The sequence below is a fragment of the Bacillus sp. JJ1122 genome (assembly GCF_036964885.1).
In the GTDB taxonomy this organism is placed as follows: Bacteria; Bacillota; Bacilli; order Bacillales; family Cytobacillaceae; genus Mesobacillus.
Window position 1 is genome coordinate 1 of sequence record NZ_JBALQL010000025.1, and the last position, 57,671, is coordinate 57,671.

60 protein-coding genes and 1 other annotated feature (1 of these 61 running past the window's edge) are annotated in these 57,671 nt (G+C 40.4%); of the genes, 18 read left to right on the forward strand and 42 right to left on the reverse strand.

The window, feature by feature from the left end:
• Nucleotides 1–257: 257 nt before the first annotated feature.
• The 5 genes from V7201_RS14810 to V7201_RS14830 all read left to right on the forward strand — a co-directional run bounded on the left by V7201_RS14810 (nucleotide 258) and on the right by V7201_RS14830 (nucleotide 4,186).
• Nucleotides 258–788, forward strand: coding sequence for a cell wall hydrolase (locus V7201_RS14810; RefSeq protein ID WP_335377518.1), 531 nt, complete (start codon nucleotides 258–260; stop codon nucleotides 786–788).
• Nucleotides 789–1,049: 261 nt separating this feature from the next.
• Nucleotides 1,050–1,832: an SGNH/GDSL hydrolase family protein gene (locus V7201_RS14815; RefSeq protein ID WP_335377519.1), complete on the forward strand. Its 783-nt coding sequence runs from the start codon at nucleotides 1,050–1,052 to the stop codon at nucleotides 1,830–1,832.
• 12 nt (nucleotides 1,833–1,844) lie between these two features.
• Nucleotides 1,845–2,756 carry an ABC transporter ATP-binding protein gene (locus tag V7201_RS14820; RefSeq protein ID WP_335377520.1) on the forward strand — a complete coding sequence of 304 codons (912 nt, stop codon included), beginning with the start codon at nucleotides 1,845–1,847 and terminating at the stop codon, nucleotides 2,754–2,756.
• Nucleotides 2,749–3,729, forward strand: coding sequence for an ABC transporter permease (locus V7201_RS14825; RefSeq protein ID WP_335377521.1), 981 nt, complete (start codon nucleotides 2,749–2,751; stop codon nucleotides 3,727–3,729). Before V7201_RS14820 ends, V7201_RS14825 begins: the two co-directional genes overlap by 8 nt.
• 193 nt (nucleotides 3,730–3,922) lie before the next feature.
• Nucleotides 3,923–4,186, forward strand: coding sequence for a DUF1450 domain-containing protein (locus V7201_RS14830; RefSeq protein WP_335377522.1), 264 nt, complete (start codon nucleotides 3,923–3,925; stop codon nucleotides 4,184–4,186).
• Nucleotides 4,187–4,801: 615 nt separating this feature from the next.
• Here V7201_RS14830 and V7201_RS14835 read toward each other — a convergent pair.
• From V7201_RS14835 to V7201_RS14865, 7 genes are all read right to left on the reverse strand, one after another.
• Nucleotides 4,802–5,185 (reverse strand): VOC family protein, encoded by a 384-nt coding sequence (locus V7201_RS14835; RefSeq protein ID WP_438825056.1) that lies wholly within the window; start codon nucleotides 5,183–5,185, stop codon nucleotides 4,802–4,804.
• A gap of 112 nt (nucleotides 5,186–5,297) precedes the next feature.
• A complete protein-coding gene (locus tag V7201_RS14840) occupies nucleotides 5,298–6,476 on the reverse strand; it encodes an amidohydrolase (RefSeq protein ID WP_335377649.1) in 1,179 nt (392 codons plus the stop codon).
• Nucleotides 6,476–7,705, reverse strand: a complete 1,230-nt coding sequence (locus V7201_RS14845) for a Zn-dependent hydrolase (protein WP_335377524.1) — start codon at nucleotides 7,703–7,705, stop codon at nucleotides 6,476–6,478. The genes V7201_RS14840 and V7201_RS14845 overlap by 1 nt, the downstream gene beginning before the upstream one ends.
• A gap of 18 nt (nucleotides 7,706–7,723) precedes the next feature.
• A complete protein-coding gene (locus tag V7201_RS14850) occupies nucleotides 7,724–8,917 on the reverse strand; it encodes a hypothetical protein (protein WP_335377525.1) in 1,194 nt (397 codons plus the stop codon).
• 285 nt (nucleotides 8,918–9,202) lie between these two features.
• Nucleotides 9,203–9,877, reverse strand: coding sequence for a Type 1 glutamine amidotransferase-like domain-containing protein (locus V7201_RS14855; RefSeq protein WP_335377526.1), 675 nt, complete (start codon nucleotides 9,875–9,877; stop codon nucleotides 9,203–9,205).
• A gap of 23 nt (nucleotides 9,878–9,900) precedes the next feature.
• Nucleotides 9,901–10,458 (reverse strand): GNAT family N-acetyltransferase, encoded by a 558-nt coding sequence (locus V7201_RS14860; RefSeq protein ID WP_438825058.1) that lies wholly within the window; start codon nucleotides 10,456–10,458, stop codon nucleotides 9,901–9,903.
• Between the two features lie 81 nt (nucleotides 10,459–10,539).
• Nucleotides 10,540–10,787, reverse strand: a binding site (T-box leader).
• Nucleotides 10,788–10,862: 75 nt separating this feature from the next.
• Entirely contained in the window at nucleotides 10,863–11,744 is an 882-nt protein-coding gene (locus V7201_RS14865; RefSeq protein WP_335377528.1) for an aminoglycoside 6-adenylyltransferase, read from the reverse strand.
• Nucleotides 11,745–12,349: 605 nt separating this feature from the next.
• On the opposite strand from V7201_RS14865, the gene V7201_RS14870 reads away from it, so the two are divergent.
• Complete coding sequence (locus tag V7201_RS14870) at nucleotides 12,350–12,808, forward strand: DinB family protein (RefSeq protein WP_335377529.1); 459 nt, start codon at nucleotides 12,350–12,352, stop codon at nucleotides 12,806–12,808.
• A 56-nt stretch (nucleotides 12,809–12,864) separates the two neighbouring features.
• Here the strand turns inward: V7201_RS14870 and V7201_RS14875 are convergent, their stop codons facing one another.
• The 4 genes from V7201_RS14875 to V7201_RS14890 form a co-directional block, all read right to left on the reverse strand.
• Entirely contained in the window at nucleotides 12,865–13,536 is a 672-nt protein-coding gene (locus V7201_RS14875) for an NAD(P)H-dependent oxidoreductase (protein ID WP_335377530.1), read from the reverse strand.
• A 99-nt stretch (nucleotides 13,537–13,635) separates the two neighbouring features.
• Entirely contained in the window at nucleotides 13,636–14,160 is a 525-nt protein-coding gene (locus tag V7201_RS14880; RefSeq protein ID WP_335377531.1) for an AAA family ATPase, read from the reverse strand.
• 48 nt (nucleotides 14,161–14,208) lie between these two features.
• On the reverse strand, nucleotides 14,209–14,751 hold the full coding sequence (locus tag V7201_RS14885) for an HD domain-containing protein (RefSeq protein ID WP_335377532.1): 543 nt from the start codon (nucleotides 14,749–14,751) through the stop codon (nucleotides 14,209–14,211).
• Between the two features lie 99 nt (nucleotides 14,752–14,850).
• Nucleotides 14,851–17,079: an FUSC family protein gene (locus V7201_RS14890; protein ID WP_335377533.1), complete on the reverse strand. Its 2,229-nt coding sequence runs from the start codon at nucleotides 17,077–17,079 to the stop codon at nucleotides 14,851–14,853.
• Between the two features lie 252 nt (nucleotides 17,080–17,331).
• On the opposite strand from V7201_RS14890, the gene V7201_RS14895 reads away from it, so the two are divergent.
• From V7201_RS14895 to V7201_RS14905, 3 genes are all read left to right on the forward strand, one after another.
• Nucleotides 17,332–18,639 carry an alkaline phosphatase family protein gene (locus V7201_RS14895; protein ID WP_335377534.1) on the forward strand — a complete coding sequence of 436 codons (1,308 nt, stop codon included), beginning with the start codon at nucleotides 17,332–17,334 and terminating at the stop codon, nucleotides 18,637–18,639.
• Nucleotides 18,640–18,745: 106 nt separating this feature from the next.
• A complete protein-coding gene (locus tag V7201_RS14900; RefSeq protein ID WP_335377535.1) occupies nucleotides 18,746–20,017 on the forward strand; it encodes an MFS transporter in 1,272 nt (423 codons plus the stop codon).
• A gap of 63 nt (nucleotides 20,018–20,080) precedes the next feature.
• On the forward strand, nucleotides 20,081–21,544 hold the full coding sequence (locus tag V7201_RS14905; RefSeq protein WP_335377536.1) for a M20 family peptidase: 1,464 nt from the start codon (nucleotides 20,081–20,083) through the stop codon (nucleotides 21,542–21,544).
• A gap of 122 nt (nucleotides 21,545–21,666) precedes the next feature.
• Here V7201_RS14905 and V7201_RS14910 read toward each other — a convergent pair whose 3' ends face one another.
• The gene (locus V7201_RS14910) at nucleotides 21,667–21,909 is read right to left on the reverse strand and encodes a DUF3977 family protein (protein WP_335377537.1); all 243 of its coding nucleotides are present in this window, start codon (nucleotides 21,907–21,909) and stop codon (nucleotides 21,667–21,669) included.
• Between the two features lie 202 nt (nucleotides 21,910–22,111).
• On the opposite strand from V7201_RS14910, the gene V7201_RS14915 reads away from it, so the two are divergent.
• The gene (locus V7201_RS14915) at nucleotides 22,112–22,330 is read left to right on the forward strand and encodes a hypothetical protein (RefSeq protein ID WP_335377538.1); all 219 of its coding nucleotides are present in this window, start codon (nucleotides 22,112–22,114) and stop codon (nucleotides 22,328–22,330) included.
• A gap of 80 nt (nucleotides 22,331–22,410) precedes the next feature.
• Here V7201_RS14915 and V7201_RS14920 read toward each other — a convergent pair whose 3' ends face one another.
• Entirely contained in the window at nucleotides 22,411–22,842 is a 432-nt protein-coding gene (locus V7201_RS14920; RefSeq protein ID WP_335377539.1) for a hypothetical protein, read from the reverse strand.
• Between the two features lie 227 nt (nucleotides 22,843–23,069).
• Between V7201_RS14920 and V7201_RS14925 the strand changes: the two genes are divergently transcribed.
• On the forward strand, nucleotides 23,070–23,915 hold the full coding sequence (locus V7201_RS14925) for an STAS domain-containing protein (RefSeq protein WP_335377540.1): 846 nt from the start codon (nucleotides 23,070–23,072) through the stop codon (nucleotides 23,913–23,915).
• A 107-nt stretch (nucleotides 23,916–24,022) separates the two neighbouring features.
• On the forward strand, nucleotides 24,023–24,958 hold the full coding sequence (locus V7201_RS14930; RefSeq protein ID WP_335377541.1) for an acetamidase/formamidase family protein: 936 nt from the start codon (nucleotides 24,023–24,025) through the stop codon (nucleotides 24,956–24,958).
• 49 nt (nucleotides 24,959–25,007) lie between these two features.
• Here V7201_RS14930 and V7201_RS14935 read toward each other — a convergent pair whose 3' ends face one another.
• The 5 genes from V7201_RS14935 to V7201_RS14955 all read right to left on the reverse strand — a co-directional run bounded on the left by V7201_RS14935 (nucleotide 25,008) and on the right by V7201_RS14955 (nucleotide 29,744).
• Entirely contained in the window at nucleotides 25,008–25,685 is a 678-nt protein-coding gene (locus V7201_RS14935) for an HAD family hydrolase (protein ID WP_335377650.1), read from the reverse strand.
• A gap of 348 nt (nucleotides 25,686–26,033) precedes the next feature.
• On the reverse strand, nucleotides 26,034–27,596 hold the full coding sequence (locus V7201_RS14940) for an ABC transporter permease (RefSeq protein ID WP_335377542.1): 1,563 nt from the start codon (nucleotides 27,594–27,596) through the stop codon (nucleotides 26,034–26,036).
• Nucleotides 27,597–27,662: 66 nt separating this feature from the next.
• On the reverse strand, nucleotides 27,663–28,658 hold the full coding sequence (locus V7201_RS14945) for an ABC transporter permease subunit (RefSeq protein ID WP_335377543.1): 996 nt from the start codon (nucleotides 28,656–28,658) through the stop codon (nucleotides 27,663–27,665).
• A gap of 197 nt (nucleotides 28,659–28,855) precedes the next feature.
• Nucleotides 28,856–29,083, reverse strand: a complete 228-nt coding sequence (locus tag V7201_RS14950; protein ID WP_335377544.1) for a hypothetical protein — start codon at nucleotides 29,081–29,083, stop codon at nucleotides 28,856–28,858.
• 136 nt (nucleotides 29,084–29,219) lie between these two features.
• Entirely contained in the window at nucleotides 29,220–29,744 is a 525-nt protein-coding gene (locus tag V7201_RS14955) for a DinB family protein (RefSeq protein WP_335377545.1), read from the reverse strand.
• Nucleotides 29,745–29,872: 128 nt separating this feature from the next.
• On the opposite strand from V7201_RS14955, the gene V7201_RS14960 reads away from it, so the two are divergent.
• Both V7201_RS14960 and V7201_RS14965 read left to right on the forward strand, forming a co-directional pair.
• Nucleotides 29,873–30,091 carry a hypothetical protein gene (locus tag V7201_RS14960; RefSeq protein WP_335377546.1) on the forward strand — a complete coding sequence of 73 codons (219 nt, stop codon included), beginning with the start codon at nucleotides 29,873–29,875 and terminating at the stop codon, nucleotides 30,089–30,091.
• A 520-nt stretch (nucleotides 30,092–30,611) separates the two neighbouring features.
• Complete coding sequence (locus V7201_RS14965) at nucleotides 30,612–31,103, forward strand: DnaJ domain-containing protein (RefSeq protein WP_335377547.1); 492 nt, start codon at nucleotides 30,612–30,614, stop codon at nucleotides 31,101–31,103.
• Nucleotides 31,104–31,378: 275 nt separating this feature from the next.
• Here V7201_RS14965 and V7201_RS14970 read toward each other — a convergent pair whose 3' ends face one another.
• Both V7201_RS14970 and V7201_RS14975 read right to left on the reverse strand, forming a co-directional pair.
• Entirely contained in the window at nucleotides 31,379–32,269 is an 891-nt protein-coding gene (locus V7201_RS14970) for an acyl-ACP desaturase (protein WP_335377548.1), read from the reverse strand.
• Nucleotides 32,270–32,679: 410 nt separating this feature from the next.
• Nucleotides 32,680–33,762 carry a nitric oxide synthase oxygenase gene (locus tag V7201_RS14975; protein ID WP_335377651.1) on the reverse strand — a complete coding sequence of 361 codons (1,083 nt, stop codon included), beginning with the start codon at nucleotides 33,760–33,762 and terminating at the stop codon, nucleotides 32,680–32,682.
• A 210-nt stretch (nucleotides 33,763–33,972) separates the two neighbouring features.
• Here V7201_RS14975 and yfkAB point away from each other — a divergent pair, with 210 nt between their 5' ends.
• Nucleotides 33,973–35,109: a radical SAM/CxCxxxxC motif protein YfkAB gene (gene yfkAB, locus V7201_RS14980; protein ID WP_335377549.1), complete on the forward strand. Its 1,137-nt coding sequence runs from the start codon at nucleotides 33,973–33,975 to the stop codon at nucleotides 35,107–35,109.
• 552 nt (nucleotides 35,110–35,661) lie between these two features.
• Here yfkAB and V7201_RS14985 read toward each other — a convergent pair.
• From V7201_RS14985 to V7201_RS15055, 15 genes are all read right to left on the reverse strand, one after another.
• Complete coding sequence (locus tag V7201_RS14985) at nucleotides 35,662–35,850, reverse strand: 2-hydroxymuconate tautomerase family protein (protein ID WP_335377550.1); 189 nt, start codon at nucleotides 35,848–35,850, stop codon at nucleotides 35,662–35,664.
• A 103-nt stretch (nucleotides 35,851–35,953) separates the two neighbouring features.
• Complete coding sequence (locus V7201_RS14990) at nucleotides 35,954–37,231, reverse strand: TRAP transporter large permease (protein WP_438825059.1); 1,278 nt, start codon at nucleotides 37,229–37,231, stop codon at nucleotides 35,954–35,956.
• Nucleotides 37,231–37,749, reverse strand: coding sequence for a TRAP transporter small permease (locus V7201_RS14995; RefSeq protein WP_335377552.1), 519 nt, complete (start codon nucleotides 37,747–37,749; stop codon nucleotides 37,231–37,233). The genes V7201_RS14990 and V7201_RS14995 overlap by 1 nt, the downstream gene beginning before the upstream one ends.
• Nucleotides 37,750–37,764: 15 nt before the next feature.
• Nucleotides 37,765–38,778, reverse strand: coding sequence for a TRAP transporter substrate-binding protein (locus tag V7201_RS15000; protein ID WP_335377553.1), 1,014 nt, complete (start codon nucleotides 38,776–38,778; stop codon nucleotides 37,765–37,767).
• Nucleotides 38,779–38,970: 192 nt separating this feature from the next.
• A complete protein-coding gene (locus V7201_RS15005; RefSeq protein ID WP_335377554.1) occupies nucleotides 38,971–39,768 on the reverse strand; it encodes a 2-keto-4-pentenoate hydratase in 798 nt (265 codons plus the stop codon).
• Between the two features lie 3 nt (nucleotides 39,769–39,771).
• Complete coding sequence (gene dmpG / locus V7201_RS15010; protein ID WP_335377555.1) at nucleotides 39,772–40,800, reverse strand: 4-hydroxy-2-oxovalerate aldolase; 1,029 nt, start codon at nucleotides 40,798–40,800, stop codon at nucleotides 39,772–39,774.
• Between the two features lie 240 nt (nucleotides 40,801–41,040).
• Complete coding sequence (locus V7201_RS15015) at nucleotides 41,041–41,928, reverse strand: acetaldehyde dehydrogenase (acetylating) (RefSeq protein WP_335377556.1); 888 nt, start codon at nucleotides 41,926–41,928, stop codon at nucleotides 41,041–41,043.
• Between the two features lie 12 nt (nucleotides 41,929–41,940).
• Nucleotides 41,941–42,720, reverse strand: coding sequence for a 2-keto-4-pentenoate hydratase (locus V7201_RS15020; protein WP_335377557.1), 780 nt, complete (start codon nucleotides 42,718–42,720; stop codon nucleotides 41,941–41,943).
• Between the two features lie 445 nt (nucleotides 42,721–43,165).
• Nucleotides 43,166–44,626 (reverse strand): aldehyde dehydrogenase, encoded by a 1,461-nt coding sequence (locus tag V7201_RS15025; protein WP_335377558.1) that lies wholly within the window; start codon nucleotides 44,624–44,626, stop codon nucleotides 43,166–43,168.
• Nucleotides 44,623–45,102: a RidA family protein gene (locus V7201_RS15030; RefSeq protein WP_335377559.1), complete on the reverse strand. Its 480-nt coding sequence runs from the start codon at nucleotides 45,100–45,102 to the stop codon at nucleotides 44,623–44,625. Before V7201_RS15030 ends, V7201_RS15025 begins: the two co-directional genes overlap by 4 nt.
• Before the next feature lie 4 nt (nucleotides 45,103–45,106).
• A complete protein-coding gene (locus V7201_RS15035) occupies nucleotides 45,107–46,117 on the reverse strand; it encodes an amidohydrolase family protein (protein ID WP_335377560.1) in 1,011 nt (336 codons plus the stop codon).
• Nucleotides 46,102–46,641, reverse strand: a complete 540-nt coding sequence (locus V7201_RS15040; protein ID WP_335377561.1) for a 3-hydroxyanthranilate 3,4-dioxygenase — start codon at nucleotides 46,639–46,641, stop codon at nucleotides 46,102–46,104. The genes V7201_RS15035 and V7201_RS15040 overlap by 16 nt, the downstream gene beginning before the upstream one ends.
• 129 nt (nucleotides 46,642–46,770) lie before the next feature.
• Nucleotides 46,771–47,328, reverse strand: a complete 558-nt coding sequence (locus V7201_RS15045) for an NADPH-dependent FMN reductase (protein WP_335377562.1) — start codon at nucleotides 47,326–47,328, stop codon at nucleotides 46,771–46,773.
• A 92-nt stretch (nucleotides 47,329–47,420) separates the two neighbouring features.
• Nucleotides 47,421–47,957 (reverse strand): FAD synthetase family protein, encoded by a 537-nt coding sequence (locus tag V7201_RS15050; RefSeq protein WP_335377563.1) that lies wholly within the window; start codon nucleotides 47,955–47,957, stop codon nucleotides 47,421–47,423.
• Between the two features lie 27 nt (nucleotides 47,958–47,984).
• Complete coding sequence (locus V7201_RS15055) at nucleotides 47,985–49,466, reverse strand: 4-hydroxyphenylacetate 3-hydroxylase family protein (RefSeq protein WP_335377564.1); 1,482 nt, start codon at nucleotides 49,464–49,466, stop codon at nucleotides 47,985–47,987.
• A gap of 221 nt (nucleotides 49,467–49,687) precedes the next feature.
• On the opposite strand from V7201_RS15055, the gene V7201_RS15060 reads away from it, so the two are divergent.
• On the forward strand, nucleotides 49,688–50,311 hold the full coding sequence (locus tag V7201_RS15060; protein WP_335377565.1) for a Crp/Fnr family transcriptional regulator: 624 nt from the start codon (nucleotides 49,688–49,690) through the stop codon (nucleotides 50,309–50,311).
• A gap of 21 nt (nucleotides 50,312–50,332) precedes the next feature.
• On the opposite strand, the gene V7201_RS15065 is transcribed toward V7201_RS15060, so the two are convergent.
• Together V7201_RS15065 and V7201_RS15070 are read right to left on the reverse strand one after the other, a co-directional pair.
• Entirely contained in the window at nucleotides 50,333–50,920 is a 588-nt protein-coding gene (locus tag V7201_RS15065; RefSeq protein WP_335377566.1) for a Crp/Fnr family transcriptional regulator, read from the reverse strand.
• 543 nt (nucleotides 50,921–51,463) lie between these two features.
• Complete coding sequence (locus V7201_RS15070; protein ID WP_335377567.1) at nucleotides 51,464–51,793, reverse strand: hypothetical protein; 330 nt, start codon at nucleotides 51,791–51,793, stop codon at nucleotides 51,464–51,466.
• Nucleotides 51,794–52,040: 247 nt separating this feature from the next.
• On the opposite strand from V7201_RS15070, the gene V7201_RS15075 reads away from it, so the two are divergent.
• Nucleotides 52,041–52,772, forward strand: coding sequence for a hypothetical protein (locus V7201_RS15075; protein ID WP_335377568.1), 732 nt, complete (start codon nucleotides 52,041–52,043; stop codon nucleotides 52,770–52,772).
• A 68-nt stretch (nucleotides 52,773–52,840) separates the two neighbouring features.
• Here the strand turns inward: V7201_RS15075 and V7201_RS15080 are convergent, their stop codons facing one another.
• Entirely contained in the window at nucleotides 52,841–53,944 is a 1,104-nt protein-coding gene (locus tag V7201_RS15080) for a threonine aldolase family protein (RefSeq protein ID WP_335377569.1), read from the reverse strand.
• Nucleotides 53,945–54,203: 259 nt separating this feature from the next.
• Here V7201_RS15080 and V7201_RS15085 point away from each other — a divergent pair, with 259 nt between their 5' ends.
• Nucleotides 54,204–55,196, forward strand: a complete 993-nt coding sequence (locus V7201_RS15085; protein WP_335377570.1) for an amidohydrolase family protein — start codon at nucleotides 54,204–54,206, stop codon at nucleotides 55,194–55,196.
• A 108-nt stretch (nucleotides 55,197–55,304) separates the two neighbouring features.
• Here the strand turns inward: V7201_RS15085 and V7201_RS15090 are convergent, their stop codons facing one another.
• The 4 genes from V7201_RS15090 to V7201_RS15105 all read right to left on the reverse strand — a co-directional run.
• Nucleotides 55,305–55,505: a hypothetical protein gene (locus V7201_RS15090; protein WP_335377571.1), complete on the reverse strand. Its 201-nt coding sequence runs from the start codon at nucleotides 55,503–55,505 to the stop codon at nucleotides 55,305–55,307.
• 175 nt (nucleotides 55,506–55,680) lie between these two features.
• Nucleotides 55,681–56,466: an ABC transporter permease gene (locus V7201_RS15095; RefSeq protein ID WP_335377572.1), complete on the reverse strand. Its 786-nt coding sequence runs from the start codon at nucleotides 56,464–56,466 to the stop codon at nucleotides 55,681–55,683.
• Nucleotides 56,466–57,230 (reverse strand): ABC transporter permease, encoded by a 765-nt coding sequence (locus V7201_RS15100; protein ID WP_335377573.1) that lies wholly within the window; start codon nucleotides 57,228–57,230, stop codon nucleotides 56,466–56,468. The genes V7201_RS15095 and V7201_RS15100 overlap by 1 nt, the downstream gene beginning before the upstream one ends.
• A 5-nt stretch (nucleotides 57,231–57,235) precedes the next feature.
• Nucleotides 57,236–57,671, reverse strand: the end of a protein-coding gene (locus V7201_RS15105) for an ABC transporter ATP-binding protein (protein ID WP_335377574.1). The gene runs 509 nt beyond the window's last position; only the last 436 of its 945 coding nucleotides appear in the window; its start codon lies beyond the right edge, outside the window; its stop codon occupies nucleotides 57,236–57,238.

The following is a 57,671-nucleotide window of genomic DNA, read 5'->3' on the forward strand; positions in this document are numbered from 1 at the left end:
ATATATTTTTACAGGTAAGCTATATACATTAAAGAATCAAAGTTCTTGTTTTCAATGAAGGAGAATAAACGACTTTTTTCTATAATGGAATTATTAATCCAAAAATATATCCAGAGTGAATAATAAATTGACTTAATATTCATTTTCCATTGCTGGAAATTCTCCCAATGATTCACTAGTGAGTTTACCTTGTAAACCTGTTAGCCTTGTAAATGGCCTGTTTTTATCCTAAAAAACTACAAACAGGAGGTTTACAGATGAATAAACTATTTCTTTTTGCGGTCACTATATCACTTATAATTGGTTCATATAGCGTGTTTCCTACGCACCATTTCAATGCTGAAACAGTCGATCAGAAGGCTGCTGAAACTTTGACTTATAAAAAAGTCGAGGTAAACACGAAAGTATCTACATCAACTGACAACCGGTTCATAAAAGAAGATGAAAAGAAACTGCTTGCCCGTCTTGTCGAGGCAGAAGCAGAAGGTGAACCATATGAAGGGAAAGTTGCTGTTGCTGACGTCGTACTGAATCGCGTTGAGCACGAACAATTTCCAGACACAATCAAGGAAGTTATCTATCAAAAGAATGCTTTTGAACCAGTTCAGAATGGTTCAATTAACAAACCAGCAAGCAAGGAAGCAGTTAAGGCTGTTGAAGAAGCTCTAATCGATCAGGATAAAAACGAAGAACTTCTTTACTTTTATAACCCAGAAACTGCGACAAGTGATTGGATCTTTTCCCGTGAAGTTGTGAAAAAAATCGGCAATCACTCCTTTGCTATTTAAAAAGCGCGAACAGCAAAAATGCTGCGCGCTTTTTTGTTTGCAAAAAATCATAGCTGCTTCTATTTAAAATTTCCTTTTGAAAACATACTTATACCGGATCAGAGGGTCAAATTGTTGATTAGCACATTGAAATTTTGAAATGACAGTAAAATCATTTTTAATAAGAACACAACTAATATAAAATAGCATTACATATATGATTTCAAAAAATCTTGATACTGAGATTTCGTGAGGATTTTAACTATAAAAGGAAGTGATGAAGTGAGGAAGCATTCTGTTAAATGGGCATTAATTTTATCAGTCCTTTCTTTTTTAATCATGCTTATAGGGCTTGGTTGGACGATTCAAAACCAATTTTTCAGCAGGGAAGAAGCTTCAAATGTAATAAAAAAAGTTGAACCAGCTGAGGCAAAGTCAACCAAAAAGGGGAAGGTTGTCGTCGCATTGGGGGACTCATTGACTCGGGGTACAGGAGATGAGAGTGGTAAAGGCTATATTGGTTATTTAGTGGATGAGCTTGAGGAAAAATCGAAAGAAAAAATCACGATCCATAACTACGGAGTAAAAGGTTATCGCTCCGCGCAGCTGTTAAATCAAGTGAAGCAGGCGGAGATCCAAAGGCAAATCAAAAATGCGGACTACATACTGATTACAATTGGCGGCAATGATCTTTTTCAAAGCGGGCAAACGTTCATGAATCTGGACGCAAAAAAGATTGCACAGCTTAGACAGGGCTATATTAAGAACCTTGAGGCGGTATTAAAGGAACTGAGATCAATCAATAAGGAGGCAGTGATCTTCCAGATTGGCCTTTATAACCCTTTCATTGACTTGAATGATGCTGAAGCCACAACAAAAATTGTCCGTGAATGGAACTTTGAGACAAGCAAGCTTCTGGATATGGATCAGAAGACCATTTTTGTTCCGACATTTGATTTGTTTCAGATTAGCGTGAATGATTACTTGTATACAGATAAATTCCATCCGAACGCAGAAGGCTACAGGCTGATTGCTGAACGGGTTGCATCATTGATTTCATGGTAGGGGGGATGGAGAATGAGTGAGATTACGCTTTCGGTTAAAGGGCTGAAAAAGAGGATTGGCAAAAAGGAAATCATTAAAGGTCTTGATTTTGAGCTAAAAAGAGGGGAAGTCTTCGGATTCCTTGGACCAAACGGTGCCGGAAAAACGACGACGATCAGGATGCTCGTGGGATTGATCAGGCCAACGTCAGGAACGATTGAAATATGCGGATATAACGTTGAGAAGGATTTTACAAAAGCGATGACCCAAATGGGGTGTATCGTCGAGAATCCTGAATTGTACTCCTATTTGACTGGCTGGGAAAATCTTGAGCACTTTGCCCGGATGCTGCCGAATGTGGAACCTTCTTATATCGATGAGGTTGTAAAACTTGTCAGGCTGGAGGAAAGGATTCATGACCCTGTAAAAACCTATTCTCTGGGAATGAGGCAGCGGCTTGGAATTGCCCAGGCACTTCTAGGGAAACCGAAAGTGCTGATCCTTGACGAACCGACAAACGGATTGGATCCAATGGGGATCAGGGAAATGCGCAGCTTTATTCGATTCCTTGCTGAGGAAGAAGGGTTGACCGTTCTCGTATCTAGCCATCTGCTAAGTGAGATTCAGCTGATGTGTGACAGGGTTGCGATCATTTCGAGGGGTACTGTAATTAAAGTGGACACCGTAGACTCTCTTCTTGCCCTGCAGGAACGGGTCATATGGCGGGTTGAGCCTTATAAAAAGGGGAAGGAAATTCTAATGGGCCATACCTCTGTAACGGATGGAGCGGATGGGACATTGATCACGCCGTACAGTGAGAGTGATACTTCTACATGGAACAAGGAACTTGTTGATCATGGAATCTTGGTAAAAGAAATGAATCGAAAGCTGCCTGCCTTAGAAGATCTCTTTCTTGAATTGACTGGAGGTGAATCGATTGATTAACCTCGTAAGAAATGAAATGCTGAAAATAGTGCGGAAGAAAAGGATTTTGGTGGTAGCAGCCATTATTGCTGTCCTTGTCGCTATGTTCACCTATTCCCAGTACAGGGACATTGAAAGAAGGCTGGAGCGCTTTGGTGATGTGGATTGGAGAACGACGCTTCAACAGCAGATTATCGATACGCAAAACCGGATCACAAGCAGCGGGATCTCAGATGAATGGAAGAGTGAGCTGCAGCTGCGCATCCAGCAGCAGCAATACTACCTTGACAATAATATCAACCCGATGGAACCAGGCGCACCGACCTTTATGCGCGTGTTTGCCGAGTATTCAATCAATCTTCTGATTCCGTTGATGATCATGGTGGTTGCCGCTGATATTGTATCCTCAGAACGCAGTGCCGGAACAGTGAAGCTTCTTCTGACAAGGCCAGTAAAGCGCTGGAAGGTACTAATGAGCAAGTACATCACCCTTATCCTTTCCGTTTCGGTGATTGTCGTGTTGTTTGGTTTATTGTCTGGCTTGATCTCTGGGCTTGTTTTTGGCTTTCAGGGTTGGACAGCACCTGTTATAACGGGTTTCAGTGCGGAAGGGAATGAACTGAATACTAGCGCAGCACAAATGATCCACCAGTGGCAATATCTTCTGATGGAGTTCAGTCTCGTATGGTTTGTTGCGATTGTTGTTGGAACCCTTACATTCATGCTCTCCGTATTGATCAGAAATACACCTGCAGGAATGGGTGTCATGCTCGCTGCCCTGATTTCAGGCGCTATCCTGACGAACATGGTTTCATCATGGGAATCAGCTAAGTATTTATTCATGATTAATTTGAATTTAACAGGCTATTTGGCAGGGCAGGCACCACCAATTGATGGAATGTCATTAGGATTCTCACTTGTGATTTTAACGTTGTGGGGTCTTGCGGCATTAGCAGTGTCCTTCATTGTCTTTATCAGACAGGATATATATTAAGGAAAAACGCAAACTTTTGGGTAAAAATCTTCCCGAAGCTTGCGTTTTTTTATATTTGAGCTGCTTTTTCTGTTAAAATTGAAAAAGCAGCTACTAGTGGCTCTTCTTTTCGTTCGGGAACAATAAATTAAAAAATTGATCAACCGTGATTAATTTTTGAGTGAAAAAGGTCTGTTAAAAGGATGTTTTATATATGAACATGATTCAGAGGTTATTTTCGAAACAAAAGAAATTAAAGATTGAACTCTGCCAGAAAAATCTTCAGCAGTTTTTGATAGAGGAGAATATTGAAGAGTATCAAAAGTTTTTCTCGCAAAAAAATATAACGCTGCAAGAATATGAATGCCAAAGCCGCTGTAAGGAATGCAGGATTTCGCCATATGCAATCGTAAACGGTGAAATAATAAAAGCGGAGAGTTCCGCTGAGTTATTGGATAAATTGAAGCAGCAGATTTAAAACGAATGATTGCTCAGTGTTTTACTTTTGCCGTTACTCTTGTCTACAGCCCAATATGATTCATGGTTATGAAAAGATTTTTGTGAAGACTAGCATCTGATGATAATAAAGGTAGTGTAGCATCGCTGTAAGGTATTAAAATGTCAAAGGACACTCCATCTCGTGATGGGAGTGTCCTTTTTTGACGTAGCTGAAATACATAAGTGAATTAAAACTTTTCATGAAACTATAGATGCTTTAAGGCGTATATATGATAAAGTAATAGCATTAAAAACACATAAGAAGATTTCTTATATATGTTGAAGATGATAAAATATTGAAAATCTCTATTACAATAACTTTCGGAAATAAAATGCTGGCGAGAAACAAATATGAGATTCTTAAAGCCAGATTTCATATTTAATTAATAGAATCTGTTAATGCTGAATTGGTGATTTTAAACCCTGTTGATTGTAGTGGAAGGCGCGAAGACTCCTGCGGGTGCAGATGGACAGGTGAGACCGAGACCCCGCAGGAGTCTTCGCGCGAGGAGGCTCAGTGCCAGCCTGCGGGAAAGCGACGCGCCTGGAACGAAAATCAACAGTCTTGTTTAACAGAGCCTATTTCAAGGATACTTCAGCAATTACAAATCATTAATACATTGCCATCCAAATCCTGAAAATTAAAATAAGCAAAATCACCAATTTGCTCGATTTCTTTTACTACCTTAATATTGTTTTTCTTAATGAAATCATAGGCTTCATGAATATCAGCAACAAAGAAATTAAACAATACATGCTCGGATGGCTGTAATTTGAAATCTTTATCAAACGAATGGTCATCTAGTGTTAGTCCTGTTTCACTTGTAACGGGGATATTATAAACAGGAGATTCAACCTTCTCAGAAACATATGGAATTCCAAGCAGGTTGCTGTACCATTCTGCTGATTTTTTTAAGTCACTTACATGGATGAATACATTGTTTACCTTGCAGGAAATTGGAGAACTAATTGAATTCAAATTGATCACCTCTTTTTTAGTATTCTATATATACAACAAAGCAGCATGGATTACCTTTATAATCCAGAAAAAAGTAAAAAGGAGAACCAGTATAGGCCTCCTCATTTACATACTATTTTTGGTTCAAATATGACCATGCATACTGAGCATACAGCTCAGCTCCAGTAGCAAGTGCATCCTCATCGATATCGAATTTGCCATGGTGGTGAGCCCATTCCGTATCTTTATCAGGGTTTCCGCAACCTACGAGTGCAAAGCTCCCAGGTACTTCATCCAGATAAAAACTAAAATCCTCTCCGCCCATAGTCGGTTTTTCATTGAATACTACGTCCTCACCAAATGCTTCTGCAGCAACCCTTTGTACGAGCATCGCGCTGTCATCATCATTGATCACCGCCTGTGTCCCGCGGATATATTCAACTGTGGCAGTTGCTCCATAAACTGCTGCAACCTGTTCAGCATAATGTTGTAGCTGGGTTTGAATATGGTAGCGTGTCGCTGGATCAAAGCATCTTACGGTTCCTTCAATCACTGCATTTTCAGCAATAACATTGAATCGAGTGCCAACGACCATTTTACCCACAGTCAGTACTGCTCCCTGCTGAGGATCGATTGTTCTCGAAACAACAGTTTGGACATTCATAACAAAAGATGAAGCAACAATTGCCGCATCAATACATGCTTGCGGGATGGCACCATGACCGCCTTTACCCTTGAAGGTGACTTTGAATAAATCCGCTGAAGCGAACGATGGTCCCGGTGTACAAGAAACTTTATGTGTCGGCATCTGCGACCAAATATGGATGCCGAAAACATTGTCGACTCCATCCACAGCACCCTGCTTAACTAATGCCTTCGCGCCTTCAGCGACTTCTTCGGCTGGCTGGAAAAGTAAGCGAACATTTCCTGGGAGTTCATCTTTTATTTCATTTAATGCTTTTGCAGCTACCAGCAGCATCGCAGTATGGGCGTCATGGCCGCAGGCGTGCATTTTCCCTTCCTCTTTGGAGGCATATGGCAGGTCCTTGTTCAGCTGTTCAACAGATAGGGCATCCATATCTCCCCTAAGCGCAACAGTTTTCCCAGGTTTACCACCTTTTATTTCAGCGATCACCCCTGTTGGCTCTGTTCTCCTGTATTCAATCCCCAGGTTTCCTAGGTAGTCGCATACAAATTCAGTTGTCCTATATTCTTCCCAGGAAAGTTCCGGTTCGCTGTGGAGCTTCCTTCTTAGTTCAGTAAGCTCATCTTTATATTCAATGAATGCTTTTTTTAATTTTTGATTTATCATCATTCTGCCTCCGTTAAGTTCTTTGCTGTTTCGTAAAAAATTCGCACCGCTTTGGCAATATCCTCGGAATCAGACCATTCCTCAGGACAATGGCTAAGTCCATTTTTGCTGGGAATGAAAAGCATTCCCACATCAGTGTAATCGGAAAAAACCATTGCATCGTGCCCTGCACCACTGTTGATTGAACAATATGGTATTTGAAGTTCTTCACTTTTCTCTTTTAAAAGAGAACGGATTCCTTCATTTAATTCTTTCGGCTGGATGTATAATAGCTCTTCAACACATGTTTTTATACCATTCTCGTTAAAGGAAGAAATGAGCGATTTCGTTTTTTCGATTACATTCAATACATTCGCTTCTTTCCCTGATCGAATATCCACAGAGAACACTACTTTGTCTGGAATGACATTCGCTCCGTTTGGAAATACATTGAATCGTCCGACGGTTACAACCGTACCCTCACCTTCTTCATCCGCAAGTCCTGGCAGCTGGCTAACAATCTTTGCAGCCGTTACAAGGGCATCAGCCCGCCGGTCCATCGGTGTGGTCCCGGCATGGCCAGCCTGTCCTTTCACTGTAACCTCTAGCTGGGTCAAGCCAACAATGGCTTCCACCACCCCTATAGGAATCTTCTTTTCTTCTAATATAGGACCTTGTTCGATATGCAACTCTAGAAAGGCCTTCATCGTGTTTGGGTTTCGACGTTTTTCAAGAGTAGGATCCAATCCGATTTTCACCATCGCTTCCTCAGTAGATATACCGTCCTTATCTTTTAGATTTTTGAAATCTTCATCACTGAGAAGACCAACCATTCCTCTCGAACCCATCAAACCTCCGCCGAATCTAGAACCCTCTTCCTCAACAAGCGCGACAATTTCGAGCGGATATTTAGGTGTCAGATTATTTTTTCCAAAAAGAGCGGCCACTTCAAGAGCTGCAACAACGCCAGCAGGACCGTCAAAAGCACCACCATTCGGTACTGAGTCGAAATGAGAACCCACCATTACAGACGGCGCGTCTTGTAAAGTCCCTTCAAGCTTGCCAAAGATATTTCCAAAACCATCTTCTCTTATCTTAAGTCCGTATTCCTCCATCTTTTCTTTAATATAATTACGGGTCTTAAGATCTTCAGGGCTGTAAGTAAGGCGTGTGGTTCCTTTACCTGGAGTGGCAGTAAAATCACTTATTTTCACAATGTGGTCTTCAATTCGCTCCTTTAGTTGTTTCATGACATTTTCCCCCTATCCCTACAATAATCCAACAAAGATACCTGCCAGAACCACCGAAACGATTGTTACTGTTACGAACCCGCCAACGAGCATAGGCGGCAGCATGTGGCTTGTAAGTGCTTCGCGTTCTTTTTCATCATCTGTCAATGATTTGATTACCTCATTTGTAATGATGTAATCAGCCGGGAATCCGTAAAGAGCAGTCAATGACACTGCAAACGCCATTTCCTTGCTGACTTTTAGAATTTTTCCTGCAATGAAAGAGAAGATATACATCCCGATGACACCCAGGATAATCGTACCGATTAGAGGAACAATGATTTCTAGCAGCATGCCTGGCGTTGCCTGCTTTAGGCCATCAAAGATAAACAGCATCAATACTAATATCGCAATCCCAAAACCGTTCGCCTTTTGCAATGCCTGTTTCTCAAGGAATCCAGCGCTTGTTGCAATGACTCCAAATAACAAACAGAGAACAAACGGACTAATAGACACGACTGGAGACAAAAGTGTTGAAATCTGATAGGCAAGAAATGCTACTAATGAAAGCCTGAAAAATTTAAAGAAATCTGTATTGTATTTTTCCGGCAAATTTTTAAAAAGCTTGAGTTCTACAACTGGAGCTGATTCAACGGCAGCAGCCACTTCATCATTCGCTGCAGTTAATCCCCCTTCACGGTATTGCTGAAGAAGTCTCTTCCCTTCCTTTTTTAATACGAGAGAGGTCAATGGATATCCGGCAAATCCCTGCATGACATAAATAACGATTGCGAACACCGAAAGTGATGCAAGGCCAGCTTCCTTTGCTCCTTCAGACATGATCAAGGCAGATACGACACCACCGACTAATGGAGGAATAGCTACGACCATTGTTTGGAAGCCAAAAATGAGAGTCCCTACACTTAACAAGACGGCGATGATTCCCAGGATACCGGACAATGCAATAACAATGGTCTTCCATTGATTTTTTAATTCCTTAAGGGAAAGCAAAGTCCCCATATTAGTAATCAATAAATACATCATCATTACAGCGACGGCTGATGGCACGCCGGCTAATGCTACGATTTCTTTAGGAAAAAATGTCCAGTAGCCGATCAGGAACAGGACAGCTGAAATGAACATAGAAGGAATCCAAGCTTTCGTTCGAACCGCAACGAGATCACCTACCAATAAAATGAATACAACAATAACCAAAGCTAACATCTGTGACAAAAGAATCCCCCCAATTTCTAGATGACTTAAATCTTTCGTCATACGAAAGAAAAAAGTTATTAGGAGAATAATAATATAGTTATATAATTCAGTCAATTACAATTTTTAGAATTTTCAGATGAAAACGTTTACTTGATAAACTTCCTACTAAATACCTAAAATTATTGTTTATTTGCTATACCTTTTTAATAAAATAGACCATCTTTTTTTAGATGGTCCCAGCTTGTCGACAAAGATATGGTCTTACTTTTCTGTCATGTTATTAAAAACTCAAAAGCAGGCTTTTTAAAAAGGAGTAGCAATTTTTTCACGATTAATAGGACTAATTGATAGATTTGAATCCTGATTTCGAATAAAATACCCATTCGATTCCATTTTCGAGGAATACAAAGAGCCTACATTGTTTTCTACCACCATCATCGTGTGATCTTCTAACCCAATGCCACTAAATCCTCTTTCCATCAGTAAATTATGAAAAGCTTCTGCTCGATCCTGATAATTGTAGTGAGACATGATACAGCCATTAACAAATCCTAATCCCTCTACTATTGTATAACCCATCTCCATTTCATAACTTCCTGCAAAAGTAAACAATGCATGTGCTCCTGCACTAAACCCGGCTAATATAGTACCATTTTCAAATGCCTGATTCAGAAAGGGTATTGCTTTTGATTCTTTTAGTTTGTCAATTAATTGAATAGTCGATCCTCTGCCAAAATAAATGAGATCTGCTTCAAGCAGCAGATTTTCCAATCCTGGCTGTAGTAATTCTACTTCACATCCTAGTAATTCATAAATTTTAAAGAATTGTTGATAATTCTCTTCATCATCCGTTGATGCATAAGGGATAAAAATGACCTTTGGTTGATCCTTATTAATAAATACCCGTATCTTCTCTTCTAGATTCGGATCAAAATCTCCACCATTAGTACCGCCGCCAATTGCAATGATTTTCCCCATGATAATCTCACTTTCTATACTGATTATGTATTTATTAATGCATAAATACAGGTGTCCGTTAATATTTTTCCGTCTGCTGAAAGGTCATCATTTTTGAGGATTCCTTCTAAGGTATAGCCTAATTTTTCAGGTATTCTTCGACTTTTAATATTCGTAGATTCGACCCTAATCTCTATTCTGTTAAAATGAAGGTTCACTATGCCAAGGTTTGAAACTGCTTTGACCGCTTCGGTAATATACCCGTTTCCGCTGAATTTGGTGTTGATCCAGTAGCCGATTTCCCCTTTTGGAATATCCCAATTGATTCCCTGGAGGCTTGCTGTTCCTATAAATTCATTCGTATTCTTAAGGAAAATGAGAAAGCGAAAACTGTCTCTTTTTTGAAATTTAATAAATGCGTTTCTCAAATTTTCTTCTGTCTCTTCAACAGCTGGGATGCTCTGGGCAAATGGCATCCATGGTTTCAATTCGTTATAAGAATCCTTTATGGCTTGATTAACAATTTGGCCATCCCCTGTTTGGCAGGGCGCTCTTAATATTAATCTTTCGGTTTCCAACTGTGATGGGACATCAATGAGCATAGGGTGCAATGTATTTTCCCTCCGTATCATTCCTTTATTTTACTAAAAACAAAAAAAACTCCCACCCCCAAGATTATGAATCTTGAGGACGAGAGTTGAAACTTCGTGGTACCACCTCAGTTTGCCGATACATTACTATATCAGCCTTTTCGGGTACATCTATACCCTATCTCTCTATCGGGAGAAACCGTCTTACAATCCCTAATCAAATTAGCTTAGTAAGAAACTCCGAGGTTTTATTCGTTAAGCTGATTTTTACTCCCTTTCACCGGTCAGGAGCTCTCTGTACAAAACCATCACTTAACTACTCATCTCTTCAGCGTCTATGAATATAATTTTTATAATATTAACAAATAAATCCAAAGACTGTAAATATTTTTTTACAGTAAATTTCAATAACTTCCCTAAAAGATACTCTCAGCGTCTGCCGGCAATTGTCTGACATGCATAAGGTATTCAGTCATTTTAATATCGTCATTGATCGGGTATTTGAAAGAAAGACCTTCTGCCACCTCTAGGGCTAATTTTCTGAACAATTCACACGCTACAAAAATGGATCTCCAAAAATTTTCATAGTTATGGTCTGAATACGTTTCTTTATACATCTGCCAGTAAGGATTCGGTAGAAAGTTCTTAAAATACTTACCCATTTTCCCAGCAGAAACTTTAAAATCATGATTCATACCAATCCACCATGAAATCATCTCATCCAATCTTCCCCTGATGACTAGCTCAAACATTTGTTTTGCATAAGGAAGCTCATCACGCCATATTCCTTTCCCAACATTCTGCAGGCACCACCAAAAGTCATTCCAGCAGCTGAAGTAGAGTGCAGCTGTTGGCCTTTTTACCCAGTAATCCATATCGGTTGGTTCCGGGATGGCTGGCAAGAGATTGTCCTTATCCAATAAAGGTAAGGCAAGTTTATCTTGGAGATAATTCACCAGCATAGCTTCCTTCGTTTCGATATGCAGATCAATCCGGTTTCCATCTAGGAAAAGCATTAAATACCCATATGATCTTTCATTATCCACTGGCAAACCAAAAAGCTGATCATTCTTATCTGGTTCCTGAATCATCAGCAGATCACCGAAGTTGGAAGTCCAGTCTGCATCATTTATGAAAGAAGTAGTCTCTGTAACCACATAAACAATATCGAAATCCTGGAAAATATCCTTTGGAGCTTTGGGATTCGTTCTTGAACCATTCATATACACAGCTCTAATCCGTTCATCCTTTTGAGCAATCTCTAAGATCAAATCATACATTTCTTTTTCAGTTCTCATCTGTGAATACCTCAGCTTTCACTTATAAACCGCTGTTGTAAGGATTTCTGTATTTTGGCCTCCATACAAATTAATCCTTGTCTGCTTTCCCCTCAGTCAGGTCATCAAAAGGAGTATATTCGTTGCTTGGCAATTTACCTTTTTTAAATATTTTATAAATCGAGTAAAATACAACAAATAACATGATTGAAAGTAAGACATAAACCATTTGTAACACAGCCTTTCACTAGGTTATTTATCAAACTTTTATTAAAACTAACTTAAAAAAACAAATACCCCTTTAATAATATGTTACTTATTCTCCATTCAGGTCGGATTACCTTTCCAAAAATAGAAAAGCCGCCTCCATTACTAAAATTAGGAGGTCATATTCTGGTCATAGTTCTTACAATCAAGATAATGTATTCTTACATTTTTTGAATCTGCCCAGCTATCCAGAAACTCCTTTGACCTAACCTCCAGATATTATTAGTGTTTTACGAATCTATTATTTAGAATCCTTATGCTCAATAATCAGTTTAGCATAATTATCCAATCTCTAATGCAGGATTAGATAGGTTACTATCGAATACCTTAGCTAGAAAAAGATTAAGGGAGATCCAAATATGAAAAAACGACATGAAGTATTATTCACTCAATTAGAATCTTATCGCAATTATATTTTGGGAGTTGTTGAGCAAGTAACAGCTGAAGAAGCAGACCTCATCCCACAAGGCTTCAACAATAACATCCGCTGGAACCTGGGGCATATTTATTTAGATCAGTACCTGTGGATTCAAGCAGTAACGAAAGAAAAAGCGCCTGTTACTGAGCAATTTAATAAGTGGTTTGGTTATGGCAGTTCACCTGCAAACTTTACTTCACAGACGCCTTCAGTAGTAGAATTAAGGATTCTCCTAAAAGACCAGCCTTCTAAGATCAAAGAGGAATACCGAAATAGGCTTGAGGAAGAATTTCCGCCTACTGAAATGGGCATGCATACGATAGAACAAGTACTGACTAGAACGATTTTTCATGAGGGAATGCACCTGCAAACCATTTTAGATATTAAGAAACTATTATAGTGCATAGTAAAAATGCTAAAAGACAGTTGTCTTTTAGCATTTTTACTTTGGTGCTTTTAGACCGGCTGATAAAACGACAAAAAAGGAACATCATCAATCTCAATTAGCAAAGCAGCATACTCCTTTAATAAAAGCTCCCGTTCTTCTTCTGACAAACTCTGTACGCCCCAGCCTACAAATGGCTCCAGCACTTCAAGACCACAATAAAATAGCTTTTCGTGATGAACGGAATATAAGCGATCTAGTAAGGGTCCTTTCCGCGATCCTTCCCCATATTCATCGGGTGATCCACCGGTTGTGATGGACAGCATTGCCTTTTTACCTTTTAGTAAGCCCTTTTCGAACCGATGACCGCCTGCATAAGCGAATTTATAAGCTAAAACCCTGTCAAACCAGCCTTTTAAAATGGCAGGAGGATCCGTCCACCATAATGGGAATTGGAAAATAATCAGGTCAGCCCACTTTATTTTCGCCTGTTCGTCAGCAATATCCTTGGCAAAGCCCTCTGTATCCGATGCATACGCCTGTTCCAACAGATAATGAAAGTAGTCAGGATTTTTCATTTGCAAAAAGTCACCCCTGCCAACGACGGGATTAAAATTCATCTCATATAAGTCTGATACTTTTACAGAATGTCCTTGGTCCATCAATGTCGTGACTGCCGTATTTTTCATTGCTGCATTAAAAGACTTTGGCTCAGGGTGTGCAAAGACGATTAAAATATTCAATTGGACATCTCCCTTTAAAATTGTTAATCTGTTCGGAATAAATGTTAATTTTAGGTAAGCTGTAAATTGTACTTTACTGATGATAACAGAAAACTTTCTTTAAGAATTAATATATTCTATGACATCAAGAATATAATTCTCTATCTGCTGTCCAGTATTAACCACAAGATAAGGATAACCCGCTGGCTTTTTGCTATTCGCTATCGTGAATTTGAACGCTTCTTCCGACTGGATTTCCTCGATTTGGCTGATCATTCTTTCCCTATTTTTCAACCTGAAATTGATTTCCTCTATATCATCTAGATAGCATTCAACATATTTGTAACTGGCATCATACTTTTCCGCTAATTGGGTGCCTTTTTCAACCATTTCCTCATATAGACAAGGACTATCGAATATAACACTTTGTCCTTGTGCCAAATGGAAATCGATTAAGGACCAATCTATATTGTATGAAATTTTCCCCGCTAGTTTTGGGTCAATCGGTGCTTCATTGAGTGTATGTACTAGGGCAGACTTTACGATATCGTGATCAATGATCAAAGCTCCTGTTAATTTGGATATATTTCTTGCAAGAGTGGATTTACCTGAACCGGGAAATCCAGACATTTGGACAAAAAACACTGTAAATTCCTCTCTTCTCTACAAATAAAGCATGAAACAAAATGATTCTTACATTTCAGGAAATAAACGCTCCACTTCCAGCTTCAATTCCTCCAGCAACGGAAAAGTGGATTCCTCGCCGAGGCTCTCAATTACATTCCTGTAATACCATGCTTGCTGCTCCCGGCCACGCTTGAACCTGGACCATACTTGCTCGCCATCTCGTTCGACATCCTGAAAAATTGATCTGACGTTATGAAGCTTATCAGCGCAGGCAACTACGCGAATGTCTTCAGTGGCTGTTTTTAAGTACTCAATGGTGTGCTCTTTCCGCACCTCCCATGATAATGATTTATCTGGTTCCGAGCATCCTGCAACGATTTCAAGAATTTCATTTCCAAATTCTCGTTTAATATCTTGTAACGTGATCTCTGTATCCTCCACGGTATCATGTAAAATCCCTGCAGCGACTAGTTCCTCCTTATAACCGGCCTTTTGTAAAATCAACCCCACTGCAGCGGGATGCGCGATGTAAGGGATTTTCGTATTTTTACGGTACTGGCCTTCATGGGCCATTGCAGCCATTTGCAATGCTTTATCACTTAAAATCAATCAAGTTTCCTCCTATTCCAGGATATTAAAGGAATATATTCGCTTTCTATCATGAAATCCCTTCCTAATGTATAAGCACAAGAAAAGGAAGAAGCATTTTTACTTCTTCCCTTCATTTAATTCGATTCCTAACTCCACAAGCGATTTATTTATCCGCCAAACATAGTAAAGATGATGGATCAAGTCCTGCTGTGACTGTGTCCTGGTTGGAGCAAGCCGTTCAATTTGCTCTCGTTCATTTTCCAATCCAAGAATCGGATCATTATTTTCTTCACCTTTAAGAAGTGAAATAATTAACTCTATATTATGCTCCAGTTTTTCTTCAATTTGCTTAAAAATAGCTAGTAAATGTTCAGGGTAGTCAAATCCTTTTCGATAGGAGGATGCGACAAGATGTTTTGCATAATAATTGATGGCCGACATCACTGTTATCCACCGGGTAATAGTAGTATCGCTCGGTGAACCGGGACGGTGCAAAAGGGTTTCAGCTTCATCCATAATCGTTTTCAATTTATTATCCAAATTTATGCCGCGTTCAGATAGTTCCTTCACGTTTACTTCTTCCGTAAAACTCCTTACATACTCTGCCACATATAGGTTCAGGTATTCAAAATAATCATTGATTGTTTCTGATACTTTTGTTGTTGTTTTCTTCGGAAAAATAACCATCGAAACAGCAAAGGCAATTGCAGCACCTGCAACAGTATCCAGTATTCGAGCATTCATCAGCGTGAAAGTGATTCCTCCAAGCAAAAGGTCGTACATAAAAGCAATCATCATCGTAATAAATACGCTCATCAGAGTGTAGGATGATTCTATAAAATAAAATGCTAAGAATACTACTACAAAAATCATAATCACTTCAACAACGGACTGACCAGAAAGAATTTTTGCCATGACAAATCCAATCACAGCTCCTGCTACAGTACCAAGAGATCGCCTGACTCCCTTTGTGTAAATCCGGCCAATCGATTCTGTACCAAGCAGGACGATATACGCTGTCAGCAAGACCCAATAAGGCTGCCCGGGTGAAATGAATTGGCCAGCAATGATTGATAATATACTTGCAACCAATGCCTGATAAGCTTTTTTGGTTGACGGTTTAAGACCTTGATCTTTATTATCAACACTTTCTTCATATCCTGCCACATGAACTGCTGCCTCGGCCACCTTCTCATCATTATTTTCTTCCGCTGTTTTTGAACCTATAGACAATTTATTTTCAAATTCAGGCTCCTTTTTACCATGAAGCGATTGTTGGATTGTTAAGGCCCCTTCGATCACATGGTTGGCGATCGATTCAATCCTGCGAATTAAGAAAAACCATCCATCCGGCTTTTCTTCGCTATTAAATAAATCGATGATTAAAAGTCTTAGTGACTGTACAGCCAGTTCAGCCTCTTGCAGATTTTGATTTTGATAATCATGTGCAAGTACCTCTGCATCACGAAGAGTTTCCATCACCCAAACGAGTAAGCGTCTTAATTCATCAATTTCAAGTGCTTCTGCATTTTTCAATCTTTGTATCGAATCTGCCAGTGTCTCAATCAGCATGCCCGTGTCAAATACATATAGCCGCAGCTCTGCAGGTCTCAGGCCGGGCCAGAGTTCATGAATATCCTCATCTTTTATATAACCAGAAACGACTATCGCATACTCCCTCAGTTTGAGGACATGTTTCCTGAGATTCTCTCTTTCTTTTTCGCTCAAGCCATTTTCCTGAATACCTTTTATTAAAATGTTAAAGGTAAGATTACTTTGGATGTGAAATGAAAGAATGCTTCTTTTTAAATTTTTTGCGGTTGCTTGAAAAAGGATAAAATTAATCAAAAATGCATATCCGACACCGATCCAAATCCCCATAAAAAACCATGGAATCTGATCAGCTGTTAACTTCAAAACGGATGAAAAATAGACCGTTATGAATCCAATCATGAACAGTGAAAAATACCGGACCCCGAATCGGGTTAAATAAAAGCTGCTAAATATAGATAGGATTAACAGAACATCTATGTATATTGAGTTCCCTGCAAAGAAAGAACCTAACGAAATACCGATCATGGCAGAAATTCCGAGAAGTAACGTGGTTAGCTTCTTTTTAGTATATGTATCGTCCAATACAACCATGATGCCAAGCATTCCTACTACACCGGAGACAATGGCCGGAGTAAAAAGCGCAACCCCAGCTGTTCGCAAAATAAAAAGGGTTGTAAACACGGAAGCAATCAGACTGATCGTTGCTCGGGCAGCTTTATGCAAACGAATTTTTCCTGGGTCAGAAGCTAAAATTCTCCCTAACCAGTGATGTTTTCTATGTAAGTCCTTCATTCTGCCACCACACTTTTCTAATGAACTAGTTTTTCATTCTACCATTCATTTATTTTCTATCCAAACTTAAGGTAGTACCCTTTTATTTTTACCCAGAAGAGCAATATGTGAAAACTGTAACAGCTAATTTTAAATGGGGGCATATATATAAGTTTAACAATCATCTCAGATGAGTATTTATTCATAATTCTCTCTATTTCCCCAGAATCTTCTGCTATATTAATACTATAGAACGACTTTTTGGAGGCTGCTATGAATCAACTTACAGACCATTTGATCGTAATCTCTTTCGATTGCCTTTCTGAGCATGATGTTCCTTCGCTTCAGAAACTGCCGAATTTCAAGGCTTTTATCGACAAAAGTTCATATTGTACGAAAGTTGATACGATATATCCTTCAGTAACTTATCCGTGCCATGCAACCATTGTTACGGGTAATCTGCCAAACCGGCATGGCATCGTGAACAATACATTCGTCCAGCCAGGCAGAACTTCCCCGGATTGGTATTGGCACCGCAAGCATGTAAAAGGTACTACCCTCTACGATGAGGCCAAAAAAGCAGGATTAAAAACAGCTGCCCTGTTATGGCCAGTTACAGCGAAAGCGGATATCGACTACAATATGCCTGAGATTTTTGCGAATAGGCCCTGGCACCATCAGATACCGGTTTCACTTTTTAACGGAACTCCATTATATCAGCTTGAAATGAACTCTAAGTTTGGGCACCTCCGCAAGGGGCTCAGACAGCCTGAACTTGATGATTTCGTTCTTGAATCATCAGTTGAAACAATCAAGACAAAGAAGCCAGGTTTGATGCTGATTCACTTTGTAGATCTTGATTCACAACGGCATATGCATGGTTTTTCATCATATGAAGCTAAAGCTGCACTCCGCCGTCATGACAAACGGTTAGGCCGGATTATTGATGCGCTTAAAGAGGCTGGAATCCATGAACAGACAACCATTGCAATTCTTGGAGATCACAGTGCACTTGATGAGTCTAAAGTAATCAAATTGAACGTATTATTTAGAGAACGAGGACTTATCCAAACGAGTGCAGCCGGCAAGGTTACCGATTGGAAAGCTTATTGCAAAAGCTGCGATGGTTCGGCCTATATTTATTTGAAGAATGAAAAGGACCATGCAGCGAAAAATGCTGTTACAGAGCTTTTAGGCGAAGTGATGAAAGATAGCAGCAACGGAATAGAAACAATTATTACAGGCCAGGAAGCGAATGCCAAAGGTGCTGATGGCCTTGCATTCAGAATGCTTGAAGCTGCCCGAGGATATTTTTTCAGCGAAGCAATTTACGGTAATTACATCGAAGAAGTTACCGAACACGATGCAAAAACAAAGAAATATACGTACGCCTGCCATGGATACTCCCCTGACAAGGAAGGGTACCACACCGTCTTCTTCGCAGCAGGAAAAGGAATTCGTCCAGGGATTGCAGTCCGTTCCATGCATTTGGCAGACGAAGGCCCAACATTTGCGCGGCTGCTAGGTCTTGACCTTGGAAATACAGACGGACGCATTGTTGATGGGATTTTGGATATATAGTTTGTTTCACCAGGTTATTCGAAAGGTCAAGAAGGAAATTGGTCATTCGGACTAGAACTTTGAGATTAGTAAATTGATAAAAATATTATTCACTGGGGGCCAAACAATGAAAGGTTTTACGAAAGAGGAGAGCAGCTGGATCCGTTATGACTGGGCAAGCTCCGCTTATTCGATCATCATTTCGACAGCTGTATTTCCTCTCTTCTACAAAGCAACAGCCACGAATGCTGGTGTCAGCCTGTCTAACTCGACTGCTTATCTCGGCTACACGATTGCGATTGCGACCTTCATTTTAGCGATGATTGGTCCAATACTCGGTACAATCGCCGACTACAAAGGAATGAAAAAACGCTTTTTCACGATCTTTTTTACCCTCGGTGTCACCTTTACAGCAATGCTGGCTTTTGTCCCTAGCGATAACTGGCTGATGATGCTGGTCATTTATACACTCGCCGTACTGGGCTCGACCGGTTCGAATGTTTTCTATGATGCATTTATCGTTGACGTTACGACAGATGAGCGCATGGACAGAGTATCAGCTCGCGGCTATGGCATGGGCTATATTGGAAGTACGATTCCTTTCATTATAAGTATTGCTATCATTATTTTAGCCCAAACGAAGGTACTCCCAATCTCAATGACATTAGCGAGCCAAACGGCATTTATCATCACCGCACTTTGGTGGGGACTTTTTTCAATCCCGATGTTTAAAAATGTCCATCAAAAGCATTACCTCGAGCGTGAACCACAATTGGTTTTACAAAGTTTTAAACGCCTGGCAAAAACATTCAAAGAAATCAGGAAGTACAAGGCATTATTTTTATTCTTATTAGCTTATTTCTTCTATATTGATGGTGTCGGTACGATTATCACGATGTCCACTGCATACGGCACCGATTTAGGCATCAGCTCTACCAGTCTATTAATCATCCTTTTCGCTACACAAGTTGTTGCATGGCCGTTCGCGCTTCTATTCGGAAAGTTATCAGAGAAATATACCGGCAAAAAAATGCTTTACGTCGGCATTTTCATTTACATCGTCGTTTGTATTTACGCTTACTTCCTGGAAACAACAACCGACTTCTGGATTCTGGCCATGCTGGTCGCTACATCCCAGGGTGGCATTCAGGCATTGAGCCGCTCCTACTTCGCAAAGCTTGTTCCAAAAGCGAATGCAAATGAGTTCTTCGGTTTTTACAACATTTTTGGAAAATTTGCTTCCATCATGGGACCGCTAATGGTCGGCTTGACGGCCCAGCTGACAGGCAATTCGAGCATGGGTGTTTTCAGTCTAGTGATCCTGTTCGTGATCGGCATGGTGATCCTTGCTTTCGTTCCGGAACCAGAAGCAGAAAATCAGGCACCTGAAATCGTATAGTGAGCAGCCTCTGGGATTCCAGAGGCTTTTTCATAAACTTTGAGTTTAAGAGGTGTTCCGTTCATGAAAAAGGTCAAGTTGATTCTCTCCATACTTGGTGGTCTCCTGGTGTTATTTCTTATCACCACTTTGCTTAACACGTTCACGCTAAAAACCCTACAGCCAGTTTCCAACACTCATCAATCTTCAATAAATAAAGACAACGCCATTCAAAATCTTTCCAAAGCCATTACCTTTAAAACGATCTCTTACCAGGATCGAAGTAAATTTGACTTTACTGAATTTGATCGGTTCATTTCTTTTTTAAAAGAAAGCTACCCTCTTGTTCATGACGAGCTCGAATTGGAAATGGTTAATAAGTATGCCCTTGTTTTTAAATGGAAAGGAACAGATTCCAGTAAGCTCCCGATTGGGCTGACAAGCCATTATGACGTCGTGCCCATTTTGGAAGGAACCGAAAATAAATGGGAGCATGGCCCTTTTACAGGCCAGGTTGTCGCCGGAAAGATTTGGGGCCGCGGCACACTGGATGACAAAGTGGGTGTGATCGGCATTCTTGAAGCTGCAGAAAATTTACTTAAAGAAGACTATAAGCCCGAGCGGGATCTGTATTTCATGTTCGGATTTGATGAAGAAATTGGCGGTGACGAAGGTGCAAGTGAAATTGTCAGGGAGCTAGACTCAAGAGGTGTGAAATTCGAATATGTTCTCGATGAAGGCGGCGCGATCGTAGAAAATATGGTGCCAGGTGTCAGCCGGCCTGTCGGGGTTGTCGGCATATCAGAGAAAGGTTCAGCAACTGCAGAATTGTCTATTGAAGGCAGCGGCGGCCACTCCTCACAGCCGAAAAATGAGACGAATATCGGCAGGATTGCCAGAGCGATTGCAAGGCTGGAGGAAACACAGTTCCCTGCCGACCTTAAAGGCGCAGGAGAGAAGTTATTTGATTTTGTAGCACCAGAAATGAGCTTTGGGATGAAATATGTTTTTGCCAATAAGATGATTTTTGAGCCAGTCATTGAAAAAATACTTTTACAACAGCCCGCTTCAGCCGCTTTAATTAGGACAACAATCGCTCCAACGATATTTCAGGCTGGAGAGCAATACAATGCACTTCCAGAAAAAGCAACAGCGATCATCAATCTTCGTCTCCTGCCGGGAGATTCATTGGACGATGTGAAAAATTTTATTGTAAAGACGATAGATGATCAGGATATTAAGGTGACAGTCACTGGAAATGAAGCTTCTGGCGTTTCTTCCGTAAAAAGCTGGCACTTCAAATCCATTCAGCAGAGCGCCAAAAATGTATATCCCGACGCAGTTATCGCACCGTACCTTATGTTCGCAGGCTCTGATGCCAGACATTACGACAGTATTGCTAAAAATACCTATCGTTTTTTACCGGTACAGCTAACATCCGAAGACCTGAGCAGGATGCATGGCACGAATGAGCATATTAGTATCGTAAATTACCTTAAGGCGATCGAATTTTATATGGAGATAATGAAGGAAAGTAATCAGAAATAAAATTCACATCAATAATTTTCAAAAAAAGAATCATGATACCTATATTTGTGAATGCAATTGAAGCGGATTAAAAATTCGGATCACACAAGTAAAACCTTCCAGTACTCTTTCACTGGAAGGTTTTATTCTGTGTTACTAACTATCCCAAATACAATCTTAAAATTCCTTTGATTTTTACCTAGTCGTTTATAACCTTCTTTTGAATCTAATATGAATACTGTTTTGCCAATCCAAATTCTTATATATAACGACTGAAAATTGATCGGGCCTTGTATACCCTTCTCTTCATATTCTGTTCCATCTGTTGATTCTGTTTCGGTACGGATGAACCAAGTATTGCCCAAGCCAAACTCAATGTATTTCATAACGATCACCTTATCCCGTAAGAATGTTAAGGGTAATTTTCATAAGAATGCTCTCTTTTCCTATTAACAGAATAACGTTAATAGAAAGATTCCACTATCAAAAGTTTTTTAAAGATTTGGTCTAAAACACCCTATTCATCAATATTCTATTACAAAGAGACTACTTGTCTTTTAAAAAAATAATGATATAGGGGAGAATACTATGTTCGCAGTCCATTTCTTCGAAAACAAAAACCAGTTATTAACACAGCTCCTAAAAACCATTCCAACCGAAGGCCAGGATTTTAAAATCAAAGGCCGCAAAGCAAAAGTAACTAGCGTCACAACCGTAGACGAAAAAAATATCCACGTACAAGTAGCCCTGGAAGCCATCGTAAAAACCAAACAACCACTGGACCTCGCAAACAAAAAAAAAAGATAAAAACCAAAGACAAAGGCACACAAAAGCCTTCCTTTAACACATTAACGCACTGGGGGTCAGACCCCCAGTGCGTTAATGCGTTAAGTTGTTTTCTTTAGCATTGTTCCGAGTATCCAGCCGTATAGTGCATGGGAGCTTATCCAGAATAGGAAGGCGTAGGTGCTGGTGATTTCGGGGGTTCTTTCGGATAACATGGTTGTTGGATATAGGAGCACGCCGATTGCGATGCTTAGTATTATTGTGAATTTCTTCTTCCTATTGGATTTCCAAGCTTTTTTCTGCATAAAAATTTGGAGCAAGATAGCTAATATAATAGATATCACAAGATGAATTCCAAATTCTCCTGCCTCAGGAATTTCATAGTTATTCAGCACTGGAACATAATCAACATTCAGCAGCAACGTATATACTTTCAGATTAGTTATGTATTCTATTATATTTAAAACGAAACCCAAAATCACCCCCGAAATGAGTCCAGCCATCCCTGCCTTCATTTTCTGGCCACAAATCAAATCTTTCCCTCCTCTCATAAGCCTGAATAAGTTCGAAATTCCACTTCCAATCTTTTGAGTAATCCATTCCCTTTATCAAGATTATTTTCAGGATTTTATTTAATCAAATCCTAACAAAAAATATTTGAAAAGGTGTTATATTCTTCAATTTTTCTAAAAATATTTATTTTTAATTATCCACCCTTTATAATAAGTTATATAAAAAACCTTTTTTTAGGAGGTAGATTTTGAATACATCTATCAAAATTCCACTTAGAGAAATATCTGCAAAATTGATTAGCTTAAAAGAAGCTCTTGCGAACCAGAGATTTATAGCAGACGAAAACCGTTATTCAACTAAAATAGATGACTCTCTGCGTAATTGGCGAGAGAATCTTATAATAATTTTCGCGAGCTCCATCAATGAAGATTTAGATAAGACTTATGAAAGCTTGAGATTGTGGGGATTAGACGGGGTAAATCTCCTGGTTAATATGGAGCTGCCTCTGGATCTGGCAATTGAAGAAGTCCGGTTTTATCGCAATACAATTGGTGAAATTATAAAAGATGAAGCAATTAACTATAACTTCTCCCTTTCTGACTTTTATGAAATCATCTCCCGCTTTGATTCAGTCGTTGACCGCGCCGTATATTGGCTCAGTTTATCTTATTCTAACACTTATGCCTCTAGAATTTATGCCGCAGAAGCAACTGCATTAGAACTTTCCATACCGATTGTCCGTGTAACTGAAGAAATTGGCATCCTGCCGCTCATTGGTGATATCGATACGAAAAGATCTCAGGAACTAATGGATAAAGCGCTGCAATATAGTACTGACCTGGACTTACACCATATCGTCATTGATTTATCGGGAGTGCCCATTATTGACACAATGGTGGCAAGCCACTTGTTAAAAGTAATTGAAGCACTTAAATTAGTTGGAATGAATGTGATTCTAACGGGAATCCGCCCAGAAATCGCACAAACCATCGTCAACCTGGGGATTAGGCTGGATGGAATCTCTACCTTCTCAAGTCTGCATCACGCGATTAAATTCATCCAAAAAAACATGCAGATTGCCATGCATCCTTAAAATTAAGGATGTTTTTTTATCAAAAATAACTGCACAAAAACTATATTTCGCCTTTCGAAAAAGATGCTACAATATGCTTATAACTACATTAGTAAGGAGCTAGAGTTATGATACATAAGATTGAAATAAAAAATGAAAATCTGCATGGCTCATTTAGTAATGAATATAAACCGATTCTTACCGTAAAATCCGGTGATACGATCAGAATGCATACTCCTGATATCGAATGGGGCTATTCCAAATCCAAAGGAGAAAAGAGAGATTTTTTCAAATCTAATGTAAATGAGGCAGACCCACGCCATCCTATGATCGGCCCTATTAAAATCGCTGAAGCTAAACCAGGAATGGTACTAGAAGTGAAATTGAATGATCTTGTTCCGGGCTGGTACGGAACAAATTGGGCCGGCGGTAAATCAAGCTGGCAAAATGACCACCTCGGCTTAACTGATTCGGAGAGAATACGTTTGGACTGGGAGTTAAATTCGAACACAATGACTGGTACTACTATTATTGGTGACCGGCCATTCCATGTTGCCCTCAACCCTTTCATCGGATTAATGGGGGTCGCTCCTGCAGAAGCAGGTGTTCATGTTACCTCTCCTCCCCGCTATTGTGGAGGAAATATTGATTGCAAAGAACTCGGCAGAGGAAGCACCCTCTTTCTGCCAATCGCTGTGGATGGAGCAATCTTCTCCATTGGTGATGGACATGCTGCCCAGGGAGATGGAGAGGTATCCGGCACGGCGATCGAATGCCCAATGGACATAGTCGATATTACCCTAACCTTAAGAGATGACCTGCAACTCACCATGCCGAGAGCTCTTACTCCATCTGGCTGGGTTACCTTTGGTTTCAATGAGGACTTAAACCTTGCAGCTGCACAAGCCCTAAATGAAATGACAGAATTGATACGTGAAACCTACCAAATTGAAAAGACAGAAGCCTTAGCCCTTGCGAGTGTGACAGTTGATTTGAGAATCACACAAGTGGTTAATGGGGTAAAAGGAGTCCATGCCATTTTACCGCATGGTTCAATTAGATAAAATAAGCCCCTGTTCAGTCACTGGAATTGTGATAGAACAGGGGCCGTTTTTATGAATTGTTCAGTGTACTGTTTTCCAGGTTCTCTATATGCCTAATGACTTCAACCAGACTTTTTTCTGCCATTGATTTCAAGTGAAGTGCATGTTTTTCAAAGTTCAAGGTTTCCGTTACTTGATTTGGCACAATCACGCACTTTAATCCAGCAGCAACTGCAGCATTAAGCCCATTTAAAGAATCCTCAAAAACGATTGCTTCTCTAGCCTCTATATTTAAATCATTCAAGGCTTTTAAATATAAATCCGGTTCCGGCTTTACTTTTTCAACATCATCACGGGTGACGATTACTTCAAAGTAGCTTAATAGGCTTAGCTCGCCTAAAAAATGGGTGACCCATTCACGGGAAGAACTGGAAGCAAGAGCAATTTTATAACCGGACCTTTTTGCCTCCTGAAGATATTCTTTAACACCCTCACGCGCCTGCACTGAAGCCATTCTCTCATTATGTATCTCATAAGCCCTTAACTTGATTTCTTCAGTATTGCAGCTTTCGCCCAGCTGCTTCCTAAAATACTCATACAGAACAGTGTCATCTGTACCAATGCATTTGGCAAATTCCTCAAGTGGCAGCTCTGCCTGATAAAAATTCAAAGATTCCTTAAACGCCTCATACCAGGCTGTCTCTGTGTCGATTATTAATCCGTCAAAATCAAATATAATTGCTTTTATCAACGTTCTCTTCCCCTTTCTCACCTTTGATAAGTAAGTTTTCACTTCTTAAATTCGTCATCTAATTTCTTTTCAATTTCTGAATTGCTCAACTTAACGTTCTCTTTTTCTTTGACGTCAAGATGGTTTGTAATCAATTTTAATTGATATTTAATGGTTGAGAGACTGGAAGTCACATACAAACCATAATATTTAAATTGAGCAAATTACAACAATAGTAATTTTCCCCTTTATTTAGTCTATTTTATCATGGTAAACAAAAGCTTAGCGAAAATAGTTTTGTTAAAAAACAAGATAAAGCTGCCGAATCCTATTCCGGCAGCTTGTTTGTTTAGTAAACTATTACTCTTACTTCTTTTGCCCTATCCTCACTGCGGCCGCAAAAATCCATTTGTTTTCATCAAATTTAAAGGTTATGCTCATGCCGCCTCTGGATTCTAATGGATAGCTGCTGATAAAAATCTCGCTAGACACGTTGTAAATTTTATCTCCATTATGTTCAAGTGTCGATTGTACCTTGGTATCCTCAGGAAGATGATCCTTTATTGCATTCATCGCTTCACCCTCCGTTTTTATAGGAGAAGGAAAGTAGAAAACTGGCTCTCGGCATTTAGTATCACTATTCATGCAAACTAGTTTTATTTGATCTGTTTCAAATACAGGGGAAGGTGTGAATTTTTTTAACGGCATGGTGGTTTTGATAAAATTGATATCATCGTATAACCCGCCCATTTTTGTTGTGGATTTTGTGATTGGAACGAGGATCTCACCCTTCTTTTCATAAGTGTCACTTATATCTACTGGCTTTTCCGCGCTAATGACAGGATCAACAATTGGTACTTCCTTTACTGTCTCCTTCTCATTAAGTTGGCTCCATAAAATGATTCCTCCTGCAGCTACTATAATACTGACAAGACTCCAGATTAAAGCCTTATGTTTTCTAAAAGGCGAGATTCCAATCACGAACAACTGTATCAACCTATCTTTATAGGTCGGGTCATTAGAAGTTTTATACACATTAAATATTTTACGAAGCCCTTCTCCCAACAGGTTAAACGTAAAAATCGTGTACGTTATTGCAATGGCTGGGACAAGCGGAATCCATATGGCCTTGATGACATCGCTCCGAGATTTTTCAAGAAGTGCCTGCCAATCATATGTAGCCGACGAAATGTCAACCATCCCTCCCTCGAGAATGAGAATTTTGGAAGCGATGAATATGCTGAATAAAGCCAGCTGCCCAATCAAAAGTGTAATCCTTCCTAAATCATTGCAAAAATTTATGATCAGATTCTGCATGATGTTTGGAAAATAATAATTGGTAAACATTTTAAACGGTTTAACGCCGATGATGATTCCTGCCTTTACATATTCCTTTTCAGCAATTTCATTGATTTCATGCGAAACAAGAATACTTACCCTGCCGACCTCCGTAAGAGCAAGGAGGAGAATGGCCCAATACATTGAATAAGGAATATCCACATCGAATTGCCAAACTGGTTCTGGCAGCATCAATAATAGAATCGCAGCGAAAACTGTCGGCACACTGCTGAATAATGAATTCCAGGCATTCGCTATGGTATAGGCAAGGCCCCTTTTAGACGCTGCCAGGAAAGCCAGCGGAATGGCGATGATATAGCGGATGAGCGCAATCCAAAAAATATACCTCAATGTGTCCTTTGTCCCAATAATCAACAAACTTAATAGATCCCGGCCATCATTGTCGGTCCCAAGCGGATCTTCCAACGAAGGAGGAAAAGGTGCTCTGGCCATAGATCCATCTTCATAAAAACGCATTCGACTGTCAGCAGGATCAGGATCGACAAAGCTCAGCCGATCACCAAAAAGTGTGAAAAATAATAGGACACTAAACATACATATTCCTAACCACAAATACCAGTTTTTCCTCAAAATCTTCCCCCTCCCTGTCTATCTCTTTTATTGAAACCTAATCCATTAATATAATCCTGCAAAAGGTTATTCTGGAGGAGCCATGCTAACACAAATTAAAATGAACACGATACATACCGATATGAAACAGTACCTAATGAAAATTGTGAGTATTTGGACCAAGGGGTTTTTCTTTTCTACCTGATAGTTGTGCTGCCATAATGTACTGAGTATTTGCGATACAAAAAGAATCAGCATAAAGCACATGGAGAATTCAACCGCAAGGCCTAATTCATTACTTTTTGGAACTTGGATTCGCTGGATCGCATACAGAAACCGCCAGGCAGCCCCTTTATAGTCAAGCAGCCATTCAACCATCAACAGATTCGAAAGAACATAGGTCATGACAACAGGGATATGTTGAAAGATAGAAACAAGGCATTTTTTCAATATATGTTTTTTTATAACGAGTTCATCCGTAAGCCCCATGGCCCTTGCCGTCTGAATGTACATTTCTCCCTCTTCATTAGAAAGTGAAGCTGATGTGATCCTGGCAAAGTACATTAATGGATATAAGGAGACCATAATGGATGGAAGGATAAAATTATACCATTGATCATTCCCAAACCAGTCTATAAAGCGGAAGTTATATAGGATAATCCATTGCAAGGCAATAATCACGAAAAAATCTGGCAATGAAGTAATCAAAGATGTCAGCCCGTTACCAATTGGTGCAAGGGCTCCTTTTTTATTGCGAAAATCAAAGATTCCTTTTGCCAATCCCAAAGGAATAGCAGCAACAAAGGCAGTAACAATGATCGGTAAGCTTCTCTTGAAAAAGTCCTGAACGACACTCTCAAAGCTTTCAAAGTTACGAGTTGTCCCCAGGCTGCCCTCTGAAATAGCTGACATTATTAATTCTTTCATTTTTACGAAGACACCATCCAAGGGATATAAATCGTGCAGCATTCCAATAAAATATGTAAGACTTCCATTCCCAAAAAACATTCCAATTCCGGCAAAAAGCAAGACAAAGTAAAAAATCGTCAATAGGTCTCTCCGGAAATCCACCCTTTTGAGCATTAACACCCCTCCAGCCAACACTGTACTTGGGAAAAATTTAATACTTGTAACAATAAAGTTATGAATACAGCTTGAATTTATGCCATTTAATTACAGACTAGAAAAGGAACAGTGAGTAAAAAGTCTTACGCTGAGACAAAATTTTCTGATGGAGAATCTTTCCCAAGTTAAGCTCAAAAAAAAAATCTAGTCAGCGACTAGATTTTTCCACTTATATCTTCTCTTATCATCTCAATCAGTTCTTCAGATAAATTTGCCGGAAGGGACTTACCTTCCTTGAAGACCCAGGCATTCACCAATTCAAGGTCTGACTTATTAAATGTGATACTATAATTTAGGCTTTGATGTGAAAAATCAGCTGAAATATGTTCATCACCGTTCGATTCATCATCGATAATCAGATTCTTTATTTCATATGGTTTCACGGTAAATCTCCTTTTTGTTTTTAGGTTTAACCGTAGAGTTTTGTTTATACATTTTTAAGTGGATGCAATTTAATAAAGATGTATATCTGTTTATTTAAATGAAACGAACAAAACAACCATATCGATTTTTAACAGCTTACATCTTCAAAACTCCTAAATAAGCTTCCCAAGGTCCTACGTCTTCCCTGTATCTTTGAGCCATGATCCGAATAATCTGAGACATATGGGTTAAATCATGTACAACCCATGTTGAGATCAATTCCTTTGCTGTCACTTTTCCGAATTCAGGGTGTAACCCTGTCATTGCCAACTGCCGTTCATCCACAATTAGATTTTTTAATGTTGATACATTTTCACTTCTTAGTGATTTAAATTCCAGGAACTTAACTTCCAACGTTTTTGATGAACTTTCTGTTAAATGTGCAAAACGATCAAATGGAGGGAATAATTGATCTTCCCCTTCCTCTAAAATACACTTTAGTCTTGGGATCCAGTTCGTTTTCTCTCCCACAATGAGATGATCAATTACTTGAGTTGCATTCCAGCTCCCTTCTCCTTCGTTGCATTCCAGCCATCCAGCAGAAAGACCAGTTAAAAATATCTCCAAAGTTTTAGGCGTTCTTTCCAGCACCTCAATAGATTCCTTTATATTTAGATTCATTTTTTCCGACTCCTTTCTTTTGATGAAGCTGAAGAGATACAATTTAATAAGAAACTCATTAGTGATAAAATCACTTCGAATTTCAAAAATCTGGTAAAATGAATCATATAACATTCGGGAGGTTAAAAATGAAAAAGACAATTTCTTTCCTTCTCTTGTTTACGCTGTTCTTAGCTGGATGTAATACTTTCGATGGATCTGATGAATTTCATCCCATTGTTGTTGATAAAATAGAGTCAGCAAGCGGAAAAAGCGTTAATCAATACCACAAAACAGTAAAAAAGAGACGAGATATTTCTTTCGTAAAAAAAAATCACCAAAGAAGATTATCACGAAAACACGGTTGAACATCCATCATCAGAAGCAGATTATACTTTTTATTTTGATAACCCTTATGCAAAATCTATATTATTTCGTTTATGGATCCTGCCAGGCAATAAAGCAGTAATTGGTCATGGTGGCTGGTATGTAGAACTGTCCAAAGAGGATTCCGAAAAACTCATGAATATTTTTAATATAAAAATAAAATGATAGATTACGAACGCGAGAGAATCTCGCGTTCTATTTTTTATTGAAGCATCTTTTCAATTATTCAAGAACTATAAGCGTCTTGATTGCCAGAAAGACGTTTAATACCTTCTTTATTTTGCTCGATTACATGCTCCGTTAATTCAGCCTGCTTCTTACCATTTTTATAGATACCTCTCAATACATCGTAAATAAATGCTAATGCAATGAAAATGAGTTAGCTTTCAGTTATTCCATAATAAAGCTGTAATACAATGTCACATGGCTGTTCTTTTTCTGAAAAAATTAAATGATATGATAGATTTGTCTGATTTATTTTATAAAAAGAGAGTGAAATCTATGAATATAAAAATGGCTGTTGAACAGCTGAACCTATCTGGCATTTCGGCTAGAGAAGAAGAGATCATGCGATGGATTGAAGAGGGAAAAATAAAGGCAGAAATACCTCAAAGACGGAACGCAGCATACAATATTAATTCTAAGGATCTTACAGATTTCATTATCCAGCAGCATACCGAGAGTCTTAATGAACAACTTGAGAAATCAAAATATGAAAACCGGAAGCTAGCAGATGAACTAGAACTTACTAAAACCCGTATACATATTGAACAATCAAAAGTCCGCACCCTGAAAAAAATGCTGAACGCCCAAATAGAAGCATCAGGTACAAATTCTTTTCATTATGAAGAAATGTTAGGATTAAAGCCTGATTCTTCCGGACAGGCTCTTAAAAAAGAGTTCAAGAAACTACTTAAAGCGCTCCATCCCGACCGCGGTGGCGATGAAAGGCTTTTTAGGGTTTTTAATGAGCACTATGAGAATTTGAAATAGCTCTTTGTTGAGTATGCTATTTGTTTTTTGTGTTAATATTTACTGCTAAAAAATAAGTGCTTAATCCAAGCATTAATCCACCTAGTACACCACTCAATGAACCTGCTAATGGCCAACTCGTTGAAAGGTATATTCCTGACAAATTTAACAGTAAACCCGTTAAAAATAGTACAAATCCCTTATTCATTTTTTCTCCCAAAATGTTTTTCCTTATTATACCATATCCGTTCTTCATAAGTAAAAGAATCAGCAGTTCCCCGCTGATTCTTTTTCTCTTACTTATTTTTATAAAACCTGTCCCTAACCCGCTTCAACCTTGCATGATAATACAGGATATCCAATCTTGCTTTTTCAGCTTCCGGTGCGATTGGCCTCAAATTTTCGATATCCCAATAATCAATGATCACATCAAGCACCTGATCAAAATATTCAAGGGGTCCATAGTTTGCCTCTTTTGCAATGATCGCCATACGATTGTCGAAGTCCGGCATTACAGCTCCTGGCATTTGGAAATTCATGATAACATTGCCCAGGTAGTAGCAATAATTCGGCTCTAACTCAAGGTGGTATTTAATCACATCTCGATAGAATGCATAATGCAACGTTTCATCTTTCGCAAGGCGCCTCAGAAGGGAAGAAAGATCCTTATCATGCGGACCAGCCACTTTGGCGACATTATAGTAAAACACCATTGTCGCAAGCTCCTGCATAGAAGTATAAACCATGGTTTCAAAAGGCGTATGGAAATTAGGATTCCAGCCATTTTCAAGCGTCATTTTATGTAGTTGATGAAGCCTCATAGGTTCGACATTTCTGGTAAGTAATAGATAGGTTTCTAGCAGGTTCGAATGCTGGTCCTCTTCCGCTGTCCACGTATGGACAAAATCCTTGATGACTGTCAAAGAACCCTTAAAGGTCTGATCTAAGTACGAAGTAAACCAAGGAAGGTTCACCTCAGTTAAAAGCGCCGTTTCTACCGCTGTAATCACTGGCGCAGGCAATGTGACCTGACTTTCATCCCAAGGAACTCTCCTGAAATCCATCCCCTTGTCCCACGGCAAAAACTCATGATAACCCCAATCAATCTTCTCCGCTCTCAACTTATGTTCCTCATAAAGCTCCATAATCCTAGGTTCCAGCCGAAAATCCAAATGATTCGTTAACAAAATAGCCCCTCCATCAATTTAACGCATTAACTCACTGGGGGTCAGACCCCCGGCGAGGTGATGCGTTAAAGCGTTTGTTTGCTAATTAATAAGTTGGTATTATGACCTGTTACTAATTTTTATCATAACATATTTATCTGAATTTTTCCTGAATGAGGTTCTATTATTTTATAAATAGTAACTTTGGATTAGCTTCTGATGCTAGTAGTGGCGGTCATTATTCTTGTAGATCATGCTTTATTATGGCAGTCACTCATTAACTATAACCAGATGGAAACAATGCTTCATCAATGATTCTAACCAGCTGATCTTGCTTCTGAAAATGTGCCTTCTAATTGATTATAAAAAGGAACCACCAGCTACTAAACCTGCAGCAAGTGGTTCTCTTCTTAGCAAAACTTTTTATTTCCCTATTGATAAGGTTTCTCCTGATAAAAATAATTAGGCTTAACGATTTCATTTTCATATGACTTATGAAAAATGTGAGTAGTAGCTGGGGATACTGGCGGAATCAGCCACGTCCAGTCCCCTGTCAAATTCCTTCCCACTCCCCTTTCCTTCTCTTCAAATACCTTAAACTGCATTCCAGCAGTATGGTGATCCACAATGGCTACTCTGTCTTCATTAAATGAATAAAGGACACTAGTATTAAGTTCAATAAGGGCTCGATCTTTCCATAATGAAGCACTCTTTTTCATATTTAATCCCATTCGATCTGCGATTCTTGGCAGTAGATGGTAGCGGGATTCGTCGGCCAAATTTCGTGCACCTATTTCTGTTCCCATATACCATCCGTTAAATGGGGCTGCCGAATATTCAATTCCGCCAATATCCAGCTTCATATCTGATATGAACGGGACGGCATACCATTTAATTCCCAGCTCTGCAAACCAACCGAATTCTGGATGTCGCAGAGGCACCTCGAGCACCAGGCTGACGGGGATGTCATACCATTTTGGTGCCTTCCCGTCTATTTGAATGACCAAAGGCAAAATGTCAAAATCAGTCCCAGCGCCTTTCCATCCAAACTTTTCGCACTCTTTAGTGAAATCAATCGAACTTGAATCACCGATGGTACCAAACTCCGTTTCATAGCCTGCATAACGGACAAGCTGATGGTTCCAGATACGTATATTTTCAGTTTCATTCTTCTTCGGTTGGAAAATGGTGATAGTTGGTCTAATCTTCCCCTCATTGGTTGCAAAATCAATATGTTTGAACAAAGCAGTCTTAATTTCCTCTTCTGTTTGCAGCTGCCGTGCATCAAATACTGTCAAACTATCCCAAAATAGTCGTCCAATGCAGCGGTTGCTATTTCTCCAGGCCATTTTCGCTCCATGCTCTAGTTCCTCAAATGTATGTATATAGTTTCCCGTTAGCTGTATTTCCTCTTTAATTTGCTGGATCCTCGTTTCAGTTTTTTGATCCGATTTTTGGAGCTCACTATAACAAATTCGGATGAAACGCTCCGCCTCGTTGAACAATTCAATAATCAAAGATAAATCCTCCTGTTGCTTTTGTATGGGAACATTTTAACATGAAGAATGACGAATCAATAACGATTAGGTATTACTAATTCACTTGTAATAAAATTTTTCTCATGGAATTCGTTTCATTTAAATACCATATAGAGAATAGCGAAGATTAGCGAAAACCGGCTATAATAGAATGGTTTTTCTAATAAAGATACTAAGGAGTAAATCATGTCTTCCATAAAAAAGATCACCCCTCAATATGACCCCTGGGAAGCCTACATGGATATTGAGCAATATGGCAAACCTCAGCTTACTAATATTGAATTCACGACCACTACTCTTTGTAATATGCGTTGTGAGCATTGTGCGGTAGGATATACGCTTCAACCGAAGGACCCTGCTGCTCTTCCTTTGGCATTGCTTCTGCAAAGGCTAGATGAAATTCCAAAATTAAGATCCTTGAGTATTACCGGTGGAGAACCGATGCTCTCACTTACATCGGTAAAAGATTATGTAGTCCCGATTTTGAAGTATGCCCACCAACGCGGAGTACGTACTCAAATAAATTCAAATTTAACTGTGGATCTAGCTCGATACGAGTTAATCATTCCCTATCTAGATGTATTACATATTTCACATAACTGGGGAACAGTCGACGACTTTGTCGAGGGCGGATTCGCAAGGATGGACAAAAAACCAGATTATAAGCAGCGGGAAAAATATTTTGAGAGAATGATAGAAAACAGCAGAGAACTAGTCAAAGCAGGAGTTACCGTCTCTGCTGAGACAATGCTAAACAAACGCACATTGCCTTATTTGGAAAAAATACATAACCAAATCGTCAAAGAAATGCTCTGCCAAAGGCATGAAGTGCACCCTATGTACCCCAGTGATTTTGCAAGCAATCTGGAAGTCTTATCACTTGAAGAAATCAGGACAGCGATCCATCATCTGCTCGATGTACGTGATGAAAATGTATGGATGTTATTTGGAACACTGCCATTCTATGCCTGCAGCCAGAATCTAGAAGATTTAAGTCTTCTGGAACGCCTGTACAACAGTAAGAATGTAACAGTACGCAATGACCCTGATGGCCGCTCACGCTTGAATGTCAATATATTTAATGGTGATGTGATCGTTACAGATTTTGGCGATACACCTCCGCTAGGAAATATTCAAAGTACTAACCTGCAAGAGGCATTTGATAAGTGGCAGGCCTCCGAACTGTCCAAAGAGTTGGGCTGTCATTGTCCGGCTGTATCGTGCTTAGGGCCAAATATTCTCGTTAAAAACAGTTACTATAAAGATTACGATTTTAGTACACTTCAAAATAAAATCAGCAGAGTTAAAGTTGGCAGCCTTTAATTATGGCTTGTAAAGATAAAAGGAGGAGCAGGATGCTCCTCCTCTTAAAATTGGAAAAAAACACTGATTTTTTCCAGTTTGCGGGATTTCGACAATGATTGGCGGAATCACAGGGGGAATTTGCGGAATCGAGGGGAGTACTTGCGGGATTTCGACAAAAAGCTGCGGAAACCATACGTTGCTTGAGGGTTCTTCTAAAAAAATCATGGGAACGAATGAGTTCCTTAGTAGATTTCGTAAAAAAACTGCGGAATCCACGGTTACTTGCGGGATTTCGAATTAAAAGCTCCGGAATCCACGGTTACTTGCGGGATTTCGAATTAAAAGCTCCGGAATCCAATAGTGTTCTTGCAGAATACTCAACTAATCATGAAGAATATCGTATTTCTTTATGAAACACAGCATTTTATTATTTTGAAGAGCTTTTCCCTCCTGAACAACACCACTAAATTGAAAATTTCATGCCCCTCTTTCCTGCTTAAAGTGAAATTTGATTTCAACAAAAAAATCCCAACTCTATTAAAAGAGCTGGGATTTTTAAAATACTAGATATCAAGCATCTAAATCCTTCGAAATCCCGCCAACACCCCAATACTTTTTCGGCACTGGCTGAACAATCACCCTAACCTGCTCAGGCTTAACTTCAAGAGTTCTAACAGCACTATCCGTAATTCCAGCAATCAGCTCCCTGATCTTCTCATCACTCCGCCCCTCAAGCACCTGAACCTGAATAATTGGCATCCCATCACCCCATCCCTTCACCGCATTACACCACTGGGGGTCAGACCCCCGCCGCTTCACCGCGTTGCTTCACCGGGGGTCTGACCCCCAGTGCGGTGAAGTGTTAAAATCCTAGTAAGCGTGGGATGAATAGGGTTGTTTGTTCCCAGTAGGTGATGACGAATAGCATAGCTATGCCTAAAATCAGCATTGGCATGACGGCTTTTACTAGTCTTTCGAATTTTACTTCTGCTATAGATGATACGATGAATAGTCCTGTTCCGACTGGCGGTGTCAGCAATCCGATTGTCAGGTTGATACAAATGATGACGCCGAAGTGAATCGGGTCGATCTGGAACCCTGTCACGAGCGGCATGAACACCGGAACAAGGATGATCAATGCTGCAATTCCATCAAGTAGCGTTCCAACCAACAATAGGAACAAATTCACCAAGAGCAAGAACACAAATGGATTGTCCGAGATGGACAACATTGAATTAGCAATCAGTTGCGGAATCTGCTCAAACGCGATCAGCCAGCCAAATAAATTGGCCATAGCAATCAGAAATGTCACTGTAGCTGTGCCAATCACCGTATTGACAAGTATCTTCCCAAGGTGTTTCCACTTCAACTCTTTATAGAAAAACAGCCCGACGATAAAAGCAATAAAACTTGCTACAGCAGCTGATTCAGTTGCCGTAAATGCTCCACTTAAAATCCCTACTGTAATAACGATAGGCACCAACAGAGCTGGCATAACCTTGATAAAAGAAGCCCAAATCTCCGGAAAGCTTGCCCTCTCACTGCGCGGAAAATTGTGCTTGTACCCCATATAGGCTATCAGTGCAATAAACCCTATCCCAAAAATGGTTCCCGGAATAATACCTGCCATGAATAGTCCACCAATTGATGTCCCAGACAAAGTACCGTAAATAATAAAAATCATGCTCGGAGGAATAATCGGAGCCACAATCGATGAGGCAAGCGTCAACGCGGACGCAAATTCCCGATCATACCCTTCCTTCTCCATTTCAGGCACCATGACCTTGCTCATCATCGCAGCCTGGGCATTCGCTGACCCCAATATGGAAGCCAGAAACATATTCGCGATGACCGTCACATATGCAAGTCCTCCGCGAACATGTCCCACGAGCATTCTGGCAAATACCACAAGGCGGTTCGTAATCCCGCCGCTGTTCATTAACTCACCTGTAAGCATGAAAAGCGGGATCGCGAGCAAACCAAAGTTCTCCATACCGGAATATAGCCGCTGTGGCGTCGAATCCAGAAGCATCGTATTCCCTGTTACTAGAAAATATACAATCGTCGTCATTCCAAGTACCAACGAAATCGGAATACCCATTATTAAAAATAGGATAAAGGCTGCTACAACCAGTAACATCATAGAGCTTCACCGTCCTTCACTAGCTCGGACACTTGATTGTTCATGTTCCGATCAGTTGCAATCTCCATCATATTGCTGATTAAATGAATGGCCGCAAAAAGGAGACCAATCGGTAAAATCGAATACGGAATCCACATCGGAAGCAGAATCGCACTCGACCTTTGGATCGCCACTGTCGGTGCACTGATCCATTTAAAGCAATAAAACAGCAAGAGCCCCATAAAAAGCAGCATAAAAATATGAGCAATAATGGCTACGACCTTTTGGATGTTACTTGGCAGCAAATCAGTAACGAGTGTGACAGATGCCTGTGTTTTATATTTCAAACCAAGACTGCCGCCGATAAACGTTATGTAAATTAAAAGAAATATAGAAACTTCCCCTGCCCAAAACAAAGGAACTTTAAATACGTAGCGGAAAACAACAGCAGCTGTCACGATTACCGCCATTGCAAACATGAGGAGAATAGCCAGTTTCTTTTCGAAACTGGCTACCAAATTGCTAAGGTAGGTCACGTATTTCCCTCCAATTTACTTGCGGAATGTGTCCATGAATTCCTTGATTAGTGGATCTGTTGAGCTGTACTTTTCATCAAATTGCTTAATGTATGGCTCAAATAACTTTTGGTCGATTTCGTAGATTTTCATACCCTTGTCGCTCAAAGTCTTCTTGAACTCTTCTTCTTGAGAAGCTCGAGTTTTTGCAGAATAATCAGCTGCCGCTTTGATTGACTCATCAATAATCTTTTTGTCAGCATCAGACATTTTGTCATACTTCGCTTTATTCATCATCGCAACCGCAGGCCAAACCATGTGGTTCGTTACAGCGCCATATTTAGCAACTTCATAATACTTGTTCGTAATGGTTGCATCTAAATCCATGTCCATTCCATCGATTACGCCTGTCTGAATGGCAGCGTATACTTCAGGAAGCGGTAATGATTCAGGAGATGCACCCATTGATTTGTAAAAATCCTGAAGCGGAGGGCTTGGTGTTACACGGAAAGCTAATCCCTTCATGTCTTCTGGCTTCTTTACTTCCTTATCCTTGAAAAGCATGACACGGTTTCCGGCAAAAACGTAATCAAGACCTTTTATACCCTGGCTATCCAAAGTACCAAGAATCTTCTTTGCTACTTCAGTATCTCGAGCAGCGTTTGTTTCTTCCAAATCTTTAAAAGCATATGGCGCAAACCATGCAGTGAACGCCGGAGCACGGGAACTCATGTAAGCAGCAGTAATGAATCCAAAATCAACAGATCCAGATGAGATCTGCTGAACCATATCTGCTTCGGTACCCAGCTGGCTAGCAGGGTAAATCTCTAGCTGCATCCTTCCGCCTGAACGCTTATCAAGCTCTTCCTTGAATTTCTCTGCAGCCTTATGCCACATATGATCAGTTGGGGTAATATGCGCAAGCTTGAAAGTATATTTCTCACCAGATCCTGCCGCTGGCTTTGCGTCCGTTTTACCGCTGCTGCACGCAGCCGTCGTTAAAATCAGCACAAAAATTAAAAGTGTAAGCCCAAAACTCCTAAATCTCATTTCTCGCACCCCTTTAAAAATATAATTGTAAACGCTATCAATCTGATAAAAAACAAATACTCTGTGCTGTCTCTACTGTGATTATAGTCACTTCTTTTTCGTAAAAGTGTAAACTGGTTAACATAGAAATGTAAATTTTATCATTATATTCTGAATATTTTAAACTTAAAAGAAAGCACTTAGTTATCAAAACTAAGTGCTAGATTTACAGGAAAAAGAAACACAGCCCAGCTCGGCAAATTGCACTAGAATCGTATCCTGTGGCTCAAACGAAACCGCCTCGGATACCGCACCGCTCAGAATCACATCTCCCTTTTTAATTCCCTTGCCGACTTCTCCGAGTTTATTGACTGCCCAGGCTACCGATGTAGCCGGATGCCCCAACACCGCAGCACTCGAACCCGTTTGGACAACCTGTCCGTTTATCGACATCACCATTCCTAGCTGTCCCAAGTTTAATTCCTCTGGAGACTTCCACTTGCTGCCGATCAGAAATTTTGAAGAAGAGCAATTATCTGCAATCACATCAGCGAGTGTGAACTTAAAGTTAAGGTAGCGGCTGTCGATGATTTCAATTGCGGGTGCCACAAACTTGGTAACACGGAGCACATCCTCTGCCGTCACATCCGTCCCTTGCAGATCCTCTCCAATAAAAAAAGCAATCTCCGGCTCTGCCTTCGGATGAATGAAATTTGAGTATTCTAAAGGCTCCCACTCAAGCGAAAGCATATCGTCGGTCAAATAACCATAAATAGCTTCATGGACGCCCATCATGTCCTGCTTCGCCTTGCTTGTCAACCCAAGCTTCAGACCAATTTTACGTGCTCCATCCTTTTCGCGCCTCTCGATCAATTTTTCCTGAATCGAATAAGCATCGCTAAAACTCATGTCCGGATACCGGTCCGTTACCTTCACGACTTCACGGCATTCTTTTTCAGCAGAGTAAAGATATTCTACAATTTCAAGATCGACTCCCTTTGTAATCGTCATTCCCTACACCTCCAGTTTCTGAATTTTTGCCAATTCCGCAGCCACATCAAGAATCAGATCTTCCTGGCCGCCGACCGCTTTCCTTTTACCCAGCTCTATTAAAATATCCCTAGAATCAATGCCGAATCTCTGCCCTGCCCGTTCAGCATGAAGCAGAAAGCTAGAGTACACGCCTGCATAACCTAACACCAGGCTGCCCCTATTAATTTCCTGTGACCTTGGAATCATTGGACCAACCGTATTCTCAGCAACATCCATCATTTTATAAATATCAATGCCAAGATTGACTCCCATTCGGTCCAATACGGATAAAAGCACTTCTGTCTGTGCATTACCTGCTCCAGCTCCAAGGCAGCGGATACTGCCGTCAATCCGAGACGCACCCTCTTCAATCGCAACAAGGGTATTAGCAACTGCAAGCGACAAATTATTGTGCGCATGGAATCCCACTTCAATTGACAATGAATTTCTCAGCGCAGAAATCCTTTCACGAACTTCATCTGGTAAAAGCGCTCCGGCAGAATCAGTCACATACACAGCCTGCGCGCCATAGCTTTCCATCAATTTCGCCTGCTCCACTAACTTTTCAACCGGAGCCATATGCGCCATCATCAGGAATCCCAATGATTCCATGCCAAGCTCTCTTGCCATGCTGATATACTGGGCTGAAACATCTGCCTCGGTCACATGTGTACCTACACGGACAAGCTCGGCTCCAAGGGAACGTGCCTGTTTCAGTTCATGTACCGTCCCAATACCCGGGATCAGCAGGACCGCTACCTTTGATTGCTTGCACTCATCAACAGCAGCTTCAATCAGTTTCATCTCATCAACAAGCGATTTCCCATATTGTAGTGTTGAACCACCCAAACCGTCACCGTGGCTCACTTCGATATAATGCATCCCGGCATCATCCAGCTCACGAGCCACACGGCGCACCTGATCCTCCGTATATTGATGCTGCATCACATGACTGCCGTCACGCAGGCAAACCTCTGTAATCTTAATCGGCTTGTCACTTTTTCTCTTCAAAAAAATTCACCCAGCCTTTCGGTAAGACACTTTTTGATACACAACTTTAAGTAAAAATAACTCTATAGGGCTCGACGTATTCTACTGTCTAGGTATGTTTAATCTACCAATCCAGACGCTTTTTACTGCTGTCTTGGTATGTCTAATCTATTAATCTAGATGCTTTCCACTGTCTAGGTATGTTTAATCTACCAATCCGGACGCTTTTCACTACTGTCTTGGTATGTTTAATCTAGAAATCTAGACGCTTTTAACATTCTGCTTCTCAAGCATATGGCAAGCAAAATCCTCTGCCACCTGAGTTGCAGCAGCTGTCATGATGTCAAGGTTACCGGCGTACACAGGAAAATAATCTCCGGCTCCTTCAACCTCAAGGAAAACGGTTACTCGGTTGCCATCAAACATTGGCTCCTGCTTCAAGCGGTAACCTGGCACATATTGCTTCACTGTTTCGATCATTTGCTCGATTGATTTTGTGATTGCCGCTTCGTCCATATTTTTCACTTCACAATAAATCGTATCACGCATCAGGATTGGTGGCTCAGCAGGGTTCAGGATGATTAGCGCCTTGCCTTTATCTGCACCGCCAACTTCCTCTATGCCTCGACGCGTTGTGATTGTGAATTCATCAATATTTGCACGTGTTCCAGGACCAGCACTCTTGCTCGAAATGGTTGCGACAATCTCTGCGTAGCTCACATCTGCTACAGAGTTGATGGCGTGTACGATTGGAATCGTTGCCTGGCCGCCGCAAGTGATCATATTTACGTTTTTCTCATCCAGATAAGCATCAATTTTGACAGCTGGACTGACAAATGGCCCTCTTGCTGCAGGTGTCAGATCAATCGCCAGCTTTCCTAAATCCGCTAGCACTTTTGCATGCCTTACATGCGTTTTCGCCGAAGTTGCGTCGAAAACAATATCAGCTATATCAGGGTTTTCCTTTAACGCATCAATTCCATTATGGAAGACTAAATACCCTTTTTCTTTGGCTCTCTTTAATCCATCTGATTCAGGGTCAATGCCGATCATCGCCGTCAGCTCGATGACCTCGCTTCTCTCAAGCTTATACATGAGATCGGTCCCGATGTTTCCAGACCCAATGATTGCTGCCTTGATTTTTGCCAAACTTCACACCTCCTACTCAAATGTGACAGATACTGAACCAACCTGGCCGAACTGTGCCGTAATAGTGTCGCCTTCTTCAACGGCAATCGCCGCTGAAAGCGCACCAGGCAGGATTAACTCTCCCGCTTTTAGGGAGATTCCGAATTCATGAAGCTTGTTAGCAAGCCATGCTATCGCGTGGGCAGGATGCCCTAAAGCCGCCGCTCCTGAACCAGTCGCTACCATCTCGCCATTTTTAGATAAAATCATCCCCACACTACGGAGATCCAATCCATCGATTTCTGCCATTTCATCTCCTACCACAACCATTGCAGAGGATCCATTGTCAGCTACTGTATCAACCAGGCCAATCTTCCAATCCGCAATTCGGCTGTCGATGATTTCCAGAGTCGGAACGACATACTTAGTCGCCATCAAAACATCGAGGAAAGTGACATTAGGACCTTTTAAATCTTCAGCTAAAACAAATCCAATCTCTGCTTCTATTTTCGGGCTGAGAAGATCTCTTACTTTCACCTTTGCGCCATTTTCCACCTTCATATCATCAAGTAAATGGCCATAATCCGGCTCATCCACTCCTAACATTTTCTGCATCGCTACACTAGTGAGACCCACCTTCTTACCAATTACGGTGCGCCCCTCACTCAGCTTTCTCTTTAAAACCTCCAGCTGAACGTTATACGCGTCCGTCACATTCAACTCGGTATATTGCTGAGTCAGCGGCGGGACAGCCTGCTTGCTGCGCTCCGCCTCCAAAAGTGTATCCGCGATTTGATCTATCACGTTGTTCATCTACTTACCCTCCTTTTTATCTATAAAGTTATGAGAAATGAGCTAGCCCTATCTAACATTCAACCCTTTTAAAGCTAATTTGATTAGTATCTTATTTTATTAGTCGAATTAAATTGGTCAAAAATCTTAATTCACCAGTTGTAGTCGTTTTTTTCACCAGTTGAAATGAATTATTCACCAGTTGCAGCCTTTTTTTCACCAATGGGGAGCAATAATTCACCAGTTGGACTCAAATGGATACTTATAGGGTGGTAATTTTCAACACTTACTCCTGCTAATTCTTACTAGAAATCGTTTATTACTAGTAGGCCGGGCTTTATTACCAGTTAAAATTGAATTATTACCAGTACGACTGATTTTATCGCCAGTATGAATCAATTTATCACCAGTACGACCAATTTTAGGTTTTGGCCCGACTAAAATTACCAATACAAGCCAACAACTTTTAAAGCTTCATCGTAATCGTCTTAGCCTCAGTATAAAATTCGAAGCTGTGCCTTCCGCCTTCACGACCGATTCCGCTTGCTTTGGAGCCGCCAAATGGTGTGCGCAGGTCACGATAATACCAGCAGTTGATCCACAGCAATCCAGCGTTTACTCTGGCAGCAACTCGGTGGGCGCGGCGCAGGTCATTTGTCCAAACAACGCCCGCCAAACCGTACATCGAGTCATTCGCGATTCGCACTGCATCGTCTTCTGTTTTAAAAGGAATGACAACCAATACCGGCCCGAAAATTTCCTCTTGAGCGACGCGCATCTTATTGTCGACATCATATAAAACAGTAGGTTCATAGAAATTACCTTCGCCAAGGCCAGTCACTCTTTTACCGCCAATCGCAAGCTTTGCGCCTTCCGCTAACCCAATCTGCACATACTCATCGACCGTCTCCAAATGACCTTTAGAAACTAGCGCGCCCATATCAGTTGACTCATCCAGCGGATTGCCAACCTTAATTTTCCTGGCGGCAGCTACAAACTTCTCCATGAACACATCATAAATGCTCTCCTGTACCAGCAAGCGCGAGCCAGCCAGGCAAATCTCACCCTGATTGCGGAAAATCGCTTCAATTGAACCAGCGACTGCTTCATCTAGATCAGCATCTTCAAACACGATGTTTGCAGACTTTCCGCCTAGCTCAAGCGATACTGGAATCAGCTGGGATGCAGCGTTCTGCATGACAGTACGGCCAGTCGTGCTGTCCCCAACAAATGAAATCCGGCGCACAGATGGATTCCGCGTCATCTCAGTGCCAACTGAACCGCCAGGACCGGTAATAATATTTAATACTCCTGGTGGAAGTCCAGCTTCATTGGCAATCTCACCAAGCATCACGGCACTCAAAGGAGTGTATGAAGCCGGCTTCACAACAACCGTATTACCCGTAGCCATCGCTGCTGAAGCTTTCCAGGTCATTTGCATGAATGGCAGATTCCATGGAATGATCAAGCTTGTCACTCCAGCTGGGGCGTATTTCGAATAAGACATATACCGCGCCTGGTCATAGTGTTCATGATTGATATAGTTCGCCATCTCTGCAAAAAAGCGCAAATTCGAAGCGGCCCGCGGGATATCAAAACCGCGGCTCTCTTTAATCGGCTTCCCAACATCAAGCGTCTCAACCAGTGCCAGCTCATCCACCTTTTCCATCACCAAATCCGACATCCTGCACAAAATCTTTGACCTTTCTGCAACCGGCATCTCACTCCACACACCGCTGTCAAATGTGCGCTGCGCCACATCGATCGCATGCTTAGCATCCTCTACACCGGCCATTGCCACGGAAGCAAGCTTTTTATTCGTTGAAGGATCGATCGTATCGAAGCTCTCTCCCGAAATCGCATCTCGGTATTCACCATTGATAAACAACTTTGCGTCTTTTATTACCTGTGGTTGAGTCAGATTCATCCTAATCCAGCCTCCTCATCCTCTACTTCCACGACCATTTCAACCTCTACTGCGTTGTTTAGCGGCAGCTGGGCCATGCCCACCGCTGACCTGCCATGCTTGCCTCTTTCACCAAATACCTGGACTAGCAAATCGGACGCGCCGTTCATCACCTTTGGCTGGTCAGTAAAATCAGGCGAGCTATTCACAAAGCCAAGCACCTTCACGATGCGTTTCACTTTGCTCAGTTCACCAATCTCCTGCTTTACAACCGTAAGCAAATTAAGCATGCATTGCCTAGCAGCATCATAACCGACCTCAACCGATACATCCTCGCCAAGACGTCCGCGGTATTCATTCGTACCCTGGCCCGATGTGAAAATAAGATTTCCCGTCCTCACGCAGCTTACATAATTCCCTGCAGCAGAGCGTGGAGCCGGCAAATTGAAGCCTAATTCTATCAACCGTTCTTCAGGTGTAACTAATGCCTTCTCCATAAAATCAACTCCCCACTTTTACAGGTATGTTCAAGAATTTCAAAGCGTTTTTACCGAGCATCGCATCACTTTGTGCCTTTGAAAGACCAAGCGTGTCGTCAATCACTTTTCCAGGAGGGACTTCCCTCAAAAGGAATGGATAATCCGATCCCATGATGATTCGCTCATACCCGAAATTCTGCACTAAGTAATTCAAATTCACAGGCTCATTCACCAATGAGTCATAGTAAAATTGCTTCGCGTAATGGCTCGGCGGCTTATCAAGTAAACGCAGATGCGGCCAAACCTTCCAGCCCTGATCCAAACGAGGCAGCAGGTAAGGCAGCGCCCCTCCGCCATGAGCCAAACAGATTTTAAGCTTAGGGAACTTATCCATGATGCCCCCTAAAATAAGGCTTGCTCCTGCAAGTGCCGTTTCACTCGGCATTCCCACCGTGTACATCAAGTTGTGACGCGGCATTCGCTCCTTACCGAGTGTTTCCCATGGATGAATGAACAAAGGAACATCCCATTGCTCCGCCATTTCAAAAAACTCGATGAACTGAGGGTCATCAAGGTTAACACCATTCACATTCGTGCCAATTTCAATTCCGCTCAAGCGCAGCTCATGTTTACAGCGGTCCATTTCACGAATCGCCACTTCGACATTCTGCAGCGGCACCGCACCAAGCCCTATGAACTTCGTTGGAAACTGGTTGCAAATGTCGGCAATGAAATCATTCTGGACCCTTGCTAAAATTTCTGCTTCCTCAGCAGGTGCCCAGTAGGAAAATGTCACAGGAATCGGTGACAGTACCTGCATGTCGACCCCTTCACGTTCCATATCCTTTATACGCTTCTCGGCACTCCACACCTGGTCAGTCACCTCGCGGAACACCTTGCCTGCCACCATGATGTTGGCACCGCATGCGCATGTTCGCTCTAGCGTCGGCCATTTCTCCCCGCTGAAGCGCTTCGTGAGCTCAGTGAAATTTTCCGGAATGATATGCGTATGGAAGTCTACTCGCATTTCCATTCACTCGCTTCTGGTGGCATTTCATAACCGCAGTTCTTGCACTTTCGTAGCTCTTCATTTCCGTTAAAGCTGGCAATCGCTTCTTTAACCTGAACTTCGATATTCGTTAGCTGAATGGTTGCGCGGTGCATCTCGTGGTCACACTTGTCGCAGAACCAGACAAAATCTTCAAGCTCGCCTTCAGCACGATTGCGTTCAATGACAAGACCGATTGTATTAGGCACTCGGTGAGGTGAGTGCGGCACATTCGCAGGCAGGTGGAACATTTCCCCTTCTTTTACCTCAACAACTTCACGCTTGCCTTCAGCATTGATGACCTCTACATAGCAGCTGCCCTGGATTTGATAAAAAATTTCCTCGGACGGGTCAACGTGGAAATCCCGTCTCTTGTTCGGGCCGCCCAACAGCATCACCATCAGCTCGGCATCCTTCCAGATGACTTTATTGTTTACCGGCGGCTTAAGCTGGTCTCTATTTTCCTCAATAAATTTCAAAAGATTGATCGGAACAAATTGGCTTTTCATTTTTCCTCGTCTCCCTTCAATTCTTGTAAAATTAAGTTTCTACCTTTTTTTGACTAAAAAACTTTTTCAGTTTACATAATATAATTATTGTTAATTTAAATGAATAGGTTCACTGCGGTTACTTTATATTTACTCCGCTACCTCAGCACAGCTGCCCTTAAGCGATTTTTGCATATGCACCACTTCATCCGCTAAAAGCGAAATCCGTTGCAGTAAATCCGTATCCACAATCTCGTTCTCTCGGTTAAAATGATCATAGTTTGCGTACACATAGCTCGGTGCCACAAAAGCGCGGAAGTAGCCCGCAATCGGCTTCAATTGATTTTCAATCACTAGGAAATGTTGGTAAGTGCCCCCATTGGCTACAAACCCCATCACTTTGTTACGGAACGCATCAGGATGGATCAAGTCAAACAAATTCTTCAGCACACCCGGAATCGACCCTTGAAAAATTGGTGTTCCGATAATATAGAAATCCGCATTTGAAACCTTTTCAATTACTGTCCTCGTATCCTCTGAATACGTCGATGGATCGCGTCCATCACAGAACTGGACATCGTAATCCATCATATCTAGCATTTCAACCTCGATTTCCGGATACTTCTTTTTCACATCATCAAGCACTTTACGAACGACAATGCCTGTTTTGGCACCAATGATCGTGCCGGAGATTCCCAATAATTTCATCTCGTACCCTCCTATTCTCGTAAAAATGATACTAGAGCCTGCCGCCACAAAAGATTCGCACCTGCAGGGTATCCTGCTTTCCGCCAAGAACCCTACTTTCCTGCCGTCCATCCCAATAAGGTATTCGACAGGTGAACCTCTCCTTCAGATAGTAGCTGCCTGATTCTTGTGGAAGAGATCGGACTTCCCTTTGAGCAGCACACTGGCTTTGTCACCCGTACCCGGAAGTACATTTCCAGCAGAGCAATATCCCCAATACGGTCCTTCCCAAATCTGAAATCACCGCCAACCATGACTTCAAGCGGGTTAAGCTTCGCTAAAGTGTCAATAAACTCATAAGCACTACGCCTGGCATACATCTCATCAAACCTTGCAACCACTGAATGGTGAGCTCCAAGCTTCTCTATTTTCAAAAGCTTCTCATCCAAAGTCGTCAGCATCCTTACTCCTTGAAAAAACACTCTTGGCGGAGGATCAAATGTGTATACAACACTTGGCACCTTCAGCTTTCGGCCTCTTTGCACCGCCTGTCTGATGACAGCCTGATGGCCACGATGGACACCATCAAAGGCACCTATGGCCACGATCGATTGCGGCAACTCCAAAGTAGTGTATACATGTGCTTTCATTTGACCTTCTCCTCCTGTGATCCGCATTTATTTTGTAAGCGCTTCCTTATTATCCAGCTGACATCCCTTTAACGCTTCCTCAACCATATCGAGTTTTGCCTGACGCTTATAGTTGTTATAGAAAATACCTCGCTTGCGAATCGGGTCTCCTGTGTAATAGCGCTCATACTGCAACAATCGCTGTCCGAACGCCTCGCCGCACAGATCCCACGCAAGTTTGAAAATGCTGACGCGCTCCAGTGAAGATACACCTTCACGTCCAACATAGTAGTTATCAATCGACTCGCGTAATTCAACAGCGTCAAAATCAGCGCCTGTTGGTGACATCAATAATCCGCCAGCTCCTACAATTTGCATAACTTCAATCGCGCGTGGATACATTTTTGGCAGCAGGCCGCGAATCGTTTCAAGTGCTACATAATCTGGCATCGCTTCCCCTTGCTCCGTAATTGTGTGCTCATATTCCGCAACCTTCAGCAATGCTCTGATTGACTCAAGCGACTGCGCAAGTTCTCCTAGCTGGTCCTGAACATTCAGGTATCCATCAACACCAATTGTGTCAGCTACCTTCATGGCTACTTGTGTAGCGAACTCCAATTTTACAAGACCCCGGACACCTGACTGATGTGCTGGCTGCTGTCCTGCACCTGTCATTGGGTATAGCTTGTTGGCTGCTTCGACGTTGTTATATAAGAAAACACGGTCCCAAGGAACGACTACATCATCAAAAACAAGCAAGGCATCCATTTCTTCGAATCTTGAAGCAAGCGGATGATCAAAGAAAGAACGAGTTCCATCCTGCATCGGTTCACGGCAGATGATGCGCAGGCCAGGTGTTTCAATTGGAATAGCAAATGCTAAAGCATACTTCTCATCTCCAGGTGCAAATCCAGGGAATGAATAAATAATGACTTCATCAGTGATCGGGGCAAGTGTCGCAAGCATTTTTGCTCCTCTTACCACCAAACCATCCGGTGTTTCCTTTACTGCGCCAAGATGTGTGAACTCATCCTTCTGTTCGTGAGAAGTCTTGCTGCGGTCGTTTTGCGGGTTGATGATTGCATGTGTTAAGAAGATATCGTTATCGCGAAGATGTTTATAATAGTTGCGGACATTATCCGCCCAGTTTTGATTGTATTTTTCAAAGAACCAGGAATTGTAGTACATGGAAGTCACAACAACGTTCAAGAAATCGGGTGTTCTTCCCATCAGTCCGAAGGTTGCCTTTGCATACGCTTCGAATACGTTGCGGCGTTTTACCAAATCCTCATAGCTCTTAGGGACAAGGAATGAGTTGTTGACTCTCTCCCCTGTCTCTTCGCATACATGAGTGATTTTATCCTGGAATTCCGGATCATGCTGCATATCATACAGCCTTGCGATTTCAAGAATCGGCTGCTTGAACACCGGCTCCTCAAACAAATTTTCCACCTTTTTGCCTGAAAGCCATACCTCAGGTTTACGTGCTTTAACTGCTTCGATATATTGAGCCCCAGTCCTAATTCCCATATACACCCTCCTGATAAAATTAATTGAAAATTCAATTTGAATTGTAATACTAAATTTTGAACGTAACTGTAGCCTATTTAACATTTTTTCAGAATTAGTTTTCTTAAAAGTCTAAATTGTCTAACTTATTATAGAAATTAAGCCTTATTTCACCTATGATTATAGTAATTAGCAATCATGGCAAAGCTTCAAATCCAAAAATGTTTTTGGGAGGTAATGGTATGGTTACGGTTTATGAAGATGTATTCCATTGGGAGGCCTATCTAAAATACGGAACTCGCCAGTTTTTCAGGAAAAAGGAATACATTTATCAGCAAGGAAAAAACGGCGAAGGCTTCTACTACCTGCATAAAGGACTAGTACGGATCATCACTGAAACAGCCACTGGAAAAGAAAATATGCTGAACATCGTCATCCCAAACCAGCTGTTGGGCGTTCAGTCACTTGATCAAAACACACATTTCACTACCGCTATAGCCGTCAAAGATTCCGTTGTCTATCACTTCTCTTCAGACGAATTCAGGAAACTTATGATTGCCCATCCAGAACTCTTCAAACTCTTTTCAAAAAGCGTCATTCATAAAATGAAAATCCTTTTAGATCGGATTAATTTGAATGCGCTTACATCAGAACAAAAACTAGCTGTTCTGCTCCACAACATCTGTGATGAATTCAAAAATTACGAAATTCCAATCAGCCAGCAGGACCTCGCCTGCTGTACTGGACTCACACGCATTACTGTATATAAAGTCCTAAAACAATGGCAGGAAGCCGGTGTCGTTGACATCCAAAAACGAAAATACTACATAAAAAAACCAGATTTCTTAAGAAACCTGGTTGGCTGAGCATGAAATTCCATTATTGAATTACTGTTGGGCATTGCTGGCAATGGCCCTGATTTTATCAAAATCCTTAATGACGATTTCACGCTTTTTAAGCTCTATGTAATCTATTTGCTTCCATTTCTGAATAATCTTGTTCACGGTAATCCGGGAAGTGCCAATGTACTTGGAAAAAGCCGTTTGATTCATCGAGGCGTTCCCGTTCTCCTGAACAAGTTTTAGCAAATAAAAAGCCATTTGTTGTTCTACAGGACTATCCAGATGAGCGATGATTTCTGCGAGCGTCCTAAACTTATAGATGAGTGAATCTGTATAAATCATTGCTGCATCGGGATGTTCCTTGCAGATCTTCGCAATCACTTCATCTGAAAAAAAATAAATTCTTGACGCACAAGTCGTCGTACCGCTCGTTAAATAGGGCTCCCCATGAACACCATGCTCACCAAACAGCATCCCAGGCGGAACGATATTAATGATCCGCTCGTCCCCATGATCTGAAAGAAGCGTTACCTTAACCTCACCCATCTTCAAATAATAGATCCCGCGGCCAGCCTCTCCCTGGTGATAAACCACCTTATTCCTCTCCACCTCGAACAACTGGCCATATGCCAAAAAAGGCTCCCATAAATAGCGAAGGTTATGCATGTGATCACCCTTATATTCTTTTTGGACGTTTTTTAATTATTAAGACAATTATATCAAATTTTAACATAGACGTATTTACTAAAATTAGAGCTCCGTCCCTCAGTTTGCTATGCAAAACAACTTATTCTAATTATAAAAAACGTTCAGGAATAATAGCTCTGAACGTTTTGCCGTTTCGTATACTAGTTCGTTTTTATCACAAAATAAATTGGTAAATACTTGAATTTTAATATGGAGGCTTTAGATCTTGTTGGGGATTTAAAATCAGGTTTCCTAATAAACCTAATTTTTATGCATCATATAATTCTAAATAATCAACAAATAGGGATCGTTATTTGCCTTCTGCCTGACTTACATGGAGCACTTAGACTTAAAGTTTTTAACTTGGTTTTTTCAATTGAGGATTATTATGTGAAAGGAACTTGCGGAAGAATTACTCATTAAGAAGAACATCATGATAATAAATTGAATTAGTAATGCTTTTTTATTACAGCATGACTGCAATAATCTTCAGCTCAGCCTTCTTTTTATCAGCTCAAGTTCTCTCTCATTACGTGCAGCTTTTTCCCAGATAAAGTCCTGATCCATTTCTAATCTATTGAATCGATCAATAATTTCACTATGGCGCCCCTCATTCTTAACATCAGTGGCATCCATTTTTGCTTCCATTGAGTCCACTTTTGCTTCCATTGAGTCCATTTTTGCTTCTAAGTTATCCAATCTCTTTTCGATAGAATCCAGCCTCTTGCTGTGTTCCTGTTGAACAGTTTGGATATTCCTAACTATTGTAAGCAATTGAGTAAGCATGCCCTCAACTCTGTCGAATCTTTCTTCCAACATGTTTTCACCTCCCCTTAATCATATTGTAGAATAGTCCTAGAAAATTTAATAGATTAAACGTATTTTCCAATCTTGCTTCATAGTGATTTATCATGCAAATGACTTTCATTACTTTAAACAATTGTGAACTTCGCCAATAAAAATGTGAAAACCGGGATAAAAGTTCCTAGACATGTTTTCTTTTCCCTCACTAACGGGAAATCTGTTACTATGACGATTAGAAATGAGTAAAAAGGTGTGACCAAACTTGAAGAATAAACTTTTTTCCGAAATAGCAGTCCCAATTGAACCTCCCTTTGGCTTTAAACCCAGCAAAGAGTCAGAGCGGGATTTCACTTTTGACAAAGGGGATCGTTTTAAGGATTATCTGTTGGAGAAGGACAGAAAAGCGTATGACTTATCCATCGATGACAATGGACAATGGTACTTTTTCACATCATTGGTTTGTGAATCATTGGATGTGCTGAAGCTTTCAAGGCAAATTTTCAGGCCACCATATTTAAAAGAAGAGACAATGGAACTGGTTGATTTACTAGAGGATTTGAATCTTATTCCTTTATACGAAGGCCACGACAAAGCGTATGGTCATGTTTTATCGCTTGTTGATGAGTTGGCTTCTGTTCCTGCTTTTCTCCAGGCAAGGCTCTCAAACTATGATGGAACAGATGACCCGACGATCATTAAAAAAATCCATTTCATTGAAAATGAATACAAAAGTGAAAAAACCCGGTTCATCTCTGGCTTTGAAACACGTTCATTTGCAACCGTAACAGAGAATGGATTTTACGCAAAAAAAATCCATCTTCCCGGCAACGCACGAACCTATCTGAAGCTGTTCATTTATTTTTCAAGATATGGCATCTTGCCATCACAGCAAATGATGCCAAGGTTTTTAGCAAATCTGTGGGCATCCACTCAGAGCTTGAACATGGAATCAAATCCAGCACTATTTAAAACTGAATCAATAGAAGAAAAATAAGCAATCCTGCATGAGCAGGATTGCTTATTTTTAGCGTAATGAATCAATTAATCAACAAACTTGTGCAGCTACTTAGTTTGAAACCTTTGCTTCATCTTCTCATCAAGCAGCTTGAATGTTTCCATTAAAATGTCCTTTGGTATATCGGCATAACGGTCACCCAAACTCACTTCATAATAGCAGGAATTTTCTCTAGTTTCTTTTAAATGATTGGTAATGCCCACACCAGTTTGTTGCTGAACTTCTATAATAACAGCTTCCACTTCCTCTTTTGAATGGGTTATATGGACATGGAACATATTTGAAACAGGTATTTCAGGGAGAGTTGAAAGATCATAGCATGAATTGTACAGCTGCGCGAGTTCCTTAGCATCTTCGTAATACTGCCCCATTTTGTGAGATCTCTTTTCAAAATAATAGTCCGCTGAAAGGATATAAGGATACAGGCTGATCAGATCCCCGCCGTACCTTCTTTTCCATACCTTAGATTTGTTGATAAACTCTGTGTCTCCTGCTAAAATTGCCCCTGCTATTCCGCCAATTCCCTTATAGAAGGACATATAGACACTGTCAAAAAGCTCACAAACTTCAGCTGCACTTTTCTGGTAATATGGGAGTACTTCCAATAAGCGGGCTCCATCGAGGTGCAGTTTGATCCCATAGGACCGGCAATGCTCGGAAATTTGCACAAGAGTATTAAAGCTAGGCAATTGCCCGCCTATTTCACGTTGAGGCAGCTCGAGCAAGAGACAGGAAATTCCCTCCTCCATTGCCTTGACATCTTCCAGCTCAATTACCCTTGTCTTGTCGGCTAGTAAAACCGTTTCAATTTTATGTAATTCCTTCAACCCATCTTCCTCGTGAATCTCCAAATGGCTCAAAGGATGATAGGCAACCTTTGGAATGCCTTTTTCATCACACCAAATTCGCAAAGCAATCTGCTGGGCCATCGTTCCACTAGGAAAAAAGACCGCCTTTTCCTTCCCTAACAAAACAGCCATTTTATCCTGAAAATCTTCAATGACTTTGCCACTTCCATAAATATCACTTAGCAAACTCCCATCAATAGTTTGGAAAGCTTCTTTTAATATCTGGACATCCCTATTGCCATGTCCGGCCAATTGGTGACTTGTTTGATTATATGAATCTTGTAATGTGGTAACTTCATTCATATTGGTACACCTGCTTTTTATAAGATTCTGTTTTTTCATTTTTCATTATATCAAATGGTAATAAGGTAGGTCATTTTTATCCAATTTGTGGTATTCTATCAATAATTGTAAAGGGGGATTTCACATTAAAAACACAATCATCATAGGAAGTTTTTTAATTCTTTTTTGCGTAATATACTTCACCTTTAATGAAACGGTAAAAATAGTTACTGTAACTGAATTTACGAAAGATCAAAACCTCCCTCATGAAATCATAAAAATGCGTAATGATCGAGTGGAAGGACAAGATATAATTGAAGTGTATAAAGAGTTACCATTGATTGATGTACACAGCCATGATATTAAATTAGTCGATATGAATGAGAAAAGAATACAAGATTACGGCTCATACGTTAATGTTTGGAAAACATACGGAGTTGATAAGACCGTATTGTTCGGAGATATTTCTGAACCTTCTGCTGTTCACACGGATAGTTTGACATGGAAATATTATAAAAAATATACGGATTATATCGTTCCCTCTTTTGCTGGAATACCTCTAGATAAAGATGAGAACGGTGTAGAAATGGTACAAAACAAATTAGAGCAAGGTTACCTGAACATTGGAGAAATTTTAGCAGCATCAACCTATTCACCATTTGCAAATGTACAGTGGAAAGGTGAACACCCTTATTATGGTCGATTACCGGAAATCTACAATCTGGCTGGCGAATATAAAGTTCCCATTTTGCTGCATATTGATCCACCTCAAGGGTCTCCTATACATTTTTTAAAAGTTGCGTTAGAGAAACACCCAAAAACAATCTTTATTTTCGCACACGGTAATGTATATAATTCTCCTGGAAATTTAGATTTACTTTTAAAAGAATACGATAATCTCTATATTGATTTTTACGCAGGTTTTTCTCAATATAATAAAGGACGACAACACGATTTAGAAGATTTTGTAGAATTGATCGAAAAATATCCTGATCGTTTCTTTTTAGGTTCTGATTCAGGCTACGATATCGGGTTAGAGAATTCGTATAAAGCTATGTATGAATTACTTGATTTACTATCTCCAGAAACAGCTGCTATGGTTGCTTCGGAAAACTATAAGAAATTAATAGAAGAACAACCACCAACGAATTATCAGATAAAAAAAATTAAAGATCTGTCAGAGCAGCTTAAGATAAAAGATAAAACTTATCGATTAAATAAACGAAAAGCAAATGAACTAATTTTCCTCTTGGAAAAAAGAATAAAGCAGTGAGTTCCTGCAAGTGACTCACTGCTTTTTATCGTTTAAATTCCCGTTCGCTATACGCAATAATAGGTGTTCATTCTACAAGCCTCTGTGTAATTTAATGAATAAGGAAATTCACAACTTCTTCTTCATTAAATCGATTAAATAGTAAATTTGGGAAATCAAAAATGAAAGAAGAAGTACAATGATTATTCCTACCATTAAAACAGCCTCTTCTGCAGGATCGCCTCCGCCACTTACAATAGAACCAACTATATAAAAGACGATTACACTTACAAATAGAGTTAAGAGGAACATACTAACATATCTGGACATGAACTCACTCCTTATTCGATATTCATAATTATTTTATGCAATCGATTTTAATACCTGCTTTCAATCGATCGAGTATCCTTAGTAAACTTCCTTACGTTTTTATATAAAAATAACCTTAATTCATTTTATGCAAAAACAAAGGCACATTCACACTAAGAATGCGTCTGATAATTAGTTATACATTTTTGAATAAAGCCCCATTCTTCCTTGCAAGCTTTTCCATTACTGACACTAACACAATAGAAATAACCAAATAACATATACCTATAATAAATTCAGTACCTAACAGTTGATTTACATCATAATTTTCGAATCCATATAGAGAACGCAGGGCTTCAATACTGTGAGTGAGAGGCAGTAAGCGCGCCATAATTTCTAAAGCGTCTGGAAGCAATGTAACCGAGAAGTTCACGCCACAGAATACCTGAAAAAAGGCCAATGACAGATTTAAGAACAGGTTTACGTTCGAGAATAATAAACTCACAGATGCGAAAAGCAAAGAAAAACTGATAACAGAAAACAATGTAATGATAAACAACAATAATAAACTGCCTAATCTATCCCAGGGCAAAGTTATGCCAAATAATACACTCCCGATCATCAGCCCTACGATAAAAACAAATAAACCATCGAGAAGAGGAACGATGCCCTTTCTCAGGATAATGAAAAGTGTGGGAGTCGGTGAAGCGATATTTAACTCTAATGTTCCATACCTTCGTTCGGTTCTGAACATATTCATGTAATTGATCATAATCGTTTGACAGGTGTAATAGGCAATGTTTCCGACAACGACATATTTTAAATACTCCGAGCCAATAAATGAGCTAGCAAGGGTGGCAAAAAAGATATAGTGCATAAAAGGATCGACAATACGAAATAAAATGAATAATTTTAGCGTCTGAAAGGAGTAAATCGCTTTATATGATAGATTCGTAAAACCATATTTATTGATTAAAAGCATTATATCGCCCCCAAACTGCCCGTTTTACGCAGCACTATCTCTATTTTTTTCACGATATAATAGGAAAGAATTAAGTAAATAAGACTGACGATAATCGAGATTCCCATCGTTGTAAACATTACAGGAGATAAATCCAGGGTAGCATGTACCGATTTAATTCCCCAGGTCATTGGGATCAGATAAGCTAGCATCCTTAAATAAGCCGGGAACTGTTCAACAGGAATGAATACGCCGCAAAGCAAGATCATTGGAGTAAGGATCAAGTTCTGAAAATCAAATACATTTTGAGAAGCAACAAAGACGACGGCTAATATTAGACCAACAACACTTAATGAAAAAACAAGTACAAGTATAGAAAGAAAAAATAATCCGTAGCTGGCAATCTCTAAATGGAATTGAAAAATAAACCTAGCATAAATAAAACTTAACGCCATGGAGATTAAAGCAATCACAGAATTACTCAAAGCTTTTGTCAAAATGACCGCAAATAATGATACTGGAGCGGCAATTAATAATTTTAGCGTGTCACTCCACTTTTGTGAGATCAGTGCCGAGCCTGATGAATATAAGACATAGCTCCACATACTGATCAGGGCAGATGCCACGACAAATTTGTCCGAATTCATATCCCCTCTCAGCTGCTTAAGAAAATAGCCTATCGATAAAAACATTAGCGGCTGAAAAAACAGCAGGAATTGATACATCTTATTATTGAAATTAGTAAAATATTTAATTTCTCTTATCAGCAGAAAAAATAGATTCATCCTTCTCACCCTACATCCTTCATGTGATAGATATAGGCATCCTCCAGGGAGATTTCTCTCTTTCCGATTTTCAAAATCTCCCCAAATTGACTAAGATATTTCGTGACAATGTCCATATCGGTCTCATTGACTTCGAAATGAACATTATAATAAGGCTCTTTTATAACCTCAATTTCAAGTTTATTAAAATAGTGATCTTGCTTTATTTTTTCTATATCATAGATACTCATTGTAGCTTCAAATAAATTAAGATGATTGCAGCTCCGCTTAATATAATCCGGTTCACCTATCAGACTGATTTTTCCAGCTTTGATAAAAGCGATACGATCACAAAGTTCATCAGCTTCCTGCATATAATGGGTCGTGAGAATGATGGTAATGCCTTTGTTTGATAAATCCTTTACAAGGTCTCGCAATAATTTTGCGCCAATCGGATCTAAA

What these genes read in the sequence shown, in the direction of transcription:
- V7201_RS14810 (WP_335377518.1), top strand. Translation starts at nt 258, where the DNA reads ATGAATAAACTATTTCTTTTTGCGGTCACTATATCACTTATAATTGGT.
- V7201_RS14820 (WP_335377520.1), top strand. Translation starts at nt 1,845, where the DNA reads ATGAGTGAGATTACGCTTTCGGTTAAAGGGCTGAAAAAGAGGATTGGC.
- V7201_RS14830 (WP_335377522.1), top strand. Translation starts at nt 3,923, where the DNA reads ATGAACATGATTCAGAGGTTATTTTCGAAACAAAAGAAATTAAAGATT.
- V7201_RS14840 (WP_335377649.1), bottom strand. Translation starts at nt 6,476, where the DNA reads ATGATAAATCAAAAATTAAAAAAAGCATTCATTGAATATAAAGATGAG.
- V7201_RS14845 (WP_335377524.1), bottom strand. Translation starts at nt 7,705, where the DNA reads ATGAAACAACTAAAGGAGCGAATTGAAGACCACATTGTGAAAATAAGT.
- V7201_RS14855 (WP_335377526.1), bottom strand. Translation starts at nt 9,877, where the DNA reads ATGGGGAAAATCATTGCAATTGGCGGCGGTACTAATGGTGGAGATTTT.
- V7201_RS14860 (WP_438825058.1), bottom strand. Translation starts at nt 10,458, where the DNA reads ATGCTCATTGATGTCCCATCACAGTTGGAAACCGAAAGATTAATATTA.
- V7201_RS14865 (WP_335377528.1), bottom strand. Translation starts at nt 11,744, where the DNA reads ATGAGAACTGAAAAAGAAATGTATGATTTGATCTTAGAGATTGCTCAA.
- V7201_RS14870 (WP_335377529.1), top strand. Translation starts at nt 12,350, where the DNA reads ATGAAAAAACGACATGAAGTATTATTCACTCAATTAGAATCTTATCGC.
- V7201_RS14890 (WP_335377533.1), bottom strand. Translation starts at nt 17,079, where the DNA reads ATGAAGGACTTACATAGAAAACATCACTGGTTAGGGAGAATTTTAGCT.
- V7201_RS14895 (WP_335377534.1), top strand. Translation starts at nt 17,332, where the DNA reads ATGAATCAACTTACAGACCATTTGATCGTAATCTCTTTCGATTGCCTT.
- V7201_RS14900 (WP_335377535.1), top strand. Translation starts at nt 18,746, where the DNA reads ATGAAAGGTTTTACGAAAGAGGAGAGCAGCTGGATCCGTTATGACTGG.
- V7201_RS14905 (WP_335377536.1), top strand. Translation starts at nt 20,081, where the DNA reads ATGAAAAAGGTCAAGTTGATTCTCTCCATACTTGGTGGTCTCCTGGTG.
- V7201_RS14910 (WP_335377537.1), bottom strand. Translation starts at nt 21,909, where the DNA reads ATGAAATACATTGAGTTTGGCTTGGGCAATACTTGGTTCATCCGTACC.
- V7201_RS14915 (WP_335377538.1), top strand. Translation starts at nt 22,112, where the DNA reads ATGTTCGCAGTCCATTTCTTCGAAAACAAAAACCAGTTATTAACACAG.
- V7201_RS14930 (WP_335377541.1), top strand. Translation starts at nt 24,023, where the DNA reads ATGATACATAAGATTGAAATAAAAAATGAAAATCTGCATGGCTCATTT.
- V7201_RS14945 (WP_335377543.1), bottom strand. Translation starts at nt 28,658, where the DNA reads ATGCTCAAAAGGGTGGATTTCCGGAGAGACCTATTGACGATTTTTTAC.
- V7201_RS14955 (WP_335377545.1), bottom strand. Translation starts at nt 29,744, where the DNA reads ATGAATCTAAATATAAAGGAATCTATTGAGGTGCTGGAAAGAACGCCT.
- V7201_RS14960 (WP_335377546.1), top strand. Translation starts at nt 29,873, where the DNA reads ATGAAAAAGACAATTTCTTTCCTTCTCTTGTTTACGCTGTTCTTAGCT.
- V7201_RS14965 (WP_335377547.1), top strand. Translation starts at nt 30,612, where the DNA reads ATGAATATAAAAATGGCTGTTGAACAGCTGAACCTATCTGGCATTTCG.
- yfkAB (WP_335377549.1), top strand. Translation starts at nt 33,973, where the DNA reads ATGTCTTCCATAAAAAAGATCACCCCTCAATATGACCCCTGGGAAGCC.
- V7201_RS14985 (WP_335377550.1), bottom strand. Translation starts at nt 35,850, where the DNA reads ATGCCAATTATTCAGGTTCAGGTGCTTGAGGGGCGGAGTGATGAGAAG.
- V7201_RS14990 (WP_438825059.1), bottom strand. Translation starts at nt 37,231, where the DNA reads ATGTTACTGGTTGTAGCAGCCTTTATCCTATTTTTAATAATGGGTATT.
- V7201_RS15000 (WP_335377553.1), bottom strand. Translation starts at nt 38,778, where the DNA reads ATGAGATTTAGGAGTTTTGGGCTTACACTTTTAATTTTTGTGCTGATT.
- V7201_RS15005 (WP_335377554.1), bottom strand. Translation starts at nt 39,768, where the DNA reads ATGACGATTACAAAGGGAGTCGATCTTGAAATTGTAGAATATCTTTAC.
- V7201_RS15020 (WP_335377557.1), bottom strand. Translation starts at nt 42,720, where the DNA reads ATGAACAACGTGATAGATCAAATCGCGGATACACTTTTGGAGGCGGAG.
- V7201_RS15025 (WP_335377558.1), bottom strand. Translation starts at nt 44,626, where the DNA reads ATGAATCTGACTCAACCACAGGTAATAAAAGACGCAAAGTTGTTTATC.
- V7201_RS15030 (WP_335377559.1), bottom strand. Translation starts at nt 45,102, where the DNA reads ATGGAGAAGGCATTAGTTACACCTGAAGAACGGTTGATAGAATTAGGC.
- V7201_RS15035 (WP_335377560.1), bottom strand. Translation starts at nt 46,117, where the DNA reads ATGGAAATGCGAGTAGACTTCCATACGCATATCATTCCGGAAAATTTC.
- V7201_RS15040 (WP_335377561.1), bottom strand. Translation starts at nt 46,641, where the DNA reads ATGAAAAGCCAATTTGTTCCGATCAATCTTTTGAAATTTATTGAGGAA.
- V7201_RS15045 (WP_335377562.1), bottom strand. Translation starts at nt 47,328, where the DNA reads ATGAAATTATTGGGAATCTCCGGCACGATCATTGGTGCCAAAACAGGC.
- V7201_RS15050 (WP_335377563.1), bottom strand. Translation starts at nt 47,957, where the DNA reads ATGAAAGCACATGTATACACTACTTTGGAGTTGCCGCAATCGATCGTG.
- V7201_RS15055 (WP_335377564.1), bottom strand. Translation starts at nt 49,466, where the DNA reads ATGGGAATTAGGACTGGGGCTCAATATATCGAAGCAGTTAAAGCACGT.
- V7201_RS15060 (WP_335377565.1), top strand. Translation starts at nt 49,688, where the DNA reads ATGGTTACGGTTTATGAAGATGTATTCCATTGGGAGGCCTATCTAAAA.
- V7201_RS15070 (WP_335377567.1), bottom strand. Translation starts at nt 51,793, where the DNA reads ATGTTGGAAGAAAGATTCGACAGAGTTGAGGGCATGCTTACTCAATTG.
- V7201_RS15080 (WP_335377569.1), bottom strand. Translation starts at nt 53,944, where the DNA reads ATGAATGAAGTTACCACATTACAAGATTCATATAATCAAACAAGTCAC.
- V7201_RS15085 (WP_335377570.1), top strand. Translation starts at nt 54,204, where the DNA reads ATGCGTAATGATCGAGTGGAAGGACAAGATATAATTGAAGTGTATAAA.
- V7201_RS15090 (WP_335377571.1), bottom strand. Translation starts at nt 55,505, where the DNA reads ATGTCCAGATATGTTAGTATGTTCCTCTTAACTCTATTTGTAAGTGTA.
- V7201_RS15095 (WP_335377572.1), bottom strand. Translation starts at nt 56,466, where the DNA reads ATGCTTTTAATCAATAAATATGGTTTTACGAATCTATCATATAAAGCG.
- V7201_RS15100 (WP_335377573.1), bottom strand. Translation starts at nt 57,230, where the DNA reads ATGAATCTATTTTTTCTGCTGATAAGAGAAATTAAATATTTTACTAAT.